Annotated in this window: 51 protein-coding genes and 1 pseudogene; 36 read left to right on the top strand and 16 right to left on the bottom strand. The window is 71.4% G+C overall.

What is annotated here, in order from left to right:
- Positions 1–33: 33 nt before the first annotated feature.
- From ACRWNP_RS24985 to ACRWNP_RS25005, 5 genes are read right to left on the bottom strand one after another with little or no spacing between them, the layout of a single operon-like run.
- Positions 34–312 carry an RICIN domain-containing protein gene (locus tag ACRWNP_RS24985; protein WP_431964994.1) on the bottom strand — a complete coding sequence of 93 codons (279 nt, stop codon included), beginning with the start codon at positions 310–312 and terminating at the stop codon, positions 34–36.
- A 45-nt stretch (positions 313–357) separates the two neighbouring features.
- Positions 358–1,716 carry a GH1 family beta-glucosidase gene (locus ACRWNP_RS24990; RefSeq protein ID WP_431964996.1) on the bottom strand — a complete coding sequence of 453 codons (1,359 nt, stop codon included), beginning with the start codon at positions 1,714–1,716 and terminating at the stop codon, positions 358–360.
- A 41-nt stretch (positions 1,717–1,757) separates the two neighbouring features.
- Complete coding sequence (locus tag ACRWNP_RS24995; protein ID WP_431964998.1) at positions 1,758–2,618, bottom strand: carbohydrate ABC transporter permease; 861 nt, start codon at positions 2,616–2,618, stop codon at positions 1,758–1,760.
- Positions 2,611–3,621, bottom strand: a complete 1,011-nt coding sequence (locus ACRWNP_RS25000; RefSeq protein WP_431965000.1) for a carbohydrate ABC transporter permease — start codon at positions 3,619–3,621, stop codon at positions 2,611–2,613. Before ACRWNP_RS25000 ends, ACRWNP_RS24995 begins: the two co-directional genes overlap by 8 nt.
- A 14-nt stretch (positions 3,622–3,635) precedes the next feature.
- Complete coding sequence (locus ACRWNP_RS25005) at positions 3,636–4,952, bottom strand: ABC transporter substrate-binding protein (protein ID WP_431965002.1); 1,317 nt, start codon at positions 4,950–4,952, stop codon at positions 3,636–3,638.
- A gap of 140 nt (positions 4,953–5,092) precedes the next feature.
- Here ACRWNP_RS25005 and ACRWNP_RS25010 point away from each other — a divergent pair, with 140 nt between their 5' ends.
- Both ACRWNP_RS25010 and ACRWNP_RS25015 read left to right on the top strand, forming a co-directional pair.
- Complete coding sequence (locus ACRWNP_RS25010) at positions 5,093–6,364, top strand: ROK family protein (RefSeq protein WP_431965004.1); 1,272 nt, start codon at positions 5,093–5,095, stop codon at positions 6,362–6,364.
- A gap of 34 nt (positions 6,365–6,398) precedes the next feature.
- Entirely contained in the window at positions 6,399–7,214 is an 816-nt protein-coding gene (locus ACRWNP_RS25015; protein ID WP_431965006.1) for an AIM24 family protein, read from the top strand.
- A 491-nt stretch (positions 7,215–7,705) separates the two neighbouring features.
- Here the strand turns inward: ACRWNP_RS25015 and ACRWNP_RS25020 are convergent, their stop codons facing one another.
- The gene (locus ACRWNP_RS25020; RefSeq protein WP_431965008.1) at positions 7,706–8,308 is read right to left on the bottom strand and encodes a TetR/AcrR family transcriptional regulator; all 603 of its coding nucleotides are present in this window, start codon (positions 8,306–8,308) and stop codon (positions 7,706–7,708) included.
- A gap of 106 nt (positions 8,309–8,414) precedes the next feature.
- Here ACRWNP_RS25020 and ACRWNP_RS25025 point away from each other — a divergent pair, with 106 nt between their 5' ends.
- From ACRWNP_RS25025 to fxsT, 9 genes are all read left to right on the top strand, one after another.
- Entirely contained in the window at positions 8,415–8,897 is a 483-nt protein-coding gene (locus tag ACRWNP_RS25025; RefSeq protein WP_431965009.1) for a peroxiredoxin, read from the top strand.
- Positions 8,898–9,143: 246 nt separating this feature from the next.
- Positions 9,144–10,172 carry an L-threonine 3-dehydrogenase gene (tdh, locus tag ACRWNP_RS25030; RefSeq protein ID WP_431965011.1) on the top strand — a complete coding sequence of 343 codons (1,029 nt, stop codon included), beginning with the start codon at positions 9,144–9,146 and terminating at the stop codon, positions 10,170–10,172.
- Between the two features lie 63 nt (positions 10,173–10,235).
- Entirely contained in the window at positions 10,236–11,429 is a 1,194-nt protein-coding gene (locus ACRWNP_RS25035; RefSeq protein ID WP_431965013.1) for a glycine C-acetyltransferase, read from the top strand.
- 4 nt (positions 11,430–11,433) lie between these two features.
- Complete coding sequence (locus ACRWNP_RS25040) at positions 11,434–12,357, top strand: LysR family transcriptional regulator (protein WP_431965015.1); 924 nt, start codon at positions 11,434–11,436, stop codon at positions 12,355–12,357.
- Positions 12,358–12,606: 249 nt separating this feature from the next.
- Positions 12,607–12,927, top strand: a complete 321-nt coding sequence (locus ACRWNP_RS25045; RefSeq protein WP_431965017.1) for a CU044_2847 family protein — start codon at positions 12,607–12,609, stop codon at positions 12,925–12,927.
- 32 nt (positions 12,928–12,959) lie between these two features.
- On the top strand, positions 12,960–13,928 hold the full coding sequence (locus ACRWNP_RS25050; protein WP_431965132.1) for an effector-associated domain 2-containing protein: 969 nt from the start codon (positions 12,960–12,962) through the stop codon (positions 13,926–13,928).
- Positions 13,925–15,427 (top strand): effector-associated domain 2-containing protein, encoded by a 1,503-nt coding sequence (locus ACRWNP_RS25055; RefSeq protein ID WP_431965019.1) that lies wholly within the window; start codon positions 13,925–13,927, stop codon positions 15,425–15,427. Before ACRWNP_RS25050 ends, ACRWNP_RS25055 begins: the two co-directional genes overlap by 4 nt.
- Before the next feature lie 241 nt (positions 15,428–15,668).
- Positions 15,669–16,523 carry an AAA family ATPase gene (locus ACRWNP_RS25060; RefSeq protein WP_431965021.1) on the top strand — a complete coding sequence of 285 codons (855 nt, stop codon included), beginning with the start codon at positions 15,669–15,671 and terminating at the stop codon, positions 16,521–16,523.
- Positions 16,523–20,827: an FxSxx-COOH system tetratricopeptide repeat protein gene (gene fxsT, locus ACRWNP_RS25065; RefSeq protein ID WP_431965023.1), complete on the top strand. Its 4,305-nt coding sequence runs from the start codon at positions 16,523–16,525 to the stop codon at positions 20,825–20,827. The genes ACRWNP_RS25060 and fxsT overlap by 1 nt, the downstream gene beginning before the upstream one ends.
- Here the strand turns inward: fxsT and ACRWNP_RS25070 are convergent.
- From ACRWNP_RS25070 to ACRWNP_RS25080, 3 genes are all read right to left on the bottom strand, one after another.
- Entirely contained in the window at positions 20,813–22,666 is a 1,854-nt protein-coding gene (locus ACRWNP_RS25070) for an HEXXH motif domain-containing protein (protein ID WP_431965024.1), read from the bottom strand. The two genes, fxsT and ACRWNP_RS25070, sit on opposite strands and share 15 nt — an antisense overlap.
- Positions 22,653–22,871: a hypothetical protein gene (locus ACRWNP_RS25075; RefSeq protein WP_431965026.1), complete on the bottom strand. Its 219-nt coding sequence runs from the start codon at positions 22,869–22,871 to the stop codon at positions 22,653–22,655. The genes ACRWNP_RS25070 and ACRWNP_RS25075 overlap by 14 nt, the downstream gene beginning before the upstream one ends.
- A gap of 374 nt (positions 22,872–23,245) precedes the next feature.
- A complete protein-coding gene (locus ACRWNP_RS25080) occupies positions 23,246–24,067 on the bottom strand; it encodes an HAD family hydrolase (RefSeq protein WP_431965028.1) in 822 nt (273 codons plus the stop codon).
- Between the two features lie 459 nt (positions 24,068–24,526).
- Between ACRWNP_RS25080 and ACRWNP_RS25085 the strand changes: the two genes are divergently transcribed.
- The 14 genes and pseudogenes from ACRWNP_RS25085 to ACRWNP_RS25150 all read left to right on the top strand — a co-directional run bounded on the left by ACRWNP_RS25085 (position 24,527) and on the right by ACRWNP_RS25150 (position 38,773).
- Entirely contained in the window at positions 24,527–25,819 is a 1,293-nt protein-coding gene (locus ACRWNP_RS25085; protein WP_431965030.1) for an ABC transporter substrate-binding protein, read from the top strand.
- A gap of 44 nt (positions 25,820–25,863) precedes the next feature.
- Positions 25,864–26,718 (top strand): carbohydrate ABC transporter permease, encoded by an 855-nt coding sequence (locus ACRWNP_RS25090; protein ID WP_431965032.1) that lies wholly within the window; start codon positions 25,864–25,866, stop codon positions 26,716–26,718.
- Entirely contained in the window at positions 26,718–27,641 is a 924-nt protein-coding gene (locus ACRWNP_RS25095) for a carbohydrate ABC transporter permease (RefSeq protein WP_431965034.1), read from the top strand. The genes ACRWNP_RS25090 and ACRWNP_RS25095 overlap by 1 nt, the downstream gene beginning before the upstream one ends.
- Positions 27,638–29,749 (top strand): alpha-galactosidase, encoded by a 2,112-nt coding sequence (locus tag ACRWNP_RS25100; RefSeq protein WP_431965036.1) that lies wholly within the window; start codon positions 27,638–27,640, stop codon positions 29,747–29,749. Before ACRWNP_RS25095 ends, ACRWNP_RS25100 begins: the two co-directional genes overlap by 4 nt.
- A gap of 56 nt (positions 29,750–29,805) precedes the next feature.
- Positions 29,806–30,564 (top strand): SDR family NAD(P)-dependent oxidoreductase, encoded by a 759-nt coding sequence (locus ACRWNP_RS25105; protein WP_431965038.1) that lies wholly within the window; start codon positions 29,806–29,808, stop codon positions 30,562–30,564.
- A gap of 48 nt (positions 30,565–30,612) precedes the next feature.
- Positions 30,613–31,374 carry a FadR/GntR family transcriptional regulator gene (locus ACRWNP_RS25110; RefSeq protein ID WP_431965040.1) on the top strand — a complete coding sequence of 254 codons (762 nt, stop codon included), beginning with the start codon at positions 30,613–30,615 and terminating at the stop codon, positions 31,372–31,374.
- Complete coding sequence (gene dgoD, locus ACRWNP_RS25115; RefSeq protein ID WP_431965042.1) at positions 31,371–32,516, top strand: galactonate dehydratase; 1,146 nt, start codon at positions 31,371–31,373, stop codon at positions 32,514–32,516. The genes ACRWNP_RS25110 and dgoD overlap by 4 nt, the downstream gene beginning before the upstream one ends.
- A complete protein-coding gene (locus tag ACRWNP_RS25120) occupies positions 32,510–33,307 on the top strand; it encodes a hypothetical protein (RefSeq protein WP_431965044.1) in 798 nt (265 codons plus the stop codon). Before dgoD ends, ACRWNP_RS25120 begins: the two co-directional genes overlap by 7 nt.
- Positions 33,308–33,333: 26 nt before the next feature.
- Positions 33,334–33,969: a bifunctional 4-hydroxy-2-oxoglutarate aldolase/2-dehydro-3-deoxy-phosphogluconate aldolase gene (locus tag ACRWNP_RS25125; protein WP_431965046.1), complete on the top strand. Its 636-nt coding sequence runs from the start codon at positions 33,334–33,336 to the stop codon at positions 33,967–33,969.
- The gene (locus ACRWNP_RS25130; RefSeq protein WP_431965048.1) at positions 33,966–34,865 is read left to right on the top strand and encodes an SMP-30/gluconolactonase/LRE family protein; all 900 of its coding nucleotides are present in this window, start codon (positions 33,966–33,968) and stop codon (positions 34,863–34,865) included. The genes ACRWNP_RS25125 and ACRWNP_RS25130 overlap by 4 nt, the downstream gene beginning before the upstream one ends.
- Positions 34,866–34,874: 9 nt before the next feature.
- The gene (locus ACRWNP_RS25135; RefSeq protein WP_431965050.1) at positions 34,875–35,852 is read left to right on the top strand and encodes a sugar kinase; all 978 of its coding nucleotides are present in this window, start codon (positions 34,875–34,877) and stop codon (positions 35,850–35,852) included.
- An 81-nt stretch (positions 35,853–35,933) separates the two neighbouring features.
- Entirely contained in the window at positions 35,934–37,145 is a 1,212-nt protein-coding gene (locus ACRWNP_RS25140; RefSeq protein WP_431965052.1) for a cytochrome P450 family protein, read from the top strand.
- Between the two features lie 57 nt (positions 37,146–37,202).
- Positions 37,203–37,664, top strand: a pseudogene (locus ACRWNP_RS25145) (3-phosphoshikimate 1-carboxyvinyltransferase); the annotation flags it as partial.
- 371 nt (positions 37,665–38,035) lie between these two features.
- Positions 38,036–38,773 (top strand): SAM-dependent methyltransferase, encoded by a 738-nt coding sequence (locus ACRWNP_RS25150; protein WP_431965054.1) that lies wholly within the window; start codon positions 38,036–38,038, stop codon positions 38,771–38,773.
- An 18-nt stretch (positions 38,774–38,791) separates the two neighbouring features.
- Here ACRWNP_RS25150 and ACRWNP_RS25155 read toward each other — a convergent pair whose 3' ends face one another.
- The 7 genes from ACRWNP_RS25155 to ACRWNP_RS25185 form a co-directional block, all read right to left on the bottom strand.
- Positions 38,792–39,460: a hypothetical protein gene (locus ACRWNP_RS25155; RefSeq protein WP_431965056.1), complete on the bottom strand. Its 669-nt coding sequence runs from the start codon at positions 39,458–39,460 to the stop codon at positions 38,792–38,794.
- 116 nt (positions 39,461–39,576) lie between these two features.
- Positions 39,577–40,614 (bottom strand): Gfo/Idh/MocA family protein, encoded by a 1,038-nt coding sequence (locus ACRWNP_RS25160; protein WP_431965058.1) that lies wholly within the window; start codon positions 40,612–40,614, stop codon positions 39,577–39,579.
- A 105-nt stretch (positions 40,615–40,719) separates the two neighbouring features.
- A complete protein-coding gene (locus tag ACRWNP_RS25165) occupies positions 40,720–41,739 on the bottom strand; it encodes a Gfo/Idh/MocA family protein (protein WP_431965060.1) in 1,020 nt (339 codons plus the stop codon).
- A 31-nt stretch (positions 41,740–41,770) separates the two neighbouring features.
- Entirely contained in the window at positions 41,771–42,682 is a 912-nt protein-coding gene (locus tag ACRWNP_RS25170) for a sugar phosphate isomerase/epimerase family protein (protein WP_431965061.1), read from the bottom strand.
- A gap of 187 nt (positions 42,683–42,869) precedes the next feature.
- Positions 42,870–43,748 carry an ATP-binding cassette domain-containing protein gene (locus ACRWNP_RS25175; RefSeq protein WP_431965063.1) on the bottom strand — a complete coding sequence of 293 codons (879 nt, stop codon included), beginning with the start codon at positions 43,746–43,748 and terminating at the stop codon, positions 42,870–42,872.
- 5 nt (positions 43,749–43,753) lie between these two features.
- Positions 43,754–44,827, bottom strand: a complete 1,074-nt coding sequence (locus tag ACRWNP_RS25180) for an ABC transporter permease (protein WP_431965134.1) — start codon at positions 44,825–44,827, stop codon at positions 43,754–43,756.
- A gap of 5 nt (positions 44,828–44,832) precedes the next feature.
- On the bottom strand, positions 44,833–45,846 hold the full coding sequence (locus ACRWNP_RS25185) for a sugar ABC transporter substrate-binding protein (RefSeq protein ID WP_431965065.1): 1,014 nt from the start codon (positions 45,844–45,846) through the stop codon (positions 44,833–44,835).
- Positions 45,847–46,120: 274 nt separating this feature from the next.
- Here ACRWNP_RS25185 and iolC point away from each other — a divergent pair, with 274 nt between their 5' ends.
- The 11 genes from iolC (at position 46,121) to ACRWNP_RS25240 (ending at position 57,037) form a co-directional block, all read left to right on the top strand.
- Positions 46,121–47,068 (top strand): 5-dehydro-2-deoxygluconokinase, encoded by a 948-nt coding sequence (iolC, locus tag ACRWNP_RS25190; RefSeq protein ID WP_431965067.1) that lies wholly within the window; start codon positions 46,121–46,123, stop codon positions 47,066–47,068.
- Between the two features lie 32 nt (positions 47,069–47,100).
- Positions 47,101–47,979, top strand: a complete 879-nt coding sequence (locus ACRWNP_RS25195) for a Cgl0159 family (beta/alpha)8-fold protein (protein WP_431965069.1) — start codon at positions 47,101–47,103, stop codon at positions 47,977–47,979.
- A gap of 38 nt (positions 47,980–48,017) precedes the next feature.
- Positions 48,018–48,923, top strand: a complete 906-nt coding sequence (gene iolB, locus ACRWNP_RS25200) for a 5-deoxy-glucuronate isomerase (protein WP_431965071.1) — start codon at positions 48,018–48,020, stop codon at positions 48,921–48,923.
- Entirely contained in the window at positions 48,923–50,794 is a 1,872-nt protein-coding gene (gene iolD / locus ACRWNP_RS25205) for a 3D-(3,5/4)-trihydroxycyclohexane-1,2-dione acylhydrolase (decyclizing) (RefSeq protein WP_431965073.1), read from the top strand. Before iolB ends, iolD begins: the two co-directional genes overlap by 1 nt.
- A gap of 147 nt (positions 50,795–50,941) precedes the next feature.
- Positions 50,942–51,697, top strand: a complete 756-nt coding sequence (locus ACRWNP_RS25210) for a GntR family transcriptional regulator (RefSeq protein ID WP_431965075.1) — start codon at positions 50,942–50,944, stop codon at positions 51,695–51,697.
- A gap of 86 nt (positions 51,698–51,783) precedes the next feature.
- The gene (locus tag ACRWNP_RS25215) at positions 51,784–52,794 is read left to right on the top strand and encodes a sugar ABC transporter substrate-binding protein (RefSeq protein WP_431965077.1); all 1,011 of its coding nucleotides are present in this window, start codon (positions 51,784–51,786) and stop codon (positions 52,792–52,794) included.
- Positions 52,791–53,813 carry an ABC transporter permease gene (locus ACRWNP_RS25220; protein WP_431965079.1) on the top strand — a complete coding sequence of 341 codons (1,023 nt, stop codon included), beginning with the start codon at positions 52,791–52,793 and terminating at the stop codon, positions 53,811–53,813. The genes ACRWNP_RS25215 and ACRWNP_RS25220 overlap by 4 nt, the downstream gene beginning before the upstream one ends.
- Entirely contained in the window at positions 53,810–54,589 is a 780-nt protein-coding gene (locus ACRWNP_RS25225) for an ATP-binding cassette domain-containing protein (protein WP_431965081.1), read from the top strand. The genes ACRWNP_RS25220 and ACRWNP_RS25225 overlap by 4 nt, the downstream gene beginning before the upstream one ends.
- Positions 54,590–54,786: 197 nt before the next feature.
- Positions 54,787–55,905, top strand: a complete 1,119-nt coding sequence (locus ACRWNP_RS25230; RefSeq protein ID WP_431965083.1) for an ROK family glucokinase — start codon at positions 54,787–54,789, stop codon at positions 55,903–55,905.
- A gap of 5 nt (positions 55,906–55,910) precedes the next feature.
- A complete protein-coding gene (locus tag ACRWNP_RS25235) occupies positions 55,911–56,432 on the top strand; it encodes a hypothetical protein (protein ID WP_431965136.1) in 522 nt (173 codons plus the stop codon).
- 401 nt (positions 56,433–56,833) lie between these two features.
- Complete coding sequence (locus tag ACRWNP_RS25240) at positions 56,834–57,037, top strand: cold-shock protein (protein ID WP_431965085.1); 204 nt, start codon at positions 56,834–56,836, stop codon at positions 57,035–57,037.
- Positions 57,038–57,121: the final 84 nt, after the last annotated feature.

Genomic DNA, 57,121 nt, shown 5'->3' on the forward strand with positions numbered 1-57,121 from the left:
CCCCCCCCCCCCCCCCCCCCCCCCCTGAGCCGGTCAGCCCGACGGCGTCAGCCGGAAGGACTGGGCCGCGGTGCCGTTGCAGGTGTACTGCTGCAGCAGGGCGCCGTCGGCCGCCGAAGCGGACGCGACGTCCAGGCACCTGCCGCTGTGCCGGGCCGTGAGGACGTACGAACCGTCCGCCTGGAGCACGGGCTTCCACTGCTGGTTGGCGGCGGCGGCCGCCCCGGGTCCGGCGAGCAATAACCCGGCGAAGGCCGCCGCGACCGCCGCGAGCACGGCGATCAGGCGTCCGATGTGGGGGTGGTGTGGCATCGCGGATCTCCTGTGTGGGGGGTGGAGACGGGATGGCGGGGGAGGTCAGGCCGCGCTGCGGGCGCGGCTCCGGTGGGCGGTGATGATCTCGGCGTAGCGGCGCCCGCTGCCCTTCACGGTCCGGCGCTGGGTCTCGTAGTCGACGTGGACGAGGCCGAAGCGCTTGTCGTAGCCGTACGCCCACTCGAAGTTGTCCAGCAGCGACCAGGCGAAGTAGCCGGCGAGCGGGGCACCGCCGCGCACGGCGCGGGCGCAGGCCGCCAGGTGCTCCTCCAGGTAGGCGGTGCGCTCGGGGTCGTGGACCTGGCCGTCGGGGCCGACGCGGTCCTCGTACGCCGAGCCGTTCTCGGTGACGTAGATCTTGCGGGCGCCGTACTCCTCGGTCAGCCGCAGCAGCAGCCGCTCCAGGCCGTCGGCGTGCACCTCCCAGTCCATCGCGGTGCGGCGGACGTCGGGGACGCGCACGGCGCGGGTGTGGGGGACCGGCCCCGACGGGTCGTCGGCGACGATGTCACGGAAGTAGTAGTTCAGGCCCAGCCAGTCCAGCGGGGCTGCGATGGTCTCCATGTCACCCGCCTGGACGGGCAGTTCGACCCCGTACAGCTCCAGCATGTCCTCGGGGTAGCCGCGGCCGTGGATCGGGTCCAGCCACCAGCGGTTGGTGTGGCCGTCGGCGCGCAGCGCCGCGGCGACGTCCTCGGGCCGGTCGGAGGCCGGCTCGCAGGGGCTGAGGTTGTTGACGATGCCGACCCGGGCGTGCGGGACCGCGGCGCGCAGCGCCTGAACCGCCAGGCCGTGACCCAGGTGCAGGTGGTACGAGGCGCGTACGGCGGCCGTGATGTCGGTGAGGCCGGGGGCCATCACGCCCTGCAGATGGCCGATCCAGGCCGAGCACAGGGGCTCGTTGAGCGTCGCCCAGTGGGTCACCCGGTCGCCCAGCCGTTCGGCCACCACGGACGCGTACTCGGCGAAGCGCAGCGCGGTCTCCCGCTCCGGCCAGCCGCCGCGGTCCTGCTGGGCCTGCGGCAGGTCCCAGTGGTACAGGGTGGGGAAGGGGGTGATGCCCGCCTCCAGCAGGGCGTCGACCAGGCGGTCGTAGAAGGCCAGGCCCGCGGGGTTGACCGGCCCGCCGCCCTGCGGCAACACGCGGGGCCAGGCGAGGGAGAAGCGGTAGGCGTCCAGGCCGAGCCGGCGCATCAGGCCGATGTCCTCCGGCACGCGGTGGTAGTGGTCGCAGGCGACGTCACCGGTGTCGCCGTTCGCGACCTTCCCCGGCGTGCGGGAGAAGGTGTCCCAGATGGAGGGCGCGCGGCCGTCCTCGGCCACGGCTCCTTCGATCTGGTACGCGGCCGTCGCGGCGCCCCACACGAATCCGTCGGGGAGGGCGCTGAGGTCGAGGGTCACGGACTGCCTTTCGTTCGGGGGACTCTGAGGGGCTGTGGGGCTCACTTGACGGCGCCGGCGGTCAGCCCGGCGACGAGGTAGCGCTGCAGGAGCAGGAACCCGGCGACGACGGGCACGCTGACCACGAGCGAGGCGGCCATGACCTGGTTCCAGTACACGTCGGTCTGCGTGGCGTAGCCCTGCAGGCCGACGGCGAGCGTGCGGCTGGTGTCGTTGGTCATGACGGAGGCGAACAGCACCTCGCCCCAGGCCGTCATGAAGGCGTACACGCACACCGCGACGATGCCGGGCACGGCGGCCGGGACGACCACCCGGAACAGCGCGCCCAGCGGCCCGCAGCCGTCGACCATGGCGGCCTCGTCCAGGTCCCGGGGGATGGAGTCGAAGTAGCCCGCCAGCATCCAGATGGAGAAGGGGAGCGAGAAGGTGAGGTAGGTCAGGATCAGGCCGCCGCGGCTGCCGTACAGGGCGATGCCCGTTGCGTTCCCGAGGTTCACGAAGATCAGGAAGAGCGGCAGCAGGAAGAGGATGCCGGGGAACATCTGGGTGGACAGGATCGTCACCGAGAAGAAGCGGCGCCCCTTGAAGTCGTAGCGGCTGACCGCGTACGCCGCGAAGACCGCCACCGCGACCGAGCACAGGGTCGCCCCGCCCGCCACGAGCAGCGAGTTCACGAAGTACCGGGCGAGTGGCACGGTGTGCCAGATGTCCGCGTACGGGCGCAGGGTGAAGCCGCTGGGGAACCAGCGGAACGGGCCCTGCACGTCCTGCAGCGGCTTCAGCGAGGAGACGACCATGACGAACACCGGCGCCAGCGCGAAGGCCGTCAGCACGGTCAGCACGATCCGCCGGGTCCACACGAAGGAGCGCGGCGCGGCCATGGGGCTGCGGACGTCAGGCATCCTTCCTCCTCAGGGAGGTCGCGAGCAGGTAGAGCACCGTCACGACGAGCAGGAACAGCAGCAGGAGCACGGACATCGCCGAGCCGGAGCCGAAGTTCCAGGTCACGAAGGACGACTGGTAGATGTGGATCGAGATCAGGTCCGCGGCGTCCGGCGCGGCCCGCCCGAACAGCACATAGGGCGTGTTGAAGTCGTTGAACGTCCACAGGAACAGCACCAGCACCAGCACCTGGTTGACCGGGCGCAGCGACGGCAGGGTGATCGCGCGGATCTGCTGCCAGATCCCGGCGCCGTCCATCGCCGCCGCCTCGTACAGCTCGCGCGGGATGTTCTGCAGGCCGGCCATCAGGCACAGGAAGGCGAACGGCCACTGCCGCCACACCGACACCGTCACCAGCGCGAAGAAGCTGTTGTCGCCGATCAGCCAGAAGGGCCGGCCGTCGGTGAGGTGCAGCTGGTCGTGGAGGACGTGGTTGATCATGCCGGTGTCCCGCTGGAACATGAACGACCAGGTGATCACCGCCGCGTAGACCGGCAGCGCGTACGGCACCAGGAAGACCGCGCGCAGCAGCCCGCGGCCGCGGAAGGCGTCCTGCATGAGGATCGCGGCGGCGGTGCCGAACAGCCAGGACAGCCCGACCGCCAGGACGGTGAACTCGCAGGTGACGAGGAAGGACTTGAGCAGGTCCTCGCCGACGGGCGCGTTGAAGTCCACCGCGACGCGGTAGTTGTCCAGGCCCTTCCAGGGGGCGGCCGACCAGTCGCTGATGAAGAACTGGGTGAGCTCCTTGAAGCTCATCACGACGCCGACGACCATCGGCACCAGGTGGATGAGCAGTTCCAGCGCGAGCGCCGGCAGCAGCAGGACGTACGGGAGCGACGCGCGCCGCAGCCGCGCCGGCAGGCGCAGCCGCGACAGCGGGGCCCTTCCCCCGGCGGCCGGCCGGCCGCCAGGGGAAGGCGTCTTGGAGCTGTGCCGGACGGGCGGCACGGTGGCGGTCATCGGTTCCTTCACGCTCACGAGGCCGGCATCTGCTGCTGGGCCTTTTCGAGGGCGGCCTTGACGCTCTCGGTGGTGACCGGCTTGCCGGCGGCGGCGTCGGCGAACAGGTCCTTCATCGCGGTGCCGACGGCGGTCTCGAACTGGCTCTCGTTGGCGACCTGCGGGAGCGGCGCCGCGCTGCCCGCGAGCGCGTCCGCGAGGACCTTCAGGTCCGGGGTGGCGAAGGCCGGGTCGGACTGGGCGGCCTTGACCGGCGGGAGCGAGCCGTAGGCGCCGTTGAGGATCTTCTGCTCGTCGTCGCTGGTCATGAACTTCACGAACTTCAGCGCGCCGTCGACGTTGTCGCTCTTCTTGAAGACGGCCAGGTTGATGCCCGCGACCATCGAGTTCACGGCGGTCTCGCCGGTGGCGCCCGCGCTCTGGAACGGCACCTGGGCGACGCCGTAGTCCTCGGGCTTCATGCCGTGGGACTTCAGGGAGGAGCCGGCGGCCTGCCACAGCAGCATGGCGGCCTTGCCGGTGGCGAAGTCGGCGACCGACTGGTTGGCGGCGTACTCGGCGTTGCCGGGGGCCGCGATCTTGTCCTTGGCGATGAAGTCGATGTACTGCTTGACGGCCGCGACGGCCTCGGGCGTGGTGAAGGTCGGCTTGCCGGAGGCGTCGAAGAAGTCGGCGCCGTGCTGCTTGCCGAAGACGAAGGCGTGGTGGACGTTCTCGGAGAGGTTGCCGCCCTCGACGGCGAGGCCGTACTTGCCGCCCTTGGTGAGCTTCTTGCCGTCGGCGACGAGCTCGTCCCAGGTGGCGGGCGGGTTGGCTATGCCCGCGTCGGCGAACATCTTCTTGTTGTAGTACAGGCCGTACGCCAGGGAGTACAGCGGCACCGCGGCCGGGTCCTTGCCCTCGGCGCCGGTCGCGCCCAGGGCGGAGGAGACGAAGCGGTCCTTGCCGCCGATGGCGTCGAACGCCTTGGCGTCGAAGGGGCGGAGCGCGCCGGTGGCCTGGAGGGACGCGGACCAGGTGTTGCCGATGTTGAGGACGTCGGGGCCCTGGCCGGAGGTGGCCGCGGCGAGGATCCGGTTGAGGAGGTCGGACCACGGGATGACCTCGAGCTTGACCTTGATCCCGGTCTGCTTCTCGAACTTCTTGAGCTCGGGCGTCAGGGTCGCCTTGTCCGCCTCGAGGCTGGCGCCCTGGTTGCTGGCCCAGTAGGTGAGCTCCTTGGGGCTGCCGTTTCCGCTGCCGTCGGTCGAGGAGCCGCCGCCGCACGCGGTGGCGGAGGCGATGAGCGCGGCCGCGAGCGTCACGGCGGCCGTGGTACGGGTGATGTGCATGACCGGGGATCCCTCTCCAGGGGTGGGTGCCTTCGGGAAGTGAAGTACGTCACGCCTTAATTCAAGGCGTGATTTAACGTCTGAGAAAACCTGGCGTCAAGACTTGGCGCAGCGATAGATTCAGCCGCGGAGGGAGCACCATGGCAGACCGAGGCAAGCGGACCGTACGCGACCTGCGGCGGGGCAACCGTTCGGCGCTCTTGCGCCACCTGTACTTCGAAGGACCCCTCAGCCGTCAGGAGTTGGCGAGGGACACCGGACTGAGCACAGGTTCCATCAGCAACGTCGTGGCCGAGCTCATCGCCGACGGCGTCGTCGAGGAGGCCGGCTCCGTCGAGTCCGACGGCGGCCGCCCCCGCGTCATGCTCAAGGTCGCCCCCCGTCACGGCTTCCTCATCGGCGTCGACGTCGGCGAGACCCGCGTCCGGGTCACTCTCTTCGACCTCGCCCTGACCGAGCTCTCCTCCACCGACCGCCCGCTGGCCGACAGCGGCCACGACGTCGCCCTCGTCGTCCAGCTGATCCTCGACGGCCTCGCCGTCGTCCTGGAGGACACCCGCGTGGACCCCGCCCTCGTGCTGGGCGTCGGCGTCGGCGTCCCCGGCATCGTCGAGCAGGGCGCCGGCGGCGCCGGCGCGGTCGTCCACGGCCAGACCATCGGCTGGGACGCCGTCCCCCTCGGCGTGCTGCTCGCCGAGGGCACCGCGCTGCCGCTCCACATCGACAACGGCGCCAAGACCCTCGGCCAGGCCGAGATGTGGTTCGGCGCCGGCCGCGGCGCCCGCAACGCCGTGATCGCCCTGCTCGGCTCCGGGGTCGGCGCCTGCGTCGTCGCCGACGGCAAGCCGTACCGCGGTGCCAGCAGCAGCGCGGGGGAGTGGGGCCACACCACCCTCCAGGTCGGCGGACGGCGCTGCCGCTGCGGCGCCCGTGGCTGCCTGGAGGCCTACGTGGGCGCCGAGGCGCTCATCGAACGCTGGGACGCGCCCACGGGGGTGAGCGAGGAGGCCGCGATCGCCGCCCTCCTCGACGCCGCCGAGGCCGGTGACGCCGCCGCCGTCGCCCTGCTCGACGAGACCGCCGAGTACCTCGGCGCCGGCATCGCCGACCTCGTCAACCTCTTCAACCCCGAGCGCATCGTGCTGTCCGGCTGGACCGGCCTGATGATCGGCCCCCGGCTGCTGCCCGCCGTCCGCGAGGCCACCGCCGCGTACGCGCTGCGCCACCCCTGCGCCCAGACCTCCATCGAGCTGGGCCGGCTCGGGACGGACGCGGTCACCGTCGGCGCCGCCACCTTGCCGCTCGCCCGCTTCCTCGACGCCGGCGGCCGGCCGCCCGCCCCCGCGGCGCGGCCGGAGGACCAGGCGGAACCGAATCGTCCGGGTCGTTCGTTGTCGGGTACATCCGTCTGAACGAGAGCATCCCGAGACCACCCGGAGCACCGCAGTGACCCTCAAGCAGCAGATCGTCGGCAACGCCATGCAGATGGCGGTGTGCACCCTCCAGCCCGGCCAGACCGTCTACTGCGAGGCGGGGAAGTTCCTGTTCAAGACCGCGAACGTGAGCATGGACACCCGGCTGGCCGGCCCCGGCGCCCAGCGCCAGGCCCAGGACGGTGCGGGGAGCGGCGGCATGGGCGGCATGCTCCGTCAGGCGATGGGCACGGCCATGCAGGTCGGCCAGCGGATGCTGGCGGGCGAGAGCATCGCCTTCCAGTACTTCACCGCGAGCGGCGGCGAGGGCACCGTCGGCTTCGCGGGCGTCCTGCCCGGCGAGATGCGCGCCCTGGAACTGGACGGGTCGCGCGCCTGGTACGCGGAGAAGGACGCCTTCGTGGCCGCCGAGTCGACCGTCGACTTCGGCATCGCCTTTCAGGGCGGCCGCACCGGCACCAGCGGCGGCGAGGGGTTCGTCCTGGAGAAGTTCACCGGCCGCGGCACGGTGATCATCGCGGGCGCGGGCAACTTCATCGACCTCAACCCCGCCGACTTCGGCGGCCGCATCGAGGTCGACACCGGCTGCATCGTCGCCTTCGAGGACGGCGTCCGCTACGGCGTGCAGCGCATCGGCGGGCTCAACCGGCAGGGGATCATGAACGCCGTCTTCGGCGGTGAGGGGCTGTCGCTGGCGACCCTGGAGGGCGACGGCCGCGTCATCCTGCAGTCCATGACCATCGAGGGCCTGGCCAATGCCCTCAAGAAGGCCCAGGGCGGTGACAAGCAGGGCCCCACCGGCGGTCTGTTCTCCACCCACGCCGGCTGATTCCCACCCGCCGTTCGGCAGCCGCGAGCGCGCTGCGACACGGCGCGACCGCCGCTGCCCGGCCGCGCACTCCATCCCGCACGCCCTGGTCCGCCGCCGTCCGCCCGGCGGCCGGGTACGCGCCGGGCTGATCCGGGGCGCGGTCCGCCGTTGTACCGGCGGGCCGCCATCAGGCGGGCCTTTGCCGCGCGGCTCGTACGGGCCGGGGGCGGTGGGCCGGAGCAGTCACGCGCGTCGTGCCTGCGCCACCCGCGGTCCGCATGCCTTCGCGCGGCGCCCCTGTCCGGGCGGTCGGCGCCGACACCGGCTGCCGGAGGGGCTCGAGGCCGTTCGCCAGGACGGCTCGTCGCCCCCCGCTCGTTTGGCGGGAGCGGGGCGCCACGCGCGCCCGTGCGACGCGGCCGGCCTCACCGGTCGCGGGCCGCCGGGTATACGCGGCCGGGAGCAGCGGGCCGGGGCGGACCACCAACCCGCGCGTCGTGCCGGCAGGCTCAGCCCACACCGGCGTCGGTCAGCACACGGCGAACCGCCCGCGCCAGGGAGGCCCGCACCGCGTCCGCGTCACCCAGCGCGGCGGTCATCACGGCACCGTCGCGCAGCATCATCAGCGTCGCCGCGTCCTCGGCGGGCTCGGGGGCGCCCGCCTGCGCGAGCAGCCGGGCGACCAGCCCCCGCAGCCAGTCCCGGTGGGCCACGATCGCGCGCGAGACGGGGTCGGCCGGGTCCGGGTACTCCGCGGCCGCGTTCAGGAACGGGCAGCCGCGGAAGCCCGGCGAGCACAGCTGGTCGCCGAGCGCGCCGGCCACCGCGGCCAGCGCCTCCCGTGCGCCAAGACCCTCCAGCGCGGCCGTGGTGAAGCTGCGGATCTGCTCGTCGGTGGCCCGGATGTAGCTCAGGACGAGCTGCTCCTTGCCCAGGAAGTGCCGGTAGAGCGTCGCCCTCGTCGTGGACGCCTCCGTGACGATCCGGTCCATGCCCACGGCGTGGATCCCCTCGGCGTAGAACAGCCGGGCCGCGGTGGCCAGGATGCGGTCACGCGGCGGCGCGTCCGCGGCGGCGATCGTGACCAGGGGAACGGCGGGTGGGGCACTCATGTCCTTGACGGTAGCGGACGGCACCGCGTAGCGTCCCGACAAGAACGAACGTTCTGTATCGTCACGCGCGACGCGCTCCACGACACCCCTGCGAGAGGACCCCGCCATGCCCGTGCCCGAGACCGGCACCCCCGCCCCCGACTTCAACCTCCCGGGAGTCCTGCTCACCGGATCGGGCGCCGAGCGCGGCGAGTACTCCCTGTCCGCGCACCGCGGCGCCCCCGTCGTGCTCGCCTTCTACCCCGGGGACGACTCGGCCGTGTGCACCAGGCAGCTCTGCTCCTACACCTCCGACCTCGACCGCTTCCGCGACCTCGGGGCGACGGTGTGGGGCATCAACTTCAGCGACCTCGACAGCCACGAGCACTTCGCCCGCAAGCGCGACCTGCGCTTCCCGCTGCTCGCCGACACCCAGCGCACGGTGGCGAAGGCCTACGGCATCACCATGCCGGGCCTCGGCCTGAAGCGCTCGGTCTTCATCGTGGACGCCGAGGGCATCGTGCGCTGGAAGCACGTCGCCCGCATCGGCCTGACCTTCCAGGACACCGACACCATCACCGCTCAGCTGGCCGCGCTCGCCCCGCGCTGAGCCCCGGCGCCCCGGCCCGGAGCGGCCGGCGCCACCCTTCCGGCCGAGCGTGAAGCTGCGCTGTTGCCGAGCTTAAGAAAAGATCGATGGACTGAACGCCCGAAGCCGGGCAGATTGCTGTGTGCCCGGCGCATCGCGCGAGCCGGCGCCGACGGGCGCCGCCGCTCCGCCCGGGCTCCCCCTGTGCCCGGTCCGCGTCCCCCCGCGCGGGCCGGGCCACCTCGTCTGCCGGCAGGAGTCGCAAGAGTGAAGGCACTGGTGAAGGAGAAGGCCGAGCCCGGCCTGTGGCTGCGGGACGTCCCGGAGCCGGAGATCGGACCCGGGGACGTCCTCATCAAGGTGCTGCGGACCGGCATCTGCGGCACCGACCTGCACATCCGTGCCTGGGACGGCTGGGCCCAGCAGGCCGTGAACACCCCGCTCGTGCTCGGTCACGAGTTCGTCGGCGAGGTCGCCGCCGTCGGCGCCGACGTCGCCGAGATCAAGACCGGCGACCTCGTCAGCGGCGAGGGCCACCTCGTCTGCGGCAAGTGCCGCAACTGCCTGGCCGGCCGCCGCCACCTGTGCCGCAACACGATCGGCCTCGGAGTCGGCCGCGACGGCGCCTTCGCCGAGTACGTGGCGCTGCCCGCCTCCAACGTGTGGGTGCACCGGGTTCCCGTCGACCTCGACATAGCGGCGATCTTCGACCCGTTCGGCAACGCCGTCCACACCGCGCTGTCCTTCCCCCTGGTCGGTGAGGACGTGCTGATCACCGGCGCCGGCCCGATCGGCATCATGGCCGCCGCCGTCGCCAAGCACGCCGGCGCGCGCAACGTCGTCATCACCGACGTCAGCGAGTACCGCCTGCAGCTCGCCCGCAAGGTCGGCGTCAGCCTCGCGCTCAACGTCGCCGAGACCACCATCGCCGAAGGGCAGCGCGAGCTCGGCCTGCGCGAGGGCTTCGACATCGGCCTGGAGATGTCCGGCCGCCCCGAGGCCATGCGCGACATGATCGCCAACATGACCAACGGCGGCCGCATCGCGATGCTCGGCCTGCCCTCGCAGGACTACTCGGTCGACTGGGCGAAGATCGTCACGTCGATGATCACCATCAAGGGCATCTACGGACGCGAGATGTACGAGACCTGGTACGCCATGTCCGTGCTGCTGGAAGGCGGCCTCGACATCGCCCCCGTGGTCACCGGCCGCTACTCCTACCGCGACTTCGACGCCGCCTTCGACGAGGCCGCGAGCGGCCGCTGCGGCAAGATCGTCCTCGACTGGACCTCCTGAGCCGTCCGGGCCGGCCCCGAGGCACGACCCACCCGCACCCGCAGCTTTCCAGGGAGAACCCCGATGTTCGACTCCGTCCGCGACGACCTGCGCGGCACCCTCGACGAGATCCGCGAGGCCGGGCTCTTCAAGCCCGAGCGCGTGATCGGCACCCCGCAGAACGCCTCCGTCTCGGTCACCGGCGGCGGCGCCCCCGGCGACGTGCTGAACTTCTGCGCCAACAACTACCTCGGTCTCGCCGACCACCCCGAGGTCACCGCCGCCGCCAAGGAGGCCCTGGACCGCTGGGGCTACGGCATGGCGTCCGTCCGCTTCATCTGCGGCACCCAGGAGGTCCACAAGGAGCTCGAGGCGCGCCTTTCCGCCTTCCTCGGCACCGAGGACACGATCCTCTACAGCTCCTGCTTCGACGCCAACGGCGGCGTCTTCGAGACCCTCCTGGACGAGAACGACGCCGTCATCTCCGACGCGCTCAACCACGCCAGCATCATCGACGGCATCCGGCTGTCCAAGGCCCGCCGCCTGCGCTACGCCAACCGCGACATGGCCGAGCTCGAGGCGCGCCTGAAGGAGGCGTCCGACGCCCGCCGCCGCCTCGTCGTCACCGACGGTGTCTTCTCCATGGACGGCTACATCGCCCCGCTGGACGAGATCTGCGACCTCGCCGACCGCTACGACGCCATGGTCATGGTCGACGACTCCCACGCCGTCGGCTTCACCGGCCCCGGCGGCCGCGGCACCCACGCCCTGCACGGCGTGATGGACCGGGTCGACATCATCACCGGCACCCTCGGCAAGGCCCTCGGCGGCGCCTCCGGCGGCTACGTCGCGGCCCGCGCGGAGATCGTCGCGCTGCTGCGCCAGCGCTCGCGCCCGTACCTGTTCTCCAACTCCCTCGCGCCGGTCATCGCCGCCGCCTCCCTCAAGGTCCTCGACCTGATCGAGGACTCCGAGGACCTGCGCACCCGCCTCGCGGAGAACACCGCCCTCTTCCGCTCCCGGATGACCGAGGCCGGCTTCGAGATCCTGCCCGGCGAGCACCCCATCGCCCCGGTCATGATCGGCGACGCGGCGAAGGCGGGCCGCATGGCGGAGCTGCTGCTGGAGCGCGGCGTCTACGTCATCGGCTTCTCGTACCCCGTCGTGCCGCACGGCAAGGCCCGCATCCGGGTCCAGCTGTCGGCCGCGCACTCCACCGCGGACGTCGAGAAGGCGGTGGACGCGTTCATCGCCGCGCGCGATGCCCTGGCAGGATGAATGGGTGATTGACGCACGACGGCTGCGGACCCTGCGGGCCGTGGCGGACCACCGTACGGTGACCGCCGCGGCCGCCGCGCTGTATCTGACCCCCTCCGCGGTCTCCCAGCAACTCGCGGCCCTGGAGAACGAGACCGGCCACCGGCTGCTGGAGCGCGGCGGCCGCGGCGTCCAGCTCACCCCCGTCGGTGAGATCCTGCTCGCCCACGCCAACACCGTCCTCGCCCAGCTCGAACGCGCCGAGGCCGAGCTGGCCGCCTACACCTCCGGCGCCGCCGGCGAGGTGACCGTGGCCTCCTTCGCCACGGGCATCGCGCTCGTGCTCGCCCCGGCCATCGCCGCGCTCGGCGGCACCGCCCCGGGCATCCGGGTCCGGGTCCGGGATGCCGAAGGCGACGAGTCGCTGCCCATGGTGCTCGACGGCCGCGCCGAGATCGCCGTCGCCGTCGAGTACCGCGGCGCCCCTCGCGCCGACGACCAGCGGCTCTCCCGCGTCCCCCTGTACGCCGAGCCCTTCGACGCCGTCCTCCCGGCGGGCCACCCCCTCGCCGATGCCGGGACCGGCACCGTCCGGATCGCCGGCCTCGCCGGCGAGACCTGGATCGGCCCCTACCCCGGCAACCCCTGCCACGACGTGGTGGTCCTCTCCTGCGAGTACGCCGGGTTCCAGCCGCGCCTTGAGCACTCCTCCGACGACTTCCGCGCGGTCGTCGCCCTCGCGGCGGCGGGCGCGGGCGTGGCCCTCGTCCCGCGCAGCGCGTTGCGCGACATGGACCTGTCCGGTGTCGCCGTCCGCCCCGTCGACGACGTCGTCGCCACCCGCCGCGTCTTCGCCGCCGTCCGCCGCGGCGCCGAGGACCACCCCCTGCTCCGCCCGGTCCTGGACGCCCTGCGCGACGCGGCGGAGGGCGCGGGCGGGGCGGAGTGACGCCGGCTCGCCGGGGGACCGGGGGCTGGGCCGCAGCGGACCTCGGGCAGGGGTTCCACCGGTAGTCGGATGGTACGGCGCAGGTGACGGCAGTCGTACGCGCGGCTTCCGTTCGACCGGGGCCGAGCCGGAGGGACCGGCTCTCCGGGACGCACGAGCGATCAGTCGTCCACGTCATGCTCCGTGGCGGGTCCGTATGGGTATGGAGCACACGTGCCTGTATCCGGTACTCGCTAGGGGGAGGCGACCGTGCAGTTGATCAGTTTCCGCACCGCGGACGGCGGTGAAGCGGTGGTCGAGATCGCGGACGACGAGCCCGGAATCGTCTCGGTCTCGCGGCGGGGAGACACCATCGCCCGGGCGACCGGCTCGCTGGAGGCGGGTTTCGACCGCGTGCGCTCGGTGGCCCAGACCGCGTTGGACCGGCTGATCACCCTGCCCCGGCCGCCGGAGGAGATAACCCTGGAGTTCGGCGTCCGGTTCAATGCCAAGGCGGGTGCGGTCATCGCGCACACGGAGGGGGAGGGACATCTGAAAGTCGTAGTGGTGTGGCGGAACCCGGCTTCCTGATCACCGTGGGACCGGAACGTGGCCAGGTGAGGGTGCAGTCCCGGGACGGCGCGTTGTGGGGAGCCGGGATTCTGGTGTCCCTCGGTGGAATGGGCACACATGTCCTCACCTGCGCGCATGTCGTCGCGGACGCGATGGCCGAGGCCTCGAAGGGGTCGCTCGTCGTAGACCTCCCCGGGCGCGGATGGTCGGCTCATGCGCGTCCGGTGCCGGGCGCGTGGTCCGAGGTTCCCGACCTCGTTCACGCGCCGGCGGGTGCGTCCTGCGCCGACCGAGCCGACTTCGCCGTGCTCACCCTCGACGCGGGACACCCACGTCTTCCCGGGGGGTGCGGTCCCCTGCCCCTGATGGCGTGCGGTTCCCCGCAGGACCGCCGTGTCGCGGTGATCGGCTACCCGGACGGCGCGTCGGCGGGCCTGATCGCCACAGCACGGCTGGCAGGTACCGGCGGCCCCTGCCCCGACTGGGTACAACTCGACGGACTCCGTGCCACGGGCGCCGCCGTCACACGGGGCTTCAGCGGTGCGGCCGTGTGGGATCCACTGCGAGGCCGCGTCATCGGCATCGTCACTGCCGCCTACACCGATCGCGCGTCCAGGATCGCCTGGATGCTGCCGACGGAGGCCGCCGTCCGGCTCTGGCCTCCACTCGGCGCCGCACTCCGTGTCGCAGCGCCCCGGACCACCGCTTCCCCCACCACCGAGGAGTTGTACGAACTCGCTGACGCGCTCCTGGAGGTGCCCCAGATCGCCCACGACTCCGGGCGCATGCTGCGGGAAGCCCTTCCCCCGGTGGTTCGTCGCAACATCCGGGACCACCCCTGGCCACGCCAGCAGCTCCTCTCCGTCGTCCAGGCGTGCGCGGATCACCGGGACGGCTGCGCCGCGTTGCGCACCGCCGTGTCGCAGCTCGGCGGTGATGCGGTGTCAGTTGTGCGAGCAGTGGGCATCCTTGACCGCATCTGCCGGCGTGGCGAAGGTGGTTCGGGGGGCGATGCATGATCGATCCGGGGTCCCTCGCGAACAGCGTCCGCCGCGAACTTCCCAGGTACCTCGTCGACGCGGTGCAGCAATTGACCTGCCTGGAAGATCCGATGACCTTCCGGCGTCTGGTGAACAGGTTCAACCCGGAACCGGCCGCACTCGGCGGAGGGCAGCGCGCCCAGTTGGTGCGGTTGATGGAGGGCGTGTCCCGGACGCCCGGGGGACTGACCTCGATGGTCCAGACCCTGGAAGTGTGGGAGGGCAGTACGGTCGCGGTACTGAACCTCAAGATCGCCCTTGCCGCCTGGGAGGTCGATCTCTTCGCCGTCGAGGAGTGGGAGGAGCTCTTCCGGCTCCTCGACGGACTCAGGGTGCCGGACCTCGGCAGGCGGTACGCAGACTTCCTGCGGGAGCAGGGGAGATTCTCCGCGCCGGTCCACTGCACCGAACCTTGGGCGGTCTTCCTCCACGCATCGACGCTCAACGCCCGGAACGGCCAGCCGCTGCCGTGTCTCCAGCTCCTGCGGCGACTCGCCTTCGCGGCCGAAGGCGAACGGCAGTTGGCCCTCATGGAGTGGGCCGACGCGCATGACCCGCACCCCACGGTGCCGGACGATGCCGGGCCGGCGGAGCCGGCGTACCGGAGTTCGCAGACCGAGACCGGCGTGTGGAGGCCGTCGGACTACCTCATCATCAGGCTTCGGCCCTTGCTCGACGGCGAGACGGAGGGCATGACGATCCTCTCCTACTGGCGCCGGGTGCACCCCGGTGGCCAAGTCCGCGGCGAGGACCGGCGCATCGCCCTCCAAGACCTGGAGCGGGAGGTGAGGACCCTGATCCACCAGGCCGAGAGCGACTGGGCCTACTTCCTCAAAGGAGAACTCGCCATCGAGTTCGTGCTTCCCTGGGACCTCCTGCACCTTCCCGTGGAGCGATGGGAGAAGTCGTCGTTCCGGGGGATCGGCGCCGTGCTGGGCGAGGACCATCCTGTCGTCATCCGCAGCCTGGAACGGCTCGACAGGCGCGACCTGCACGGCCGCTGGGGGAGGCGCTGGGACGCGTTCGCGGAGGGACGGGCGGGGCGTGCCCACTGGTTCGCCGATGACGGCCTGCCCCACCTGTTGTCCGACCCACCCCCTGCCGTCGCGGTGCTGAGTTCCGCTCCGGGGAGCGGTTCCACCGCGGGGGAGGAGTCCCGCCACACCCCCGACGAGCTGGGAGAAGCCCTGAGGGCCGGGATACCCGTGGTGCTGTGGGACAGAAGGGGGCGAACCGGTCCCGAGTTCCGCGCGGCGATCCGCGCGGTGCTGGACGACGGGGATCCCCGGCGGCTGCCGGCCCTGGTGAAGTCCTTGCGCATCACATCGAGAGACGGCGATTCTGAAGGTGCGCCCGTGGTCGGTCGTCATGTCGCCCTGCTCTGGGACGACCCCTATCGGCTACCTGTGGCAGCGACGGACTCTTCGCCATCGGTCAGGGACGGTTGGGAGGAGAAACAGACTCATGACACGGTCTAGCGACAGCGCGGCATTACCCGGGGACGGCCCACTGCCCCGCTGGTGGATATACCGGGGCACTGGACCGGCCCCCACCGAGTTCTCCCTGGCCGAGCACCTTCCACCACCGCCGCCGTGGCGGACCTTCGGCGGTGGCCCGGTCCTCCCGCCTCCGCCGCCCGACGACACCGAAACCGTCCGGCGGCTGGGAACCCACCTGCCCAACGGCGCCGTGTCCCGGTTCGCCGAACAAGAGGCGAACATGGTGAACGCGGCCCTGCTGCTGCGCCGGCCCTTGCTGGTCAGCGGGCGACCCGGCACCGGGAAGTCGAGCTTGGCGTACCGCATCAGTCGTGAACTGCGCTTGGGGCGGGTCCTGCGGTGGCACATCACCAGTCGCACCACTTTGCAGCGCGGGTTGTACGACTACGACGCGATCGGCCGTGTCCAGGACACCGCGGCTGCCCGGGCGGCCCGTGACGGTGATCCCTCCGAGGCATCGGACCCAGCACCGCTGGGGATCGGTGAGTACATCCAGCTGGGGCCGCTGGGTACGGCACTGCTCCCGTTCGCGGAACCGCGGGTCCTGCTCATCGACGAGCTCGACAAGAGCGACCTCGATCTCGCCAACGATCTGCTGAGCATCTTCGAGGAGGGCAGTTTCGCCATCCCCGAGTTGTTGCGGGCCCGGCGCCGGCACCCGGTGGTGCGTGTCCTGACCAGCGACCCCGGAGGTGAGGCCGAGGTGCGCGACGGAACGGTCACCTGCCACGCCTTCCCGCTGATCGTGATGACCTCCAACAGCGAGCGGGAGTTCCCGCCGGCCTTCCTGCGGCGCTGCCTGCTGCTCGACATGCCGGAACCGGGCCAGGACGACCTGGCCGACATGCTCACCGCACACTTCGGGGAGGAGACGGCACGGCAGTGGGGAGGTGACCTCATCGCCAGGTTCCTCGAACGCAGCCGGGAACGCGGCGGACTGTCCAAGGACCAGCTCCTCAACTCGCTCTACCTGGCGACGTCCGGGGGGATCGGCGGCCAGGACGGCTCGCTGTACGAGATCGTCGAAGCGGTGTGGCACCGTCTCAACGGGTCGGGACCCGGGACGAAGTTCTGATGGCGGCCGCGGGGGACGAACAGCGGTCCATGCCCACCGGGCCGGAGGTCCGGGACGCGATCTATCTCGCAGCGTACGCGGATTCCGTGTCGGCGGCTCCGGGCGCACGTGATGTGGAGGGCCTGTCGACGACCCCGGCGAGTTCGGGCCGCGGCCCACAGGGGGTGCGCTCGTCGCCCACCCACCTCGTCGAGTACCACCCCGGCAACGACGTCCAGCCGGACGGGGAGAACCGGCGGCGGGGTCCGGGCGGGGGCCACCACCGTCCGGAAGGCGAGTCGGACCGGCGCGGGCGGCGTACCTCCGTGCGCTTGCCGGGCGCACTCGCGCTGGCGCGGTCCCTCAAGCCGCTCGGGCTGTTTCGCGCCTCCCCTCACGCCTGGGACATGGACGAGGACGCAACGGCGGAGCGCGCGGCCTCGGAGGGGTGGTGGCTGCCGGTCCGTCGTCCGGTCATGGAGCGCCGTCATGATCTGTGGTTGATCGTGGACGCGAGTGCGTCGATGGCCCTGTGGCAGGACGTCGTTCCGGTGTTCGTGGACATGGTGGAGAGCGCGGCTCTCTTCCGCACCGTCAGCACGACCCGAGTCGACCTGTCCGAGGCGGGACCACGTGCCCGCCGCGACGGGCACTCCCTGCATCGCCCTCGAGAACTCCGGTCAGGAACGGACTGCCCCGTGCTGGTCATCACCGACGCGGTGGCCGAGACATGGCGGAACGGTGAAGCAGCGGCCTTCCTCAACGCCAAGGGCAGGATCTCTCCCACGGCGGTGCTCAGCCTGCTGCCGCAGGAGTTGTGGGAGTTCACCGTTCCCAGTGCCTTTCGCGTCCAGTTGAAGGTCCCGCACACCGCCGCCGCGAACCGCATGTGCTCGGTGATGCGGTCGGCCTCCTCCCCGTCACGGCCTGGTGGACTGCTGCCGTCGCGCTCAGGGCAGGCGGTCCCCATACCTCTGGTGGAGATGACCCCCGGGTCGCTCGGTCGTTGGGCCCGCCTGGTGGCGTCCCCGGGCGGCCGTCACACATCCGCGGTCCTGCTCACCGGCAGACGAGGAGACCTGGGGGCCCACACGTCCCTCCAATCGGCCGGGAACGACGCGCCGGCGGGCTCCGGCTCCAGGCGTCCGGCGAACGACCCGAACCGTACGCGTGACTCCGCCCGTGAATCCGTGCAGAATTTCATGGCGAAGGCGTCCCCGACGGCATTCCGGCTTGCCTGCCGGCTGGCTGCCGCACCCCTCAACCTGCCTGTGATGCGCATCATCCAGGATTCCGTGCCCGGAGCGCAGAACTGGAATACCGCCGAAATCATGATGTTCGGATTGTTGCGCCGAATCGAAAACGGTGCGGACGTGGAGGACGCCGAGCGCGTTTCCTTTGATTTCGTGGAGGGCGTCAGGGAGGAGTTGCTGGCCCTCGGCACACGTTTCGAGACGTTGCACGTACTGCGCCAGGTGTCGGAAGTCCTGGGTCCCCGGGTGGCTGCTTCCGGCGTGCAGGACGACGACCCCCTGTCATGGCGGGCGGATCACGTCGACCTGCCGGTGACTCCCGACACGCTGCCCTTCGTCCGTCCTCTGCGGGCTGTCTTCAAGGCTCTTTCGGGTCCTTACCTCGCGAGGGCGGCGCGGCTCGACGGCCTCCTGGACGACGGGGAGGGCGCGGAGCGGTACGGCGGCGGCGGTCGAGCGGGAGCGCAGGAAAGTCCTTTCGGGCCAGGAAAAGCAAGCGAGTCCACGGAGACGGAGCCACGTTCTCGAGCCGTTCGGGGAGAAGCCATGTCCAATTCAGGAACGGAAAGCTCGCGGCAGTTCCTGCCGCCTCAGCCGCAATTCGGCGGCAATCTTCCACTGCGAAATCGCAATTTCACAGGGCGTGAAGAACTCCTCGCCGTGCTACGTCAACGACTTGCCAGCGGAGTCACTACCGCGGTCCTGCCCGAGGCCCTGCACGGAATGGGCGGGGTCGGGAAATCCCAGATAGCGATCGAGTACGTCTACCGCTACGGGAAGGAGTATGAACTCATCTGGTGGATACCCGCCGAGCAGATCAACCTCGTCGTGCAGTCCCTCATCGAGCTGGGGGAGCACATGGGGCTGGACGCGGGTGCCAACCGCAGCGCCGTTCCGACCGTCCTCGAGGCGCTGCGGCGGGGCCGGCCGTACAAGAACTGGTTACTGGTCTTCGACAACGCGGAGAACCCGCACGAGGTCCTCCAGTTCTTCCCCCGCAACGGGCCGGGCCGAGTCCTGGTGACGTCCCGCAACTCCCAGTGGTCCACCCTGGCGAGTTCGCTCGAAGTGGATGTCTTCACCCGTCCGGAAAGCGTCGAGCTGATCAAGCGACGCAGTCCGCAGATCCCGGATGAGGCTGCGGACCGACTGGCGGACGCGCTCGGTGACCTGCCGCTGGCCGTGGAGCAGGCGGCCGTGTGGCTCGCCGAGACGGGGATGCCGGCGCAACAGTACCTGGAACTGTTCGAGACGAAGTGCGCCGAACTCCTGGAGGTATCTCCTCCCCCCGACTACGACCTTCCCGTGGCGGCGGCGTGGAACGTGTCGCTCGACCGCCTGCGCGAGGACCACCCGGCTGCGCTCCAACTGCTGCAGATCTGCGCGTTCTTCGCGCCGGAGCCGATCTCACGCGGGTTCTTCGAAGCGGTGCGCGGCGTCACCGCCCCTTCCGCCCTACGGGCTGCGCTCGACGACCCGATCAAGCTGTCCCAGGCCATCCGTGAGATCGGGCGCTACGCACTGGCCCGCATCGACCACCGGAACTCCACCATCCAGGTCCACCGTCTCGTGCAGCGGGTCCTCGTCGAGCAGATGGATACGGCGGAACGCATCGAGATGCGTCACTGCGCACATGAGATCCTCGCGAACGCCGACCCCAGGAATCCCGGGCAGCCGGACGAGTGGGCTCGCTACTCGGCGCTCCTGCCGCATGTGAGGGCCACGAGGCTGGTGGAGTGCGAGGACGGATGGGCCCGTCAGCTGGTGCTGAACGAGGCAGTCTTCCTGCGGGAGCGCAGTGACTACCAGGAAGGCTTGAAACTCGCGGAGGAGGCATGTGACATCTGGCGCCGCCTTCTGGGGGAGGACCACGAGCACATCATCGCCGCCGACCAGGCCCGTGCCCTGACCTTGCGCTGGCTGAACCAGTACGACGCGGCGTATGAGTTGCAGGCCGAATTGCTGGAGCGGTGCCGACGGGTCCTGGGAGAACGCCATGAACTCACCCAGCGAGCCGTCAGTGTGATGGCGATTCTCCTGCGACTGCGAGGTGACTTCTACGGAGCACGGGAATTGGACCAGCAGGCATACCAAACGACGCGGCTGGAACTCGGTTCGTACGACACCGGCACGTTGCATGCCGCCCACAACTACACCGTCAGCCTGCGTTTGGCCGGTGACTTCCAGGAGGCGCTTCGGATCGACGAGGAGACGTACGAGCGCCGTGTCGAGGTCCTGGGGGACTACAACACGCGAACCCTGAGCAGCCGCTATCAGATGGGTCTGGACCTTCAGGAACTGGGCCGACTGGACGAGGCGAGGCAGGTGTTCTCGTCCCTCAGGGACCTGACGCACTCGATGCTCGGCCCGAAGCACGATCTCGCGATCCGGGCCACCCGTGAACTGTCCGTGACCCTGCGCAAGCTGGGCGACCATGCGGGCGCGCGGGAACTGTCCTTCATGGTGCTGTCCGTTCTCAGGGCGCAGTTCGGAGAGGACTCGCTGGAGACCGTCCGCGCATCCCAGAACCACGCGACGGACCTCCGGCAGACAGGAGACCTCGAAGGGGCGGCCCAGCTCGGCCGGGCCACCATGGAGCGGTGTACGGCTCTGCTGGGCCGTGAGCACCCGCACACCTATGCGACGGCCAACAACTTGGCCGTCACGCTCCGCCTGTTGGGCCGCGTCGATGAAGCCCGGGAGCTGGACCAAGCGGCAGTGCACGGGCTGAGCAACGTGCTCAGTGCGGATCACCCCCGCACCTTGGTGTCGCGAACCGGGCTCGCCAGCGACCTCTGGGCCCAGAACCACTTCCAGGAGGCTCATGATCTGGACACCGTGCTGCTCGACGTGAGCACCTCGGTTCGAGGAGCGAACCATCCCGCGACGCTGGCGGTCATGCTCAACCTGTCGTACGACCTGAAAGCCCTGGGCCAGGTCGCGGCGGCGCGCACGTTGTACGAGCGAGCGCTGGCGGCCATCCGGCAGGTGCACGGCCCGCAACATCCGGCGAGCATCGATGCGGAGCGCAATCGCCGGGCCAACGTTGACATCGACCTACTGGGTGTCTGATGGCCGAGCGGTTCCTGCGAGACCGGTACCGAGCCAGACGGCAAGGGGTTCGGGTCCTGGGGATCGTCTGTCCAGCCGTTCCAGGGCGGCATGAACGGCCAGGACGAGGTCAGGACGCTCGGCAAGCAGCGACACTCCTGGGGACGCCAGGCCGAGGCCAATCCAGGTGGCCGGTGCAGGGGTCGCTTCGCGGTACGCCGCCAGCGCCCCCTCCGTGTCTCCGGTGATCAGTGCGACGTCCGCCGCGGTCGCTCCCGTGATCCCCAGCATGTCTGCGTCGCTGGTCTCCGCAGCGGCCCACACTTGTTTGAAGGCATCGGGGCGCGTCACCCACAGTCTTGCCAGCCAGGTCCTGGCGCCGGCCTCTGGAGCTGTGGCGGAGTGGACCATACGGGCGGGGGGCAGGTGGCGAGGTGCGGGCTGGCCGGCGTGCCAGCGACGAGCGAGCTCGTCTGCGTCGGCGGCATCCACTGCCAGATGTGCCGCTCGCCACGACGCCCACTGGTCCCGGCAACACAGCTCGGCAAGGGAGCCCGCCGGCTTGTTCACCGACTCCTGACTCCAGTCGCCGACCAACTCGGCCACAGCCTGGACGACGACGTTACCGGCGTAGGTGAGGCCCTCGGCACTGCGCAGAGCGGCCAGTGCCGACCGTACCTGCCACCTGTGCACGGCGAACTCGAAGTCCGCACGCTCCCCATCGGCCTCGCGGCGGCCTCTCCAGAACGCAGCGACCCCGGCGAAGGCGTGAGCTCCGAAGAGCAGACCACGCAGCGGGCGCGCATCGGCACGCCAGGGTGCGAAGTACAGGGCCTCGGCTCCTTGCTCCGTATGCTCCGTCGGTTTCAGAAGGGGCACCAGATGGTCCAGAGCGGTGAGCAACTGATGCTGGGACTCATGGACGAGCGTGGCGGCCAATGACTGTGCGTCCTCGGGCAGCGACATGGTCAATGCGCCGAAGGCGTCAGGGATGGACGCGCTGACGACTCGTAATGGTCCCGCACCCTCGACCGGAACGACCGAGCGTACCGTCCCCGACACCATGCGGTGGGCGGCCGGGTTGCTCTCGCGGAGGAGCTCGTACGCCTTGGTCAGTAGTGAGCGCCAGCTTGATACGGCCGTCGGACCCAGGTCGGTGGGGCCGCGCAACGCCCGGAAGTCGCGATAGGGAGAAAGGTGATCGAGTACCGCTGCCTGTGTCCCGTCCCGGCCCGCTGGGCTTACCGTCTGTAGCGGCGACCAGCCTTCGGCGGGCGCCGTCGGATCTTTGGGCACGTGTACGGACCCGCATTCGCCGGAGACCAGGCCTCCGTCCGGCCCGGCCTCCACGCTCACCACGGCCCACGGCGCAGGGCCCACGCTTGCCGTGATGCCCAGGGACGGGAGCCACAGCCGGCCGTCCCGGACCGGAACGCGAAGGGAGCAGGGGACTCCGGCACGAATGGCGGCTGCCGCTGCGAGGGTTCCGAGAACCGCGCTCGCCGCCCATCTGGGTGAATCGGAAACTGATTCAGCCGTCGGCCGTGCTAGTCGACGCACCAGCGCGAACGCCCAGGCACCGACGGCCGGGTCGCGCAGCACGGTCTCGACGGCTTCGGGAGCGACGCGCTGCACCGCACAAAGCGTCGCCCAGACCTCGCGCGGGCCGGTGGGTGATGGGCCGGGTTCCGGCGCTGAAGCAGCGGAGGCCTCGGCGGTACGCAGGAGTGCTGTGAGCGCCAAGAGCAGTCGGCTGCGCTGAGCCGATGCCAATAACGCGATATCGGCTTGGCCGACGTCTCCGCGGGCCACGCCGATCAGTGTTTCGCGAGCGACCAGGTATGGTTCAGCCGAGGTCAATGGTGGTCACGCTCGTCATGGCCCCGTAAGTCGTCTCGTATCCGGGCGCGATGCTGCCTTCGCACAACGGGGCCGATGCGCGCATCAAGCCGCTCCGCAGCGCTCCCCATGCATGCTCCAGACCGGTCATGCCTCCGAGATCGTCCAAGCGGAAGTCAGACAGGTCGATGAGCTCCGAGAGCAAACCGCGTGCGGATTCTGACACGTGCGCCACACCTTCCAGTCGACCAGATCCGACCTCCCCGTTGTAGCTTTTTGCGGGTCAAGAGAACGGTCACCCGCATTGAGCAGAACTGAGTGAGCTACAACTATCTGGTCCAGCATTAGTTGTGTATTGCGGAAAAATGTCTTCTGGCCTGTCGACCGATGGGCGCACGTGCGCCTGCGACAGGTTAGCACCAGACAGTAAGGGAACGCATGACGTGGCTGATCCGCTGATAGCGCGTGACGAGATCCATCTTCATCGCGGAGTCCGGGACGGGGAATCCTGAGCGGCGCGTCCGGTTGGTGGAGGTGTGTCCTGCCGGACCCAGTTCTCAAGGCTCGGGTGCGTGCGGGCGGACGCCGCCCCTTGGCGTGTCAGCGCTCCCCCGTCCCCGTCCCGTAGAGCCGCTCCAGGACGCGGGCCACGCCGTCGTCCTCGTTGGAGGCGGTGCGGTGGGCGACCTCGGTGAGCACGGCCGGGTGCGCGTTGGCGACGGCGCAGCCGGTGCCCGCCCAGGTCAGGACGGGCAGGTCATTGGGCATGTCGCCGAAGGCGATGACCTGCTCGGCCGCGATGCCGCGGGACGCGCACAGCGCCGCCAGCGCGGCCGCCTTGGTGACGCCCCGGGCGCTGACCTCCAGCAGGCCGTGGCCGCCGGAGTGGGTGAACTGGGCCCGGCCGCCGGCGGCGTGCTCCGCGACGGCGAGCAGGGCGTCCGCGTCGAGCGCGGGCGACCAGGCGAGCAGTTTCACGAACGGGTCCGGTGTCGCCCACAGTTCCGCGAGCGAGGGTACGGGGACCTCGGCGCCGGCGTCCTCGGGCAGGCGATGTCCGTATCCCGGGGCCCAGCGCAGCCGGTGGCCCGTCTCCACGGCGAAGCCGACGCCCGGCGCCGCGTCCCGCAGGGCGGCGGCCACCCTTCGTGCGACGGGGGCGGCGAGCGGGCTGGTTCCCATGACGGTGCGGCGGCCGATGTCGTACACGATCGCGCCGTTGGAGCACACCGCGGTGCCGGTGAGCCCGGTGGCCGCGGCGAGCGTGTCGAGGTAGCGGGGCGGCCGGGCGGTCACGAGGACGATTTCCGCGCCCGCGTCGGCCGTGGCGCGCAGGGCGTCCAGCGTGCGGGCGGAGAGCGTGCCGTCCTTCCGCAGGAGCGTGCCGTCGAGATCGGTGGCGACCAGGTGGGGGCGGGGCATCGCCGCATTCTACGGAACCCCGCGGAGCGCGGTGCCGTGACGGACTCAGGTCACCGAAAGATCGCGTTTTTAAGTTAATTAGCAATTAATATTGACAGACTTCGGGGGTCCGGACACAGTTTCCGCCGTGGCACCGGCGCCCGGCACGCCGTCTTCCGCAGGGTGGACGGCCGCGTCCATCAGGACGCGCTCCGGGCCGCGCGCGACCCGTTCGCCGCGTCTCGCGGCACCCCGCTCCACCTCGTTCCACCTGCGTTCCACCGGCGTCAACCCGCCTCATACGGCGCCAACGGGCGTGCCTCCAGGCCTTGTTCGGTGAGGGGTGCACCGCCCGGAAAATAAATTAGTAATTAATCTTGACGGGATGCTGACCCCTGCGACAGGCTGTGCCTGCCGCACCCAGAGCCGGGCCGTCAGGGGGCCTCAGCTCCGTTCCGTGGGCACTAAGGGAGTGCACAGATGACCGCCTTCAACGCCAGCCGCCGCCGGTTCCTCGCCGTGTCCGGCGCCGTCGGCGCCGGCGCGCTGCTCAGCAGCTGCGTCACCCAGAGCCCGTCCGCCTCCGGAGGAAAGTCCGGCGGCCCGGTGACCCTGCAGTCCAACCTCTCCTCCCCGCAGGCGAAGACCTCGATGCAGCAGCTCGTGGCCGCCTTCAACAAGCGTGGCGGCGCCGAGGCGAAGCTCAACACCGTCGCGTCGGAGACCTTCCGCACGCAGTTGCCGACGTACCTCACCTCGGCCAACCCGCCGGACATCTACACCTGGTACCCGGGCTCCGTCGCCGAGTCGTACGCCAAGAAGGACCTGCTCCTCGACCTGGACGACATCTGGGGCAAGCCCGAGCTGTCCGGCTACACCGACGCCCTGAAGAAACTGTGCACCTCCGCCTCCAGCGGCAAGAAGGTCTTCGTGCCCACCAGCTACTACTGGTGGGGCATGTTCTACCGGAAGTCCAACTTCGCCAAGTGGGGCGTCCAGGAGCCTAAGAACTGGGACGAGTTCCTCGACCTGTGCGACAAGCTCAAGAGCAAGGGCGTCGCCCCGGTCGGCCTCGGCGCCGGCGGCGACACCCCGTGGGTCGCCTCCGCGTGGTTCGACTACCTCAACATCCGCGTCAACGGTGCCGCCTACCACCGCGAACTGCTGGCGGGCAAGCACCGCTTCGACGACCCCGAGGTCCGCAAGGTCTTCGACACCTGGGACCAGGCCCGGCCGTTCTTCGACCCGAACGGCACGGCGATACCGTTCCAGGACGCCACCACCGCCCTCCTTCAGGGCCGCACCGGCATGATGCTCATCGGCACCTTCTTCGCCGACGCCGCGCCGAAGGACGCCCTGGGCGACCTGGACTTCTTCCAGTTCCCGATCATCGACCCCAAGGTGCCGGTCGCCGAGGAGGCGCCCACCGACGGCTACTTCGCCAGCGCCCGCAGCAAGCGCACCGACGGCGTCAAGGAGCTGCTGAGCTACCTGGCCACCGCCGAGGCGCAGGAGCTCTACCTCAAGAACTCCTCCGGCACCGCGCTTCCCACCCACCCGGACGCCAAGGACGCCGGCACCCCGCTGGTGGTCAAGGGCCGCAAGCTCATCGATAGCGCCGCCGACGTGACGCAGTTCTTCAACCGCGACTCCAGCGACGCCCTCCAGCCGACCGCCGACACCGCCCTGGTGCACTACCTGGCGAAGCCCAAGGAGATCGGCTCCATCCTCACCACCTGGCAGCGCAGCGCGCAGAAGATCTGGAGCCAGTGACGATGGCGCTGCTCGGCTCCACACGTCGGTCCAGGGCCACTCGGGTGCCCCCGGTGGTCCTGGCCTTCGTTCTCGTCCCGCTGCTCGCCGAGGCCTTCTGGGTCTTCTGGCCGGCCCTCCAGGGTTTCTACCTCTCCCTGACCTCCTGGGACGGCCTGGCGGCCCCGAAGTTCGTGGGCCTCGGCAACTTCAGCGAGATGCTGCACGACGCGGTCTTCCGCACCGCCGCGATCAACACGGTGCTGTGGCTGCTGCTCTTCGGCGGGCTCTCCGCCGCCCTGGGACTCGGCGCCGCGCTGCTGCTCCAGCAGGAGCGGCGCGGTGTCGGGTTCTACCGGGCGGCGCTCTTCCTGCCGGTGGTCTTCTCGCTGGTCGCCACCGCGCTGGTGTGGCAGGCCATGTACCAGCCGGACGGCCTGATCAACAACGTGCTGGAGGGCGTCGGCCTCGGCGGCTGGAAGCACGCCTGGCTCGCCGACCAGGACACCGCCTTGTACGCGGTGATCGTGCCCGCGCTGTGGCGCCAGGTCGGCTACGTGATGGTGCTGTACCTGGCCGGCCTCAAGGGCATCGACCCCGCCCTGTACGAGGCGGCCAAGGTCGACGGCGCCACCCGCCGGCAGCAGTTCCGGCACATCACGCTGCCGCAGCTGCGCAGCGTCAACGCGGTCGTCCTGTCGGTGATCATCATCGACTCGCTGCGCTCGTTCGACGTGGTGTGGGCGCTCACCCGCGGCGGCCCGTACCACTCCTCCGAACTGCTGAGCACCTACATGTACTCCACCGCGTTCCAGTCCCTGCGCCTGGGATACGGCTCCGCGCTCGCCGTCGTCATCTTCGTGCTGGCCTTCGGCGTCATCGCGAGCTACCTCGTGCGCGCCTTCCGGGAGGCCGACTGATGACAGCCACCCACGCCACCGCGCGCGTCGAGGACCCGGCCGGCCGTGACGGCAAGGCCGCCAAGGTCCCGGCCGCGGCGCCCCGCCGGCCCCTCCTGAGCGGCCGCGCCCTGCGCACCACGGGCTTCCACCTCACCGCGGCCGTGCTGTCCGCGCTGTGGCTGCTGCCGATCGTCCTCGTCCTGGTCACCAGCACCCGGACCTTCGACGACATCGCCGCGCACGGCGTCGGCAGCTGGCCGCACTCCTTCACCTTCGACAGCTTCCGTCAGGCGTGGGTGGACGGCGGCCAGCAGCGCGCCCTCATCAACAGCCTGCTGGTCACGATCCCCACCGTGCTGCTGTCGCTGGGCCTGGCCTCCATGGCCGCCTTCGCGCTCAGCCGCTACGACCTGCCCTTCCGGCGCGTCCTGCTGCTGCTCATGCTCGGCGGCAACCTGCTGCCCCCGCAGATCCTGCTGATCCCGGTCTCCAAGCTCAGCGAAGTGCTCGGCATCTACGACCAGCTGTACGCCCTGATCGGGGTGCAGGTCGGCTTCGGCGTCGGCTTCTACGTCTTCGTGCTGCACGGATTCATGCGGTCGATCCCCGGCGAGATCCAGCAGGCCGCCGTCATCGACGGCGCGGGCCCCTGGCAGATCTACTGGCGGATCATCCTGCCGCTGGCCCGCCCGGCGCTGGCCGCGCTGAGCGCGCTGTCGTTCACCTGGATCTTCAACGACCTGCTGTGGGCCATCACGGTGTTGCGCACCGACACCCAGATGCCCATCACCGCGTCCCTCATCGGACTGCAGGGCCAGTACGTCTCCATGTGGAACGTCATCGCGGCGGGTTCGGTGATCGCCGCCGCCCCGACGGTGGCCGTCTTCCTCCGCTTCCAGCGCCACTTCGTGGCGGGACTCAACCTCGGAGCCGTCAAGTGACCGCGCACGACCGGTGGCTGCTGCGCACCGACACCACCACCTACGCCGTCACCCTCGGTGGCGACGGCCGCTGGGCCGAACTCGCCGCCTGGGGGCCGCACGGCGCCGAGGACGGCCCGTCGCCCCTGGACTGGTCGCGCCGCACTCACTTCATCACCCCCGCCGACGCCGCCCCGGCCGAGTACATCCCCTACGGGCTGCGGCCGTTCACCGGCGCCGACCTGGTCGCCTCCCGCCCCGGCGGGGACCGCGGCAGCTGGTGGCGGTTCGACGGCGCCACACAGGACGGCGACCGGACCCTGCGCCTGGACTTCGCCGACGACCTCCTCGGGCTGCGCACCGCGCTGCACTACCAGACGGTGCCCGGCACCGACGTCGTGCTGCGCTGGACGGAGCTGACCTGCACGGGCGGGGACGAGGTGCGGCTGGAGCGCTTCGACTCCGCCGCCGTCAACGTGCCCGTCCAGGGCGGCGCGCGGCTGACCTACCTGGCCGGCCAGTGGTCCCAGGAGTTCCAGCTCAAGGAGGTGGCGCTGGAGCGCGGACGCTTCGAGATGGAGAGCACACAGGGCTCCGCCGGGCACGCGTACCACCCGTGGCTCGCGATCCAGGACGCGGCCACCCCCGCCGAGGGCGCCACGCCCACCTACGGCATCGCACTGGAGTGGTCCGGCAACTGGCGGATCACCGCCGAGGCCGAGCCCGGCGGGGCGGTGCGCGTACGGGCCGGCCGCGTGCCCCACGAGGGCGCCGTCCGCCTCGCCCCCGGGACCACCCTCGTCACGCCGCGGCTGGCCTGCGCCTTCAGTGCCGACGGCCTCGACGGCCTGGCCCGCGTCTGGCACCGCTACGAGCGGCACCTGACCGGCGAGCGCATCGACCGGCCCCGCAAGGTGCTCTACAACTCGTGGGAGGCCACCGGCTTCGACGTCGACGCCGAGGGCCAGCTGGAGCTCGCCAAGGTCGCCGCCGAACTCGGCGCCGAACTCTTCGTCGTCGACGACGGCTGGTTCACCGGACGGCCCGACGACACCGGCGGCCTCGGTGACTGGGACCCGGACCCCGCCGAGTTCCCCGCCGGATTCGACCGGTTCGTCGAGGACGTCCGCTCCCTCGGCCTGGACTTCGGCCTGTGGGTCGAACCCGAGGGCATCAGCCCCCGCTCCAGGCTCTACGCCGAGCACCCCGAGTGGGTGTACCGCATCGACGGCCGGCCCGCCACGCTCGTGCGCAACCAGTTGCTGCTCGACCTCGGCCGCGAGGACGTCCAGGAATTCGTCATCGGCACCCTGGACCGGTTGCTCGGTTCCCACGCCATCAGCTACCTCAAGTGGGACATGAACCGTCCGCCCACCGAGCGGGGCCGCCCCGGGCACGCGTCGGGCGCCGATCCCGAGCGCCAGGACCTCGACGCCGCGCACGTCGCCGGCTACCTCCGCGTCCTGGACCACCTGCGCACCGCCCACCCGCACGTCACCGTCGAGGGCTGCGCGGGCGGCGGCGGCCGCGTCGAGCACGCCACCATCGCGCGCACCGACGTGGTGTGGCCCAGCGACAACACCGCGCCCATGGACCGGCTGCGCATCCAGTACGGCTATCTGCACGCGCACGCCCCGCACACCATGAGCTCCTGGGTCACCGACGCCCCCGGCGTCTTCGACCCGCGGCCGCGCTCGCTCGCCTTCCGCTTCGTCAGCTCCATGGCGGGCGTGCTCGGCATCGGCGCCGACATCCGCCACTGGACGCCCGGGCAGCGGGCCGAGGCCGCCCGGTGGATCGCCCGCTACAAGGAGATCCGCGACGTCGTCCACCACGGCGAGGTCCACCTGCTGGGCAGCCCCGCCGACCCGACCTGCGGCGTCCAGTACGAGGAACCGGGCGGTGACCGCCTGGTGGTGACGGCCTGGAACACCGGCCTCCTCGACGGCGCGCCCCTGGTGCCCGGCCGCGCCGCCCGGCTGCGACTGCGCGGGCTGCGACCGGACGCCGTCTACACCGACACGGCCACCGGCACCCGCTACAGCGGCGCGTACCTCCTCCACTCGGGACTGCCGTACGCCTGGACCGCGGATCACGACGCGGAGTTGACCGTCCTTTCCCGTCAGTGACGACAGCGGAAGAATCTGCACCCACCCGCCCCCTCGAACAGGAGACGACCCACCCCATGAACCCAGCGGCCCGCTTCACCAACCGCGTCGCCGTCGTCACCGGCGCCGCGTCGGGCATCGGCGCGGCGACCGCGGCCCGTCTCGCCGTGGAGGGCGCGGCCGTCGTCCTCGTCGACATCGCCGCCGACCGCGGCGAGGGGACCGCCGAGCGGCTGCGGGAGGACGGGGCCCGGGCCCTGTTCGTCGCCGCCGACGTCGCGGACGAGGACGACTGGCAGCGGGTGGTCACCGCCGCCCACGGTTTCGGGCCCGTGGGCGTCCTGGTCAGCAACGCGTACACAGTGGCCGTCGCGCCGGCCCACGAGACCAGCCTCGCTTCGTGGGAACGGCAGCTGTCCGTCAACCTCACCGGCGCCTTCCTGGGCGTGAAGGCGACACTGCCCGACCTGCGCGAGCAACGGGGGGCCGTGGTGCTCGTCTCCTCTGTCCACGCCCACCGGGGCATCCCCGGCCACCCGGCGTACGCTGCCAGCAAGGGCGCCCTGCTGTCGCTGTGCGGTCAGCTCGCCGTCGAGTACGGTCCGGACGTCCGCGTGAACGCGGTGCTGCCGGGGCCGATCCTGACCGCCGCCTGGGACCGCGTCCCGCAGGCCGACCGTGCGTCGAGCGTCGCCGAGACCGCGGCCCGCCGCTTCGGCACCCCTGAGGAGGTCGCCGCCGCCGTCGCCTTCCTCGCCGCCGACGAAGCCTCCTACATCACCGGATCGAGCCTGCTCGTGGACGGTGGCTGGAGCGTCACCAAGGCCTCGGCCTGACGGCACCGGACGCACCGGCCACCACCGAACAGCAAGAAAGGCAAACACATGACGCCATACGCGCGCCGCGGAGTGCACGGCCAGACCGTGGAGACCCTCGCCCGCCGAGTGCTCAGCGGCGAGATCCCCGAGGGAGCGACGCTCGACATGGCGGCCCTGCAGAGCGAGCTGGACGTCAGCCTGACGGCCCTGCGTGAATCGCTGAAGGTGCTCGCGGCCAAGGGCATGGTCGACGCCCGGCAGAAGCGCGGCACCTTCGTCCGGCCCCGCTCGGACTGGAACCTGCTCGACGCCGACGTGCTGCGCTGGCAGTTCTCCGAGAACAGCGGCACCGGCGCCGACTCGGCGCTGCTGCACAACCTCGGTGAGGTCCGCGGCATCATCGAACCCGCCGCCGTACGGCTGGCCGCGGCGCGCCGCACCGACGCCGACCTGGAAGCGCTGGAGACGGCCCTGAGGGCCATGGGCGAGGAGGGCGGCGCGAACCACGCCGTCGCGGCCGACCTCGCCTTCCACCGGGCGCTGCTCGCGGCCACCCACAACGAACTGCTGGAGCGCATGGAGGTGGTCATCGAGTCGGGCCTGGCCCAGCGTGACCAGCTGGTGCACAGCGCCCCGCACAGCGAGGACCCGGTGCCCAGCCACCGCGCGGTCCTCGACGCCGTGCGCGACCGGGACCCGGACGCCGCGGAACACGCCATGCGCGCCCTGCTCGACCAGGCGACGCGCGACCTCGACAAGGTCAGCGGCCCGCAGGCGCCCGAGGGCGCGGACGGCTCCGCCGAGCAGAAGGACGGCCAGGCACAGTGAAGATCGCGCGCGTCGAGACCTTCCTCGTCCCGCCCCGCTGGCTGTTCTGCCGCATCGAGACCGACGACGGCGTCGTCGGCTGGGGCGAGCCGGTGGTGGAGGGCCGGGCCGAGGTGGTGCGGACCGCCGTGGAGGTGCTCGCCGAACACCTCGTGGGCCAGGACCCCCTGCGGATCCAGGACCACTGGCAGGTGCTCAGCAAGGGCGGCTTCTACCGGGGCGGGCCCGTCCTCTCCAGCGCCGTGGCCGGCATCGACCAGGCCCTGTGGGACATCGCGGGCAAGGCCCTCGCAGTGCCGGTGCACACCCTGCTCGGCGGCCCCGTCCGCGACTCGGTCCGGGTGTACGCCTGGGTCGGCGGCGACGAGCCGGACCGGCTCAAGGAGGAGATCACCGCCCAGGTGGAGGCGGGCTTCACGGCCGTCAAGATGAACGCCGCCGGGCGCACCCCGCCGCTCGGCAGCCCCGCCGAGACGGCCGCCGTCGTGGAGCGCGTCGCGGCCGCCCGCGAGGCACTCGGCCCGCACCGGGACGTCGCCGTCGACTTCCACGGCCGGTTCACCGCTGCCAACGCGCGGCGCGTGCTGCACGAGATAGCCCCGCTGCACCCGCTGTTCGTCGAGGAGCCCGTCCTGCCCGAGCAGGCGCACCTGCTGCCGGGCCTGGTCGCCGCCTCGTCCGTGCCGCTCGCCACCGGCGAACGGCTCTACGGACGCGCCGACTTCCTCCCGGCCCTGACGGCGGGCATCGCCGTGGCCCAGCCGGACCTGTCGCACGCCGGCGGGATCTCGGAGGTCACCCGGATCGCCTCGCTCGCCGAGACCTTCGGCGCGCACCTGGCGCCGCACTGCCCGCTCGGACCGATCGCGCTGGCCGCCAGCCTGCAGGTCGCCTTCGCCACGCCGAACTTCCTGATCCAGGAGCAGAGCCGTGGCATCCACTACAACAAGGACGCCGACCTGCTGTCCTACCTGGTCGACACCGAACCGTTCCGGTTCGTCGACGGCCAGGCGCGCCGCACCGAGCTGCCCGGGCTCGGCGTCGTGATCGACGAGGACGCGGTCCGCGCCGCGGACCGTTCCGGCCATGCCTGGCGGAACCCGGTGTGGCGGCACGCCGACGGCTCCTTCGCCGAATGGTGAGCGGCGACCGGGTCCCGGTCGCCGTGGTCACCGACCTCGACCACGGCGGCTGCTGGACCTCGCTGACCGCGGGCGGCCGCCAATGGCTCTGGCACCGCGACGAGCCCCGCCGCATCCTGGTCCGGCCCGGCGACCCCTTCGCCGACGCCGGCGGCCTGGAGGAGTGCGTACCCACCGTGCGCGGGCTGCCCGACCACGGTGACGCCTGGTCACGGCCCTGGCACCGGGAGGGGGACGCGGAGGTCGTGGACTGCCCCGACTTCCGGCTGACCCGGCGCCTGAGCGCGGAGGCGGGGGACGCCGTCGCCGACTACACGCTCACCGCCGAGCCCGGCTACCGCTTCGTCTGGGCCGCCCACGCCCTGCTGGAGCTCTCCCCGGACGCGTGGATCGGCATCGACGCGGGCGCGCAGACCCGGCTCTATCCGGACGAGGGCGCCGGCTGGATCACCGGTCAGTGGCCGCGCGTCGAGGGCATCCCCCTCGACCGGCTCGGCCCGGATGACGGGACCGCCGTAGGGGCGGTCGTCCTCACCCCGCGGGTGACCGTGCACGACGGCCCCGACGCGCTGCACCTGTCCGTCGAGGCCGGCGGACAGCCGGTCGCGGTCGCGCTGTGGCGCAATCTTGGCGGCTTCCCCCAGGACGCGCCGTACCGCTCGATCGGCGTCGAGCCGATGCTCGGCCGTGTCTTCGACCGCACCGGGGCCGACGACGGCGACACGGCCGTCGTCCCGCCCTCCGGCGAGGTCGCCTGGCGGCTCACGGTCGCCGCGACCCGCCGCCCCTGAACGCCCATCACCAGAAGGGATGTCGGATGGACCTGCTCGCCGCGCTGCGTGCCCACCGGCTGCTCGCCATCGTCCGCGGCAGTGACCCGGACGCCGCCCTGACCACCGTGCTCACCCTCGTCGAGGAGGGGATCACCCTCATCGAGGTGTCCCTCAGCGGACGTGACGCGCTCGGCGTCATCGCCCGGGCGCGCGCCGCGCTCGGTCCGGACGCGACCCTCGGTGCCGGAACCGTGCTCAGTGCCGAGGACGCACGGGCCGCCCACAAGGCCGGCGCCGCCTTCCTCGTCACCCCCGCGGTCAGCGACGGCGTCGCCACCGGCCGGGAGCTCGGACTCCCTGTGCTCGCCGGGGTGATGACCCCCACCGACATCCTCCAGGCACTGCGGCTCGGCGCCGACGCCCTCAAGCTCTTCCCGGCCGGCAGCGCGGGCGGCCCCGGCTACCTGCGGGACCTGCGTGGCCCCTTCCCCGACCTGCCCTTCGTGCCCGTCGGGGGAGTGGACGCGCCGGCCGCCATGACATATCTGCGGGGCGGCGCCATCGCCGTCGGCGTCGGATCTCCCCTGATCGGGGACGCCGCCGAGGGCGGCAGCATCACCGCCCTGCGCGAACGCGCCCGCGGCTTCCTGGACGTCGTCCGCGCGCAGGCCCGTCCATGACCGGCACCGTGCCCCCCGCGGTCCTCGGGACCGACCGCCTCGAACTCGGCGAGGGCATCCGCTGGACGGACGGCCGCGCCGTGCTCACCGACATCCTCAGCGGCCGGCTGCTCGCCGCTTCCGACGGCCCCGCCGACCCGCACCGGCTGATCGCGCAACTGCCCTGCCCGCTAGGCGCGGTGGCCCCGGTCGAGGGGCACCCCGGCCACTGGGTCGCGGCGGCGGGCACCGGCATCTGCCGCATCGACCCCTCGGGGGGCGTCGACTGGATCGCCCGCCCCGAGGACGACGCCCCGATGGCGATCCGGATGAACGACGGCGTCGCCGACCCGCACGGCCGATTCTGGGCGGGCAGCATGGCGTACGACACCACCGAGGACGCCGGTTCGCTGTACCGACTGGACCGCGACGGCCGCCTCACCCGCGTGCTGCGCGACATCACGATCCCCAACGGCCCGGCCTTCAGCGCCGACGGCGCCGTCATGTACCTCGCCGACAGCGCCCGGGGCATCATCCGGCGTTACCCGGTCGACCCCGCGAGCGGCGACCCCGGCACGCCCGAGACCTTCGCCACCCTCGCCGACGGCAGCCCCGACGGCATGACCACCGACAGCGAGGGCGGGCTGTGGACCGCCGTCTGGGGCACCGGACAGGTCCACCGCTACCTCCCGGACGGCAGCCTCGACCGGATCGTCGACCTGCCGGCCGGGCAGCCCGCCGGACTCTGCCTCGGCGGTCCGGACGGCCGCACCCTCCTCGTCACCAGCGCCCACATCGGCCTCTCCGTGCCCGGGCCGCTCGACGGCGCCGTCTTCGCAATCCGGGTGGACGTGCCCGGCACACCGGCCGCCCCGTACCGCCCGACGCGCCTCCCCGGCCGCGCCGACACCCCCTAGGAAGCCACCATGAGCACCCCCCGGCCGCTGCGACCCGGGCCCGTCGTCTGCGTCGGCGAGACCATGGCCGCCCTCGCCCCCGACCCGCTCGGGCCGCTGGACGACGCGGACCTGCTGCGTGTCGACATCGCGGGCGCCGAGTCCAACGTCGCGCTCTACCTCGCCGACCACGGCATCCCCGCCCGATGGGTGTCCGCGGTCGGCGACGACCCCTTCGGCCGGCGGGTCCGCGAGCGGATCGCCGCGGGCGGCGTCGACATCGGCGGGGTGCGCACCGACCCCACCCGGCCCACCGGACTCCTGCTCAAGGACCCGGGCGCGCACGGCACCCGGGTCCACTACCACCGCACGGGGTCCGCGACCTCGGCGCTCACCCCCGACGTGCTCGACGACCCGGCCCTGGACGGGGCCGCGCTCGTCCACCTCAGCGGCATCACGCCCGCGCTGTCGCCCGGCTGCCACGCCCTCGTCGAACGGGCGCTGCGCCCCGACCGCCCGTGGCCCGTCAGCTTCGACGTCAACCACCGCCCCGCGCTGTGGACCGGTCGTTCCGCCGCCGACGTCCTGCGGCCGCTCGCCGACCGGGCCGACATCGTCCTCGTGGGCCTCGACGAGGCCCAGGTGCTGTGGGGCGCGGGGATCACCGACGCACGCTCGGTCCGCGAGCTGCTGCCCGGGCCCGGCGTCCTCGTGGTCAAGGACGGATCCCGGGCCGCCACGGCCTTCACCGGTTCCGACGCGCACAGCGTGCCCGCCCTCACGGTCCGGGTGGCCGAACCGGTCGGCGCCGGGGACGCCTTCGCCGCCGGCTTCCTCAGCGGTCTGCTGCGGGACCTGCCCATGGAGCGCGCCCTGCGGCTCGGCCATCTGACCGCGGCCTCGGCCCTGCGCGTCGCCGCCGACCACGGACCGCTGCCGGACCCCTCCGTCGTCGCCGCGCTGCTGGAGGCCGACGAGGAGACCTGGCGTGCCGCCACGTTGGGGTGAGTCCTTCGGATGAGACCTTCCGGGGTGTCTCGTCCCGCAGGGTGACGTGTCGCGGCGGGCCGCCGGGTTAACGTGCGGTACATGGACACGGTCGATCTCACGGTCTACGGCGAGGAGTTCACCGCCGATCCCTATCCCGTCTACGCCAGGCTCCGCGAGAAGGGGCCCGTGCACCGCGTACGCACAGCCGACGTCGGGGAGCTGTGGCTGATCGTCGGCTACGACCAGGCCCGGGCCGCGCTCGCCGACACCCGGTTCGCCAAGGACTCCCGAGCACTCGGCTGGACCTCCTACGACGAGGAACTCCTCGGCCGCCACATGCTCGTCTCCGATCCGCCGGAGCACACCCGGCTGCGCAAGCTGGTGGCCCGGGAGTTCACCGGCCGCCGGGTCGAGGAGCTGGCGCCGCGCGTGGAGGAGATCACGGCCGCCCTGCTCGACACGATGCTGGCCCGCCCGGACGGCACCGCCGACCTCGTCGAGGCGCTCGCCTACCCGCTGCCCATCACGGTCATCTGCGAGCTGCTCGGAGTGCCCGACCTGGACCGGGCGGCCTTCCGCGCCTGGTCGAACGAGGTCGTCGCACCGACCGGAGCGGAGGCCGAACGCAGGGCCTTCGAGGAACTGGCCGCCTACCTCCACGAGCTGATCGAGGACAAGCGCTGCGCGCCCGGCGACGACCTGATGAGCGCGCTCATCCGTACCACTTCCGAGGACGGCGACCGGCTCTCGCGCTCCGAGCTCAGCGGCATGGCCTTCCTGCTGCTGATCGCCGGACACGAGACGACGGTCAACCTGATCTCCAACGGTGTCCGCGCGTTGCTCACCCACCCGGACCAACTCGCGCTCCTGCGGGCCGACATGGGCCTGATCGACGGCGCGGTGGAGGAGATGCTCCGCTACGACGGCCCGGTGGAGACCGCCACCTTCCGTTTCACGACGGAACCGGTCGACGTCGCCGGCACGGTCATCCCCGCCCGCGAACCCGTCCTCGTCGCCCTTGCCTCCGCCGACCGCGACCCGGGCCGTTTCGCCGAGGCCGATCGCTTCGACATCCGCCGGGACACCCGTGGCCATGTGGCCTTCGGGCACGGCCTGCACTACTGCCTCGGCGCCCCGCTCGCCCGGCTCGAAGGCCGCGTCGCCATCCGCGCCCTCCTGGGGCGCTGCCCCGACCTCGCCCTCGACGTCGATCCGGCGAAGCTGGACTGGCTGCCCGGATTGCTCATGCGCGGTGTGCGCCAGCTCCCCGTGCGCTTCGCGCCCACCGGCCCCGGTACCCCCGGCGCCTAGAATGACGGTGCCCCTCACCAGGGCGTTCCCGAACGTCAGGCAGCACAGGAGAGCACCGTGACCGTCGTCGCCGTCCCCGGTTCGAAGTCCGTCACCGCCCGGGCGCTGTTCCTGGCGGCGGCGGCCGAGGGGACGACCACACTGCGGCGGCCGCTGCTCTCCGACGACACCGACGGCTTCGCCGAGGGCCTGCTCAGGCTCGGCTACCGCGTGGACCGCGGTCCGGACGTGTGGCGCGTCGAAGGACGCCCCGCCGGGCCCGCGGTCCCCGAGGCCGACCTCCACTGCCGCGACGCCGCCACCGCGGCCCGCTTCCTGCCCGCGCTCGCCGCGGCCGGGCACGGATCCTACCGCTTCGACGCCTCCGCCCAGATGCGCCGGCGTCCCGTCGCCCCGCTCACCACCGCCCTGCGGACGCTCGGTGTCGACCTGCGCCACGAGGAGGCGGAGGGCCACCTGCCGCTGACCGTCACCGCGGACGGCATCGAGGGCGGCGCGCTCGACCTCGACGCGAGCCGCCCCGGTCGAGATCGCCTGCCACGGCGACCACCGCATCGCGATGAGCTTCGCCGTCGCCGCGCTCCGCACGGAGGGGGTGACCTTCGACGAGCCCGGCTGTGTGAAGAAGACCTTCCCCGAATTCCACGAGGTGTTCGGCGCGCTCCGCGAGGAGTGGGGCATGTAGTGGCGGCTGAGCGCACCGGCCCGCCGTCGTGACGATCTTCCTGTCCATGCCGGTCGTCCTCTCTCCGTGACGGCCCCGAGGCCGCGATGGCCGTGCTCCCTGACGGCCCTTCTCACCGGGAAACCGCCACCGCCGCGGTTCGTGTTGCACGCCCGCGCCGAATTAACCGGATGCGGTGAACCGCCGGCCCTGCGAAGCTGCGCGCATGGACCGACGCCGTATCTCGCGCATCGCGCACACCCACCACCCCGTCGCCGCACCGCTCGACGACGCCACCGTTCGCCGTCTGCTCGGCAGGTCGCTGCGCCGTGGCGACGAACGCGTCCTCGACCTCGGCTGCGGGGAGGGTGCCTGGCTTCTGCGGGCCCTGGGCGACCACCCGGGCGTCACCGCGGACGGCGTCGACCTGGACACCGGGGCGCTGGAGAAGGCGGCCCACGAGGCCGCCGCGCTCGGCGTCGGCGACCGGCTGACGCTCCACGAACGCGACGCGGGCGACTTCACCTCGCCGCACCCATTCGACGTCGTCCTCAGCGTCGGCGCCGCGCACGCCTTCGGAGGCCTCCTGCCGACCCTCGCCGCGGCCCGCGCCCACCTCGCTCCCGGGGGCACCGTGCTCGTCGGCGACGGCTTCTGGGAGCGCGAACCGACCCCGGAACTCGTCGACGTGCTGGGGGAGTACGAGGACCTGGCGAGCACCGTGGACCGGATCGTCGCGGACGGCTGGACCCCGGTCCTGGCCCACGTCAGCTCCATCCGGGAGTGGGACGAATACGAGTGGTCCTGGACCGGCTCGCTCGCCGAATGGGCCTTGGACCACCCCGCCGACCCCGACAGCGGCGCCGCCCTCGAAGCCGCCGCCGTCCACCGTGCCGAGTGGCTGCACGGCTACCGCGGCACGTTCGGCTTCGTCACGCTGCTGCTGCGCCGCACGACCGCCTGACGGCCTGACCGCGACCGCTCAGGTGGTCTCCGGTCCCGCCGGCCGGGAACGGAAGCTCGCCACCACGATGTGGAGGCTGACGACCAGCGCCCACAGGGGAAAGACCAGTTCGGCCAACCGCACGTTCGGCACCACGAACAGCAGGGTGACACCCACGAGGTAGCCCAGCAGCACCAGCCAGCGCGGGAACGACCCCAGCAGCAGGGCGACGGTGGAGGCCGACAGCACGAACACCGCGGCCATCCGCATCGAGTACGTCGTCAGCAGGCTGTAGGTGAGGTGCTGCCCGAAGTAGGACAGTTCGGCCCTGGGCGTGCCGGGCGAGGCGACCTCCGTCGTGGCCAGCAGGCTGCCGGCCGCGGCGGCGGCGCCGAAGAGCGTCGCGACGAACACCAGGCCGCTGCCGAGGAACACCGTCGAGAGGAACTTGTCCTCGCCCGGGCCGACGTGCGCGCGCACCGCGCCGATGAACCACAGGAAGAAGATGCCGGCGAAGGGGATGAGGGCCAGCGCCGTCTGCACCCCGCCGCGCGAGGAGACGGTGAGGGACGAGCCGGTCAGCGCGCCCTCACCGCTGGGGATGGAGGCCCGGACCAGGACGATGGCGGCGCCGATCAGCACCGCGAACGCGATTCCCGCCAGTCCCGCCGCTCGGGGCGTGCGCAGCGCCTGGACCTTCATCGCCATGAAAGGTCCTTCCTCGTGGACAGCCCGGACCGACTCATCCCAGGAAGCACCGGCGTACCTGTTCACGCCACCCGGGGCGGACCGCGGGGGTGACGTGCCCGCGTCGCCCCGTGAGGTCACTCCGCGCGCTTCGCGGCGCGCTCCGCGACCTCGGCCATCTCGGCGATCGTGACCGGCCGCCGCTCCCTGCGGGAGACCTCGCACGCCTCCGCCACGAGCAGCGCGTCGAGAGCCTCGCGCCCGTCGCAGGGGTTCTGCGACCGGCCCGACACCACCCGCAGGAAGGCGTCGATCTCCGCACGGTACGCGTCCCCGAAGCGGTCCACGAACCCGGTCCACGGGTCCGGCACGCCGGGCGCCGCGCCCGGTTCCACCGACGTGACCGGCGTACGGGGGCCGACGCCGACCGCGATCTGGTCCAGCGATCCGGCGAGTTCCATGCGGATGTCGTAACCGGCGCCGTTGTAGCGGGTGGAGGTGGCGGTCGCGAGGGTGCCGTCGTCGAGGGTGAGCAGGGCCGCCGCGGTGTCCACGTCGCCCGCCTCGCGGAAGAATCCGGCCCCGCCGTTGGCGCCCATGGCATACACCTCGGTGACCTCACGGCCGGTCACCCAACGCACCGCGTCGAAGTCGTGGATCAGGCAGTCCCGGTACAGGCCGCCCGACAGGGGGACGAACTCCGGCGGCGGGGGCGCCATGTCGGAGGTCAGGGCCCGTACGGTGTGCAGCCGTCCGAGCCGGCCGGCCCGCACGGCCTCGCGGGCGGCGCGGTAGCCGGGGTCGAAGCGGCGCTGGAAGCCCATCTGGAGGACGGTGCCGGCCTCCTCGACCTCCCGCAGGGCGGTGACCGTCGACTCCAGGTCGAGGGCGACGGGCTTCTCGCAGTACGCGGGGAGCCCGGCCCGCACGGCGCGCGAGATCAGCCCGGCGTGGGCGGAGGTCGTCGAGGCGATGACGACCGCGTCCGCGCCGTCCGTGAACGCCGCGTCGACCGAGGCCGCCGCCCGTGCCCCGGCACCGAGCCGCGCGGCGGCCTCGGCGGCCCGCGCGGCGTCGGCGTCCGCGAGGACCAGCTCCGAGACCTCGGGGTGGGCGTGCAGGGTGGCCGCGTGGAAGGAACCGAGGCGCCCGACGCCGAAGAGGACAACGCGCATGTACGGGGTGCCTTTCTCACGGGTGCGGTGAAGGCGCGGGCGAGACGGCCAGGGAGTAACCGCCCCGCCCGCGCCGGATCCGGGGTGACCGGGGACGTGCGTCCCTCAGCGGTAGAACGCCGGGCGGCCGACCAGCTCGACCTCGACGCGTCCGCCCGCCTCCTGCGAGCGGACTCCCGCCTCGCAGACGGCTGCCGCGGCGTAGCCGTCCCAGACGCTGGGGCCGGTGACCTCGCCGCGCCGGGTGGCGTCGACCCATGCCTGGACCTCACGGTCGTAGGCGTCGGCGAAGCGCTCCACGAAGTCCTGGGCGATCGTGCCGCCCCAGCGGCCCGCGGCGTTGACGAGCAGGTCGTGCGCGTCGCCGATGCGGGCGCTGCCGCGCTCGCAGACCGCCTCGGCCTGCACCTGGTAGCCGAAGCCGCAGTTGAGGAAGACCTCGACGTCGACGACCGCCCCGCCGTCGGTCTCGAACACCACGAACTGCGGGTCGTCCAGGCCCTGCGGCGCGTTCGCCGACGGACGCGGGCGGAGCACGGTGACGGCGGTGATCTCCTGGCCGAGCAGCCAGCGGGTCACGTCCATCTCGTGCACGAGCGAGTCGTTGACGAGGTTGGCGTTGGTGAAGCCGGGCGGGATGCTCGCGTTGCGGTGCCTGTTGTGCAGCATCAGCGTCCGGCCCAGCTCACCGCTGTCCAGCAGGGCCTTGAGCTTCACGTACTCCGCGTCGTAGCGCCGCATGAAGCCGACCTGCACCCGCCGGTGCCCCAGTCGCTGCTCGGCCTCCATCACGCGCAGCGCGGAGGCCGCGTCCGGCGTGAGCGGCTTCTCGCACAGCACCGGCAGGTCGTGCTCGAAGGCGGTGAGCAGCGCCGCCTCGTGGGCGGGGCCGGGGGAGGCGATGAGGACGGCGTCCACGTCGGCCGCGGCCATCGCCGCCGCCGGATCGGTGTACGCGGTGCAGCCCTCGACGCCGTCGGCGACCGCCTTCACCCGCTCGGCGTCGACGTCGGCGACGGCGGTCACCCGGGCGCCGCTGACGACGTCGTTGATACGGCGTACGTGGTCGGCACCCATCTTGCCGGTCCCGATGACGGCGACCCCGAGCGGTCCGTGCTGCGTCATGATGCGTGTCTTCCCTTTCGTGGGCGGTGCGTCAGGCACCGCAGGAGCGTAGGAACTTCCGGGTGCGCTGCGCGATGGGCAGCGGCCGCTCCGGCTCGCAGGGGTACATGTCCTGCTCGACGATGGCGAACAGGTCGACGCCCAGGCCCTGCGCCGCGGCCAGCACCGGCTCCAGGGCGGGCACCCCGGCGGGCGGCTCGCACATGACCCCGCGCTGCACGGCCGGGCCGAAGGGGATCGCTTTCTTGACGACGTCGGCGAGGATCTCCGGGTCGACCTGCTTCAGGTGCAGGTAGCCGATCCGCTCGCCGTAGGTCTCGATGAGCTTTACGCTGTCGCCGCCGCAGTAGGCGTAGTGGCCGGTGTCCAGGCAGAGGCTGACGAGTGCGGGGTCGGTGGCGTCGAGGAAGCGCTCGACGTGCTCCTCGGTGTCGATGTGGGTGTCGGCGTGCGGGTGGACCACGATGTCCAGGCCGTACGTGTCACGGACCTGGCGGCCCAGCCGCTCCATGCCGGTGGCGAGGTGCCCCCACTGCTCGGCGGTGAGTTCGCGCGGCTCGATGATCTCGGCGGTCTTGTCGTCGCGCCAGAAGGACGGGATGACCACCAGATGCCGGGCGTCCATCGCCTGGGCGAGCGCGGCGACCTGGCCGACGTGCTCCCAGGTGGCGTCCCACACCGACGGGCCGCGGTGCAGGGAGGTGAAGACGGTGCCCGCGGAGACCTTCAGACCCCGGCGCGCGGTCTCCTCGGTGAGCCGGGCCGGGTCGGTCGGCAGGTAGCCGTGCGGGCCGAGCTCGATCCACTCGTAGCCGGACTGGGAGACCTCGTCGAGGAACCGCTGCCAGGGCACCTGTTGAGGGTCGTCGGGGAACCAGACACCCCAGGAGTCGGGCGCGGAGCCGATCCGGATCCGGTCCAGAACGGGGGAGGGGGCAGTCATGAGGAGGGCTCCTCTCACCGGTCGCCGCGGACCGGTCGTGGTTCGGTAGGGCGGCCCGTCAGGGCGGTGGTACGGATGCCCGCGAAGCTCCGTGGTCCCGCTGGAAGCTTCGCCGTCCGGCCGGGCAGCCGTCAAGAGTTGGTCCTGACATACGGACGTCATGTCAGAGTGGGGGCAGGGCCGGCCCTCATGAGGCGGGGCAGCCTTCGCCCGGGCCGTTTGGTTCGGGCAGTTCCTCCACGTCGACACCGCGGACCTGGGCCAGTTCGTGCTTGAGCGCGGCCAGCTCTGCGCCGCCGGCCATGTGGTGGGTGAGCTCCTCCAGGGAGACCTCCTCCCGGCCCGCGCTCAGCTCCAGGGTGCCCAGCCGCAGCACCGAGAAGTGGTCACCCACCATGAACGCGTGGTGCGGATTGTGGGTGATGAAGACGACGCCCAGACCCCGGTCGCGCGCGGCCGCGATGTACTTCAGGACGACTCCCGACTGCTTGACGCCCAGCGCCGCGGTCGGCTCGTCCAGGATCAGCACCCGCGCGCCGAAGTGGACCGCGCGGGCGATGGCCACGGACTGCCGCTGGCCGCCGGAGAGGGTGCCGATGGGCTGTTCCAGGTCGTCCAGGACGATGCCCATCGCCCGCAGTTCCTCGTCCGCGGTCCGTTTCATCCGGGCGATGTCCAGGCGGCGTACGGGCCAGGGCCCGCGGGTCAGCTCGGAGCCCAGGAAGAAGTTCCGCCAGACCGGCATCAGCGGAACGGTCGCCAGGTCCTGGTAGACGGCGGCGATACCGCGGTCCAGGGCCTCCCGCGGGGTGTTCAGCCGTACGGGTGTGCCGTCGATGCGGAACTCGCCCTCGGTGTGCTGGTGCAGCCCAGAGATGATCTTGATCAGGGTGGACTTGCCCGCGCCGTTGTCGCCGAGGACGCAGCTGACCTGCCCAGGGCGGACGGCCAGGCCGACCCCGTGCAGGGCGCGGACGTTGCCGTAGCTCTTGCCCACCCGGTCGAGTTCGACGACGGGCTCGGGGACGGCGGTGGTGCCGCCGGGGGTGGTGGTGGCGGTGGTCATCGGGCTCACCTCCGGGTCGCCGTGCGGCGGACCCACAGATTGACGAGGGTCGCGATCAGCAGCATCACGCCGAGGAAGAACTTGAACCAGTCGGGGTTCCAGTTGGCGTACACGATGCCCTGCGAGACCATCCCGAAGATGAAGGCGCCGATCACCGAGCCGATCGCCGAACCGTAGCCGCCGGTGAGCAGGCAGCCGCCGATGACCGCCGCGATGATGTACAGGAACTCGTTGCCGACACCCTCGCCGGACTGCACCGCGTTGAACGAGAACAGCAGGTGCATGCCGGTGAACCAGGCACCGAGGCCCACGGCCATGAACAGCGCGATCTTGGTGAAAGCCACCGGAACGCCGACCGCCCGCGCGCTGTCCTTGTTGCCGCCGACCGCGAAGGTCCAGTTGCCGAACCTGGTGCGCAGCAGCACCCAGGTGGCCAGGGCCGCGAAGCCGAGCCACCACAGCACGGTCACCTTGAGCCGGACCCCGCCGATGCCGATCTCCGAGGCGAACAGCGCACGGGCCTGGTCGAAGCCGTCCATGTCGCTGATGGAGTCGGTCGCGACGTTGCCGGTGAAGATCTTGGTGACCGCCAGGTTGAGGCCCTGCAGCATCAGGAAGGTGGCCAGGGTGATGAGGAAGCTGGGCAGTCCGGTCTTCACCAGCATGTAGCCGTTGAGCGCCCCGATGCCCAGGGACACCACCAGGGCGACGGCCACACCGGTCCACACGTTCATGCTCAGCTGGAAACTGAACATGCTCGCGGTCAGGGCCGACGCGGTGACCGCGACGCCGGCCGAGAGGTCGAACTCGCCGCCGATCATCAGCAGGGCCACGGGCAGCGCCATGATGCCCATGACCGACGCCTGGTAGAGCACGGTCGCCAGCGAGCCCGCCTCGCGGAAGGACGGCGCCACCGCGAAGAAGAAGAGGTACACCGCGACGGCGGCGATGAGCGCCCCGATCTCCGGGCGGGCCAGTGTCCTGCGCAGGAGCGAGCGCTCGGCGGTGCGGCCGTCCGCCTCGGACGCCGGTGCCGCAGGTGGTGAGGGGGACGCCGCGGGGGCGGCTGCCTGGGACACTGGGATCACCGGGTGCCCTTCGCGGCGAACGAGGCCACGGACTCCACGTTGTCCTTGTCGACGAAGGCCGGACCGGTCAGGATCGGGGCCACTCCGCCGCCGCTGACGTTGCCGTTGGTCTTGTACAGCCACAGGGAGTCGACGGAGAGATAGCCCTGCAGGTACGGCTGCTGGTCGACGGCGAACTGCACCCCACCGTCCTGGACGGCCTTGACCAGGTCCTTGTTGAGGTCGAACGTGCCGACCTCGGCCTTGCTGCCGGCGTCCGCGACCGACTGGACGGCCGTGAGCGCGAAGGGCGCGCCCAGGGTGACGACATAGTCGATGCCGGAGTCCTGCTTGAGCTTCGCCGTGATCGTGGACTTCACCGACGGCATGTCCGTGCCGTTGACGTAGAGGTTCTCGGTCTTCCCCTTGAACGTCTTCTTCACGCCGGCGCAGCGGGCCTCCAGGGCGACGTGGCCCTGTTCGTGGATCACGCAGATGTTGTGCTTGGCACCCAGGTCGTTGAGCTTGTTCCCCAGTGCCTCGCCGGCGACGCTCTCGTCCTGCCCGAAGTACTCCAGCAGCCCCTGGTCCTTCCAGTCGTCCAGACCCGCGTTGAAGCCGACCACCGGGATGCCCGCGGCCTCGGCCTTGGCGACGGCGTCCTTCATGGCGTCCGGCTTGGCCAGGGTGACGGCTATCCCGTCGACCTTCTGGTCGATCGCGTTCTGGATCAGGTTGGCCTGGGTGGCGGCGTTGGGGTCGTTGGAGTAGACCAGCTTCACGTTGTCCTTGGCGGCGGCGGCCTCGGCGCCCTTGCGGATCAGGTCCCAGAAGGTGTCGCCGGGGGGAGCGTGGGTGACCATCGCGATCTTCATCTGCGGTGTACCGGCCTTGCCCGCGGCGGCGGTGTCCGCCGACTCCTCGGCCTTCTTCCCGCCTGAGCTGCTGGAACAGCCGGCTGCGAGGAGGACCGCGGCGGTGGAGAGCGCGGCGACGGCGAAGATCCGAGGGTTTCTGCGAGAGCGTTCCATGTTCCTGCACCTCACTGCGGTGGGAGGGAGAAGGGGACGGACGTGTTCACATGGCCGGGTGCTGCACGGGAGCAAACCCCTCCCGGGGGTCCCTGTCAAGACTTTGTCAAGACATCAATTCATATCTACGTAACGACAAGGTAACGAGCCGGGCTCTGGGCGGGGCGGTACGTTCGTATGTAAGGACATAGCGTTGACATCGCGCGACCGGGCGGGCTAGACCTGACAGGGCCGCAGAGCGGCCCCCGGTGACGCACGACGAGGAGTCACGCCCATGACCGAGCCGTACGACCTGATCACGATGGGCCGGATCGGGGTGGACCTCTACCCCCTGCAGACCGGTGTGCCGCTGCCCCAGGTCGAGACGTTCGGCAAGTTCCTCGGCGGCTCCGCCACCAACGTGGCCGTCGCCGCGGCCCGCCTCGGCCGCGGCACCGCGGTCATCACCCGCACCGGCGACGACCCCTTCGGCAGCTACTGCCACCAGGCGCTCAAGGAGTTCGGGGTCGACGACCGCTACGTCACCCCGGTCGCCGCGTACCCGACGCCGGTCACCTTCTGCGAGATCTTCCCTCCGGACGACTTCCCGCTCTACTTCTACCGGCTCCCCAAGGCCCCCGACCTGGAGATCCACGCCGACGAGCTGGACCTCGAGGCGATCCGGAGCGCCCGCATCTTCTGGATGACCGGGACCGGCCTGTGCGCGGAGCCCAGCCGCACCGCCACCCTGGTGGCGCTCGAGGCCAGGGCGCGGCGCGGCACCACCGTCTTCGACCTCGACTGGCGCCCCATGTTCTGGAAGGACCCCTTCGAGGCCCGCCCCTACTACGCACGGGCGCTGGCCTCGGCCACCGTCGCCGTCGGCAACCTCGACGAGTGCGAGATCGCCACCGGGGTACGTGAACCGCGCGCAGCCGCCGAGGCGCTGCTCGCCGCGGGCGTCGAACTGGCCGTCGTCAAGCAGGGCCCCAAGGGCGTCCTGGCCGTCCACCGCGACGGCACCACCGCCGAGGTCCCGCCGGTTCCCGTCGAGGTGGTCAACGGACTCGGCGCGGGTGACGCCTTCGGCGGCTCCCTCTGCCACGGTCTGCTCGCCGGCTGGGACCTGGAGCGGATCATGCGCCACGCCAACGCCGCCGGCGCGATCGTGGCCTCCCGTCTCGCCTGCTCCTCCGCGATGCCCACCGCGTCGGAGGTCCGGGACCTCCTCGGCCGCGGCTGACGGTCCGTCCTCTGCCCGAAAGCGAGCTCCTCTTGAGCATCAGCATCTCCGACCTGGTGAAGGTGCGGACCCACCACCCCGAGGCGATCGCCGAGGCCGCCGCGCGCCGCGCCCGCCGCCCGCTCGTCGGTGACAGCGGCCGGCTGATGATCGTCGCCGCGGACCACCCCGCGCGGGGCGCCTTCGCCGTGGGTGACCGCGAGTTCGCCATGGCCAACCGCGTCGACCTGCTGGAGCGGCTGTGCACCGCGCTCTCCCGCCCCGGAGTGGACGGGGTCCTCGGCACCGCGGACATCCTGGAGGACCTGCTGCTGCTCGGCGCGCTCGAGGGCAAGGTCGTCATGGGGTCCATGAACCGCGGCGGTCTGGCCGGCGCCTCCTTCGAGCTCGACGACCGCTTCACCGGCCACCGCGCCCAGGACATAGCCCGGCTCGGCTTCGACGCGGGCAAGCTGCTGCTGCGCATCAGCTACGAGGACAGCGGCTCGCTGAGCACCATGGTCGCCACCGCCCGCACCATCGACGAGATGGCCGAGCGCCGGCTTCCGGTCTTCGTCGAGCCCTTCATATCCCGCCGCGTCGACGGCAGGGTGCGCAACGACCTCAGCGCGGAGGCCGTCACCAAGTCCATCGCCATCGCCTCCGGGCTCGCCGGGACCTCCGCCTACACCTGGCTCAAGGTGCCCGTCACCGAGGACGTCGACGACATGGCCACCGTCATGGAGACCTCCACCCTCCCGGCCGTCCTGCTCGGGGGAGAGGTGGGCGGGGAACAGGAGGCGGTCTACGAGAAGTGGCGCAAGGCGCTGCGCCTGCCCACCGTCCAGGGGCTGGTCGTCGGCCGCACCCTGCTCTATCCCGCCGAGGGCAGCGTGGAGACCGCCGTCGACACCGCCGTCGGGCTGCTGTGAAGTCCCGGTCGAACCGCGAGAAGTGCGAGGCTCACGCCATGACCAGCACCGAGAACCACCTGGCCGCAGGGAAGGCCGCCGCCGGCCCGTACGCCGTCGACGTCGACCCCGGACGGGCCGGCTGGGACCACTCCTCCCTGCGGATCCTGGAACTGCCGCCCGGCGGACGGCACGAGTTCGCCGCGGGCGACAGCGAGTGGATCGTGCTCCCGCTGGCCGGCGGCTGCGAGGTCTCCGCCGCGGGCCTGACGTTCCGGCTCGCCGGGCGCGAGAGCGTGTTCGCGGGGGTCAGCGACTTCGCGTACGTCCCGCGCGACGAATCCGTCACTGTCACCAGCGCCTTTGGCGGTCGCTTCGCCCTGACCGGTGCCCGCTGCGAACGGCGGCTGGCCGCGCGGTACGGACCGGCCTCCGCCGTTCCCGTCGAGCTGCGGGGCAGCGGCAACTGCAGCCGTCAGGTCAACAACTTCGGCGCCGCCGGGGTCTTCGAGTGCGACCGCCTGATCGCGGTCGAGGTGCTCACCCCGGCGGGCAACTGGTCGTCCTTCCCGCCGCACAAGCACGACGAGGACCGCGAGGGCGAGTCGCGCCTCGAGGAGATCTACTACTTCGAGATCGCCGCGGCGCACGGCAAGGAGGGCATCGGCTACCAGCGCGTCTCGCCCTCCGGCAACGGCCGCAACACCGACGTCCTCGCCGAGGTCCGGCAAGGCGACGTCGTCCTCATCCCCGACGGCTGGCACGGCCCCTCGATGGCCGTCCCCGGCCACGACATGTACTACCTCAACGTCATGGCGGGCCCGGGGCCAGAGCGTGCCTGGCTGATCCGCGACCACCCCGACCACGCCTGGGTCCGCGACACCTGGCCGGACCAGCCGGTCGACCCGCGCCTGCCCCTGTACACCGCCCCCGCCGCCACCGACGAAGCCCCCGCGAGGTCCTGATGAGCAGCCAGTCCGTACGCCGCCTCACGGTCGCCCAGGCGCTGGTGCGGTTCCTGTCCGCGCAGTACACCGAGCGCGACGGGGTCCGCCGCCGTCTCGTCGCCGGGACGTGGGGCATCTTCGGCCACGGCAACGTCGCCGGCATCGGCCAGGCGCTGGTGGAGTACCGGCGGGAGATGCCCTACCACCAGGGCCGCAACGAGCAGGCCATGGTGCACGCCGCGGTCGGGTACGCCCGCCAGCTCAACCGGCTGTCCGCACAGGCCGTCACCACCTCCATCGGCCCCGGCGCCACCAACCTCGTGACCGGCGCCGCGCTCGCGACCGTCAACCGGCTGCCGGTGCTGCTGCTCCCCGGCGACTCCTTCGCCAACCGCGTGCCCGACCCGGTGCTCCAGCAGCTGGAGCACAGCCAGTACGGCGACGTCACCGTCAACGACGCGCTGCGCCCGGTCTCCCGCTGGTTCGACCGGGTCACCCGGCCCGAGGCACTGATCCCGTCCGCGCTCCAGGCGATGCGGGTGCTCGCCGACCCGGCCGAGACCGGCGCCGTCACGCTCGCCCTGCCCCAGGACGTCCAGGCCGAGGCGTGCGACTGGCCGGAGGAGTTCTTCACCGAACGCGTGTGGCACGTACGCCGCCCGGCTCCCGAGGCCGCCGAACTCGCCGCCGCCGCCGACGCGGTGCGTGCCGCGCGGCGCCCGGTGATCATCGCGGGCGGCGGCGTCCACCACAGCGAGGCCGAGCCCGCCCTCCGCGCACTGGCCGAGGCGACCGGCATTCCCGTGGCCTCCACCCAGGCAGGCAAGGGCTCGCTGCGCCACGACCACCCGGCCGACCTCGGTGGCGTCGGCCACACCGGCACCGCCGTCGCCGACGACATCGCGCGGACCGCCGACCTGGTCATCGGCGTGGGCACCCGCTACACCGACTTCACCACCGCCTCCTCCACGCTTTTCGCCGCCCCCGGGGTGCGTTTCCTCAACCTCAACATCACCGGCTTCGACGCCCACAAGTTCGGCGCCCGCACCCTGGTAGGCGACGCCCGCGCGAGCCTCGAAGCCCTCGCCCAGGCCGTGGCGGGACACCGCGTCGCCGCGGAGTACGAGGCCGAGTACCGCGCCGGCAAGGAGCGCTGGGAGCGCGTCGTCGAGGCCGCGTACGCCGCGGACGACGCGGAGCGCCCCACTCAGACCCAGGTGCTGGGCGCGCTCGACTCGGTGGTCGGCGACGACGACGTGGTCATCAACGCCGCCGGCTCCCTCCCTGGTGACCTGCACAAGCTGTGGCGCGCCCGCTCCCCGCGCCAGTACCACCTGGAGTACGGCTACTCCTGCATGGGATACGAGATCCCGGCCTCCATCGGCGTGCGGATGGCGGCGCCCGACCGGCCCGTGTGGGCGCTCGTCGGGGACGGCACCTACTTGATGATGCCGACGGAGATCGTGACCGCCGTCCAGGAGGGCGTGAAGGTCAACCTCCTCCTGATCCAGAACCACGGTTACGCCTCCATCGGCGGCCTGTCCTCCGAGGTCGGCGGCGAGCGCTTCGGCACCGCCTACCGCTACCGGGCCGCCGACGGCTCCTTCACCGGCGACCCGCTCCCGGTGGACCTCGCCGCCAACGCCGCCAGCCTCGGGATGGACGTGCTGCGCGCCGAAACGGTGCGCGGGCTGCGCGAGGCGCTGGCCGCCGCCCGTACCTCCGAGCGTCCGACCTGTGTGTACGTGGAGACCGACCCCACGCCGACGGCCCCCGCCGCCCAGGCCTGGTGGGACGTTCCGGTTGCCGAGACCGCCTCCCGAGAGGCGGCCGTCGAGGCCCGTAAGTCCTACGAGCGGCACCTGGGCGACCGCCGCCGCCACCTGTGAGGAGGCTCCTCGTATCCCGCTCCCGGAACCCGGCACCATCGACCGCACCGGCCCGTCCGCGGGCCCTCGAGAAGTCATGGACCCAAATGTTCGGACAATGTGATGTCAGAGTTTCCTGAGATCGAGACCGGCGGATACGCTCCCCCTGTGTCCAAAGCAGAGTCCGCGCCGCTCGAGTTCGAGGTGGACCGCTCCAGCCCGGTGCCGCTGTACTACCAGCTCGCCCAGCAGCTGGAGGGTGCCATCGAGCACGGCAGGCTCGCCCCCGGCAGCCTCCTGGGCAACGAGATCGAACTCGCCGGACGGCTCGGGCTCTCCCGGCCGACCGTCCGGCAGGCCATCCAGTCCCTCGTGGACAAGGGGCTGCTGGTGCGCCGTCGCGGTGTGGGCACCCAGGTCGTGCACAGCCAGGTCAAGCGGCCCCTGGAGCTGAGCAGCCTCTTCGACGACCTCCAGGCCGCCGGGCAGAGCCCCGCCACCCGGGTGCTGCGCAACGAGACCGAGCCGGCCTCCGCCCAGGTCGCCGCCGCGCTGGGCATCGCCGAGGGCAGCGACGTCGTCGTCCTGCAACGCCTGCGCTTCACCCACGGCGAGCCGATGGCCCACATGTGCAACTATCTGCCGCCGGGACTGCTCTCCCTGGACAACGCCAAGCTCGAGTCCACCGGCCTGTACCGCATGATGCGCGCCGCCGGGATCACCCTGCACAGCGCCCGTCAGTCGGTCGGCGCCCGCTGCGCCACCGAGGCGGAGGGCGAACTGCTCGCCGAGGACCCCGGGGCCGCCCTGCTCACCATGAGCCGGACGACCTACGACGACACGGGACGGGCCGTCGAGTACGGCACGCACATCTACCGCGCCTCCCGCTACGCCTTCGAGTTCCAGCTGCTCGTACGGGCCTGAACGGCTACGGAACCCCCCCTTCCGCAAGCATCGCACCCTGTGACGGATACTTGGTCGGTTCCAAGACCTGCAGGGAAAGGCACGACGTGGAGAGCGCGACCAGGGGAAAGCGTGCGCTCGGTGCGCTACTGACAGTGGTCATCGGTGTGGCGCTGGCGGGCTGCAGCAGCACCGGGGGCCTGCGAGCGGAGCAGCGGGCCAAGGAGGCGCAGGCCAACGGTTCGGCCGTCGACACACCGAGGTGGACGGTCGCCATGGTCACCCACGCCGGCGCCGGCGACAGCTTCTGGGACATCGTCCAGAAGGGCGCCCGGCAGGCTGCCGCCAAGGACAACATCAAGTTCCTGTACTCCAACAGCGACCAGGGCAAGGACCAGGCGCAGCTGGTGCAGACGGCCATCGATCAGAAGGTCGACGGCCTGGTCGTCACGCTCGCCAAGCCCGAGGCCATGAAGGACGTCGTCCTGAAGGCGGAGAAGGCGGGCATCCCGGTCATCACCATCAACTCCGGGTCCGCCCAGTCCGAGGAGTACGGCGCCCTGGCGCACATCGGCCAGGACGAGACCATCGCCGGCGAGGCCGTCGGCGACGAACTCACGGCGCGCGGCAAGAAGCACACCCTGTGTGTGCTCCACGAGCAGGGCAACGTCGGCCACGAGCAGCGCTGCGCGGGCGTGAAGAACACCTTCAAGGGCACGACGGAGAACCTCTACGTCAACGGCACCAACATGCCCGACGTCCAGTCCGCCCTCCAGGCCAAGCTGGCCGCCAACCGCTCCATCGACGCCGTCGTGACCCTCGGCGCGCCCTACGCCGCCACCGCCGCCAAGGCGAAGGAGCAGGCGGGCAGCCAGGCCGAGGTCGACACCTTCGACCTCAACGGCCAGGTCGCGAGTGCGCTGGAGGCCGGCACCATCGGCTTCGCCGTCGACCAGCAGCCGTACCTGCAGGGCTACGAGGCCGTCGACCTGCTGTGGCTCCACCGCTACAACGCCGACGTGCTCGGCGGCGGCAAGCCCGTGCTCACCGGCCCGCAGATCGTCACCAAGGACGACGCGGCCGCGCTGAAGGACTACGCGAAGCGGGGCACCCGATGACCGCGGACAGCCTCGCGCCGCCGCGGCGGCTCGGGCACCGCCTGTTCAGCCGCCCCGAGCTGGGCGCGGCAGTCGGCGCCGTGGCCGTCTTCGTCTTCTTCTCCGTGACGGCGGACTCCTTCCTGCGGCCGGCGAGCCTGGGCACCGTCCTGTACGCGGCGTCCACCATCGGGATCATGGCGGTGCCGGTGGCGCTGCTGATGATCGGCGGCGAGTTCGACCTGTCGGCGGGCGTGCTGGTCACGTCCTCCGCCCTGGTGTCGTCGATGTTCAGCTACCAGTTGACGGCGAACGTCTGGGTCGGCGTCGGCGTCTCGCTGCTGGTCACCCTCGCCTTCGGCTTCTTCAACGGCATCATGCTGGCCCGCACGAAGCTGCCGAGCTTCATCATCACGCTGGGCACCTTCCTGATGCTCACCGGGCTCAACCTGGGCTTCACCAAGCTCATCGACGGCACGGTCAGCACCAAGTCGATCTCCGACATGGAGGGCTTTCCTTCGGCGCGGGCACTGTTCGCCTCGCACCTGACCATCGGCGACGTCGACCTCCAGGTCACCATCCTGTGGTGGGTCGCCCTGGTCGCCGTCGCCACCTGGGTGCTGCTGCGCACCCGGGCCGGAAACTGGATCTTCGCCTCCGGCGGCGGCCCCGACGCGGCCCGCGCGGTCGGCGTTCCCGTCACCCGTACGAAGACGGGCCTCTACATGGCCGTCGCCTTCTGCGCGTGGATCTCCGGGCAGCACCTGCTGTTCTCCTTCGACGTCGTGCAGTCGGGAGAGGGCATCGGCAACGAGTTCCTGTACATCATCGCCGCCGTGATCGGCGGCTGCCTGATGACCGGTGGCTACGGCTCGGCCATCGGCTCGGCGGTCGGCGCGTTCATCTTCGGCATGACCAGCAAGGGCATCGTGTACGCCGAGTGGAACCCGGACTGGTTCAAGTTCTTCCTGGGCGCCATGCTGCTGCTGGCGACGCTGCTGAACGCCTGGGTGCGCAAGCGGGCGGAGGCGGCGAAGTGACGGCCCTGGTGAAGCTGACCGACGTCAGCAAGTCGTACGGGCACGTGCGCGCCCTGGAGGGCGTCTCCCTGGAGGTGCACGCGGGGGAGATCACCTGCGTCCTCGGTGACAACGGCGCCGGGAAGTCCACTCTGATCAAGATCATCGCTGGGCTGCACCAGCACGACGGGGGCGGCTACGAGATCGACGGTGTGCCGGTGCGCCACGCGTCCCCCCGCGAGGCGCTCGACCATGGCATCGCCACGGTCTACCAGGACCTGGCCGTCGTCCCGCTGATGCCGGTGTGGCGGAACTTCTTCCTCGGCTCCGAGCCGAGGAAGGGCCGCGGCCCCTTCAAGCGCCTGGACGTCGCCATGATGCGGGAGACGACGCGTACGGCACTGCGCGACATGGGCATCGACCTGGGCGACGTGGACCAGCCCATCGGCACCCTGTCGGGCGGGCAGCGGCAGTGCGTCGCCATCGCCCGGGCGGTGCACTTCGGGGCCAAGGTGCTGATCCTCGACGAGCCCACGGCGGCGCTCGGCGTCCGGCAGTCCGGCGTCGTCCTCAAGTACGTCGCCGCCGCGCGGGACGCTGGGCTCGGCGTGGTCCTCATCACGCACAACCCCCATCACGCCCACCTCGTCGGCGACCGCTTCGTCCTGCTGCGCCGCGGCACGATGACCGGCACCTACACCAGGGACGCGATCACGGTGGACGAGCTCACCCGGGAGATGGCCGGCGGCACGGACCTCGAGACCCTCGCCCACGAGCTGCGTCGCCCGGCACAGTGACGGCGGACGGGCGGCCCCGGCCGCCCGCCCCGCACCGTCCGGTTCCCGCCGCGGGCCCGGGGCCACACCCCCCGAGATCCCCGGCACTTAGAATCACTCGGAGAAACGCCCCCGACCCCGGAGAGACGAGCCTTGCGAGCGACGACCGAGCAGCAGTTCGGGACCGAGTCCGGGATCGGATCCACGGGGGTGAACCGATGAGCATGTACCGGGGTGCCGCCCGCTCCTCCAGCAGCTCCACACTCCTGAGCACGGTGGGCCGCCGCGAGCGCCGCTCGCACCTCACCGCGCCCCGTGTCCCCACCGTCGGAATCGACATCGGCGGCACCAAGGTGATGGCCGGCGTCGTGGACGCGGACGGCAACATCCTGGAGAAGCTGCGCACCGAGACGCCGGACAAGAGCAAGAGCCCGAAGGTGGTCGAGGACACCATCACCGAGCTCGTCCTCGACCTGTCCGAGCGACACGACGTGCACGCCGTCGGCATCGGCGCGGCCGGCTGGGTCGACGCGGACCGCTCCCGGGTGCTCTTCGCCCCCCATCTGTCCTGGCGTGACGAGCCACTGAAGGCCCGCCTCACCGAGCGCCTGCGGGTCCCCGTCATGGTGGACAACGACGCGAACACCGCCGCCTGGGCGGAATGGCGCTTCGGCGCCGGCCGCGGCGAGAACGACCTCGTCATGATCACGCTCGGCACCGGCATCGGTGGCGCCATCCTGGAGGACGGCCAGGTCAAGCGGGGCCGCTACGGCGTCGCGGGCGAGTTCGGCCACATGCAGGTGGTGCCCGGCGGGCACCGCTGCCCCTGCGGCAACCGCGGCTGCTGGGAGCAGTACAGCTCGGGCAACGCCCTGGTGCGCGAGGCCCGCGAACTGGCGGCCGCCGAGTCCCCGGTGGCGTACGGGATCATCGACCGGGTCGACGGCCAGGTGCAGGAGATCACCGGTCCGCTCATCACGGAGCTCGCCCGTGAGGGTGACGCGATGTGCGTCGAGCTCTTCCAGGACATCGGCCAGTGGCTGGGCGTCGGCATCGCCAACCTCGCCGCCGCCCTGGATCCTTCCTGCTTCGTCATCGGCGGCGGCGTCAGCGCGGCCGACGACCTGCTGATCGCTCCGGCCCGCGACGCCTTCCGGCGCCATCTGACCGGGCGCGGCTACCGGCCGGAGGCGCGTATCGTCAAGGCGCAGCTCGGCCCCGAGGCCGGGATGGTCGGCGCCGCGGACCTGGCGCGGCTGGTCGCGCGCCGCTTCCGGCGGGCCAACCGGCGGCGGGTCGAGCGCTACGAGCGCTACGCGAAGGTTGTCGGCAAGTGAGTGCCATGCCCCCGAGGAAGCCGCCGCGCTGGGTTCAGTGGACGGTCGTCCCGCTGCTGATCCTGGTGCCCATCGGCTATGTGATCATCTCGGCGGAGCAGAGCCGCGACAGCGGCGAGGAGAAGCAGGAACAGGCGGCCGCCACCACCCTCACCTACCTGTGGCCCACCAAGGTGCAGCGGCGCATCTACGAGGTGATGATCCCGTCCGGTTCGACGCCGGTGGCGTACCTGGAGACCAACAACTGGGCGGCCAGTTCCTTCTACGTGCAGTTCCGCACCAACCAGGGCGGCCTGGACACCTTCCTCGCCCAGTACGGCCGGAGCCGCGCGGCCCTCAAGGACGGCGACGTGACCGTGAGCCCGAAGCAGGCCCGCACGGTGCGCTGGACCTTCGGCACGGACCGCAAATGGGCCGGCCTCCGGCTCAAGCAGCACGGTGACAAGCCGGACCACAACATCACGGTCGACTTCTCCAACCCTGACCACCCCGTGGTCTATGTCGTGTCCACGATAAACTTCCGCTGACGCGCCCAGGCGCCGCAAGGGCGCCGCGTCGTCCGCAGGGCCTGCCCGTGGAGTCGGATGAACCCCGTCACATCCGTTCAGTCGTGGGCGCTCTTCCTGAAACTTGGCACTCCGAGTGGAACAATATCTGTGCTCGCGAGGTGAGGCTTTGGCGGACCGCGTAGTGAGAGTTTTTGCCGCACTGAACAGAGCGGAATTGCATAACGCGCACGGGCTGTTCCCGTGTGCTACTGTCGATCTCAGTTGCAGTTGTGGTTCCCGAAACTTCAAGTGCTCCAGACCGGTTCTTCCGGATGGGAGCGCTTATGTATTTCCGGTCATTTCCGGGCGGGGTGATCATCGCGACGACACGGCGTCCGCGCAGTGCGGATTCCGATGTATTGCCCCAAAGGAGATATGAGATGGCTGCTGGTACCGTGAAGTGGTTCAACGCGGAAAAGGGCTTCGGTTTCATCGAGCAGGACGGTGGCGGCCCCGACGTGTTCGCCCACTACTCGAACATTGTCGCGCAGGGCTTTCGTGAGCTGCTCGAAGGCCAGAAGGTGACCTTCGACATCGCGCAGGGCCAGAAGGGCCCGACGGCCGAGAACATCGTTCCGGCCTGACGTCGACGCACAGACTGCAGCTGGGGCCCGCATCCTTCGGGGTGCGGGCCCCAGCTGCACGCATCTTCCGCGGCGGTTCCACCT

Source organism: Actinacidiphila sp. bgisy160 (assembly GCF_965342435.1).
GTDB lineage: Bacteria > Actinomycetota > Actinomycetes > Streptomycetales > Streptomycetaceae > Actinacidiphila.

Excerpts from the sequence above, each read along its gene's own strand:
- ACRWNP_RS24985 (WP_431964994.1), bottom strand. The coding sequence starts at position 312 with ATGCCACACCACCCCCACATCGGACGCCTGATCGCCGTGCTCGCGGCG.
- ACRWNP_RS24995 (WP_431964998.1), bottom strand. The coding sequence starts at position 2,618 with ATGCCTGACGTCCGCAGCCCCATGGCCGCGCCGCGCTCCTTCGTGTGG.
- ACRWNP_RS25000 (WP_431965000.1), bottom strand. The coding sequence starts at position 3,621 with ATGACCGCCACCGTGCCGCCCGTCCGGCACAGCTCCAAGACGCCTTCC.
- ACRWNP_RS25005 (WP_431965002.1), bottom strand. The coding sequence starts at position 4,952 with ATGCACATCACCCGTACCACGGCCGCCGTGACGCTCGCGGCCGCGCTC.
- ACRWNP_RS25010 (WP_431965004.1), top strand. The coding sequence starts at position 5,093 with ATGGCAGACCGAGGCAAGCGGACCGTACGCGACCTGCGGCGGGGCAAC.
- ACRWNP_RS25020 (WP_431965008.1), bottom strand. The coding sequence starts at position 8,308 with ATGAGTGCCCCACCCGCCGTTCCCCTGGTCACGATCGCCGCCGCGGAC.
- ACRWNP_RS25025 (WP_431965009.1), top strand. The coding sequence starts at position 8,415 with ATGCCCGTGCCCGAGACCGGCACCCCCGCCCCCGACTTCAACCTCCCG.
- ACRWNP_RS25035 (WP_431965013.1), top strand. The coding sequence starts at position 10,236 with ATGTTCGACTCCGTCCGCGACGACCTGCGCGGCACCCTCGACGAGATC.
- ACRWNP_RS25055 (WP_431965019.1), top strand. The coding sequence starts at position 13,925 with ATGATCGATCCGGGGTCCCTCGCGAACAGCGTCCGCCGCGAACTTCCC.
- ACRWNP_RS25060 (WP_431965021.1), top strand. The coding sequence starts at position 15,669 with ATGGTGAACGCGGCCCTGCTGCTGCGCCGGCCCTTGCTGGTCAGCGGG.
- fxsT (WP_431965023.1), top strand. The coding sequence starts at position 16,523 with ATGGCGGCCGCGGGGGACGAACAGCGGTCCATGCCCACCGGGCCGGAG.
- ACRWNP_RS25080 (WP_431965028.1), bottom strand. The coding sequence starts at position 24,067 with ATGCCCCGCCCCCACCTGGTCGCCACCGATCTCGACGGCACGCTCCTG.
- ACRWNP_RS25085 (WP_431965030.1), top strand. The coding sequence starts at position 24,527 with ATGACCGCCTTCAACGCCAGCCGCCGCCGGTTCCTCGCCGTGTCCGGC.
- ACRWNP_RS25095 (WP_431965034.1), top strand. The coding sequence starts at position 26,718 with ATGACAGCCACCCACGCCACCGCGCGCGTCGAGGACCCGGCCGGCCGT.
- ACRWNP_RS25105 (WP_431965038.1), top strand. The coding sequence starts at position 29,806 with ATGAACCCAGCGGCCCGCTTCACCAACCGCGTCGCCGTCGTCACCGGC.
- ACRWNP_RS25110 (WP_431965040.1), top strand. The coding sequence starts at position 30,613 with ATGACGCCATACGCGCGCCGCGGAGTGCACGGCCAGACCGTGGAGACC.
- ACRWNP_RS25120 (WP_431965044.1), top strand. The coding sequence starts at position 32,510 with ATGGTGAGCGGCGACCGGGTCCCGGTCGCCGTGGTCACCGACCTCGAC.
- ACRWNP_RS25125 (WP_431965046.1), top strand. The coding sequence starts at position 33,334 with ATGGACCTGCTCGCCGCGCTGCGTGCCCACCGGCTGCTCGCCATCGTC.
- ACRWNP_RS25130 (WP_431965048.1), top strand. The coding sequence starts at position 33,966 with ATGACCGGCACCGTGCCCCCCGCGGTCCTCGGGACCGACCGCCTCGAA.
- ACRWNP_RS25135 (WP_431965050.1), top strand. The coding sequence starts at position 34,875 with ATGAGCACCCCCCGGCCGCTGCGACCCGGGCCCGTCGTCTGCGTCGGC.
- ACRWNP_RS25140 (WP_431965052.1), top strand. The coding sequence starts at position 35,934 with ATGGACACGGTCGATCTCACGGTCTACGGCGAGGAGTTCACCGCCGAT.
- ACRWNP_RS25150 (WP_431965054.1), top strand. The coding sequence starts at position 38,036 with ATGGACCGACGCCGTATCTCGCGCATCGCGCACACCCACCACCCCGTC.
- ACRWNP_RS25155 (WP_431965056.1), bottom strand. The coding sequence starts at position 39,460 with ATGGCGATGAAGGTCCAGGCGCTGCGCACGCCCCGAGCGGCGGGACTG.
- ACRWNP_RS25160 (WP_431965058.1), bottom strand. The coding sequence starts at position 40,614 with ATGCGCGTTGTCCTCTTCGGCGTCGGGCGCCTCGGTTCCTTCCACGCG.
- ACRWNP_RS25165 (WP_431965060.1), bottom strand. The coding sequence starts at position 41,739 with ATGACGCAGCACGGACCGCTCGGGGTCGCCGTCATCGGGACCGGCAAG.
- ACRWNP_RS25170 (WP_431965061.1), bottom strand. The coding sequence starts at position 42,682 with ATGACTGCCCCCTCCCCCGTTCTGGACCGGATCCGGATCGGCTCCGCG.
- ACRWNP_RS25175 (WP_431965063.1), bottom strand. The coding sequence starts at position 43,748 with ATGACCACCGCCACCACCACCCCCGGCGGCACCACCGCCGTCCCCGAG.
- ACRWNP_RS25185 (WP_431965065.1), bottom strand. The coding sequence starts at position 45,846 with ATGGAACGCTCTCGCAGAAACCCTCGGATCTTCGCCGTCGCCGCGCTC.
- iolC (WP_431965067.1), top strand. The coding sequence starts at position 46,121 with ATGACCGAGCCGTACGACCTGATCACGATGGGCCGGATCGGGGTGGAC.
- iolB (WP_431965071.1), top strand. The coding sequence starts at position 48,018 with ATGACCAGCACCGAGAACCACCTGGCCGCAGGGAAGGCCGCCGCCGGC.
- iolD (WP_431965073.1), top strand. The coding sequence starts at position 48,923 with ATGAGCAGCCAGTCCGTACGCCGCCTCACGGTCGCCCAGGCGCTGGTG.
- ACRWNP_RS25220 (WP_431965079.1), top strand. The coding sequence starts at position 52,791 with ATGACCGCGGACAGCCTCGCGCCGCCGCGGCGGCTCGGGCACCGCCTG.
- ACRWNP_RS25230 (WP_431965083.1), top strand. The coding sequence starts at position 54,787 with ATGAGCATGTACCGGGGTGCCGCCCGCTCCTCCAGCAGCTCCACACTC.
- ACRWNP_RS25235 (WP_431965136.1), top strand. The coding sequence starts at position 55,911 with ATGCCCCCGAGGAAGCCGCCGCGCTGGGTTCAGTGGACGGTCGTCCCG.
- ACRWNP_RS25240 (WP_431965085.1), top strand. The coding sequence starts at position 56,834 with ATGGCTGCTGGTACCGTGAAGTGGTTCAACGCGGAAAAGGGCTTCGGT.